A 55754-nucleotide genomic window follows, 5' to 3' on the forward strand; every position below is an offset into this window, starting at 1 on the left:
TGGCGGTCAGGGCCACGATAGGCACGCGGCCGACGGGAGCGGGCAGGGCGCGAATAGCCTGTGTCGCCTGAACCCCGTCCATGCGCGGCATCTTGATGTCCATCAGGACCAGATCGTAGCGGCTTTCCTGAACGGCTTGCAGCGCCTCCAGCCCGTCCTCGGCCAACTCGGAACTGCAGCCGAACATTTCGCAAAGCGCCTGGGCGACCACGCGGTTGGTGGCGTTGTCGTCAACGATCAGAATGTGCGGCGCCGCCGTAAGGTCGAAACTGGCCAGGTCGGCGACATTCGATTGGACCTCAGCCTCCACCGCCGCGCGGGGGGCGGTCAGGTCGAAGGCGAAGGTGGCGCCACGTCCCTTGTTGTTTTCGGCCCAAATCCGACCGCCCATTCGGTCGATGACCTGGCGGCAGATAGAGAGGCCAAGACCGGCGCCGTCGGGCCCCGAGCCATGGACGAAGGGTTCGAAGATGGAATCGACCCGGTCGACATCCACGCCGGGTCCGTCGTCGCGAACGCGGGCTTCCATACGTATGCCGTCGCCTTCGACCCAGGCCTTCAGCCCGGCTTCGACCACGCCGTTGCGGGCGAACTTCAGCGCATTGCCGATCAGATTGTTGAACACCTGTTTCAGGCGAACGCCGTCGATCACGGCCGCCAGTTCGGTGTCGCCCTCATAGCCGACCAGAAGGGTCACGCCGTCCTGAGAGGCGCGGGGCTCCCACATCGACTGGATGTCGTCCATGAGGGCGCGCAGAGCCGTCGGCGTGCTGGCCAGCTCCAGCTCGCCCGCCTCGGCCTTGGACAGGTCAACCGCGTCCTGAAGGATGCGCAGCAGGGTCTCGGACGAATCCACTATGGTTTGGACATGCGCCTGGGCTGTGGCCGTCAGGGGCTGGCGGCGCAGCAGTTCGGCGACCGCCAGCACGCCGTTCATCGGCGTGCGCAGTTCATGGCTCATGATGGCCAGGAACTGACTCTTGGCGCGAGCGGCGGCGATCGCCTGGGCGCGGGTGTCGCTGAGGATGGCGGCCTGTTCGGCCAGCTGTTCGTTCTGTTCGCGTTGGCGCGTATTGACCGCTTGCAGCAGGGTCGCGGCGGTGCCGACACCGGAATAGGCGCCGTTGCGGGTCACGATGAAGCCCCGCAGCAAGGCTGCGGGGCCGCCCTTCAGCATGATGTCGCAAAAGGCGTCGATGCGAACGCCGGCTTCCACCACCGCCGGTTCGGCGTCCATGGCGAAGGTGATGGGGTGAAGGTCGTAAAGGGCGTGGCCGAACCGCGCGGCGATCTTTTCCAGAAAGGCGGTGCGCTCGACCAGGCCGACGGGGCGGTCGCCATCGACGACGGGTATGACCAGCGTGTCTGGTTCGCGTTCGAAACGCGCCAGCACCTCGCACCCAAGCGTCGTCGGAGCCACCGGCTTTGGACGCTCGGAAAGGGTTTCGATGGTCGGCATACTGCCCGGAACTCCTACTCGTTTTGAGTATAAGCCTGAAATCGCTTGCCGATTGGTTAAGCTGCGGCAAGCGCGACGCAAATCCGCCCTTTTTGCCCCCGGCGAGGGTCTGGTGTATGAGGCCCGCCCGACCCAATTAGGTCTCCATCCTTTTGTCCATGCGCGCGGCCGACCGGCCGACCGCAGGTTTGTCATGAGCGTCATCCTGGAAAAGACCCCAAAAACGGCCCTGGTCCTGTTCTCAGGCGGACAGGACAGCGCGACCTGTCTGGCCTGGGCGCTGGAGCGGTTCGACCGGGTCGAGACGGTGGGCTTCGACTATGGCCAGCGCCATGCGGTCGAGATGCAGGCGCGCCAGACGGTGCGCGACAGCATGACGAAGGCGCTGTCGCAGTGTGCGCATCGTCTGGGCGACGATCATGTGGTGGACCTGACCGGATACGGCCGGATCGCCGAGAGCGCCCTGACGGCAGACCGCCAGATCGAGATGGACGCTCGCGGCTTGCCGACCACCTTCGTGCCCGGTCGCAACCTGATCTTCCTAGTCGCGGCGGCGGCGCTGGCGGACCGGCGCGGGCTGGAGGTGCTGGTCGGCGGCATGTGCGAAACGGACTATTCCGGCTATCCCGACTGTCGTCATGAGACGATGGTGGCGATGGCGCGAGCGCTTTCGCTGGGGCTGGACAAGCCGGTGGTGATCGAGACGCCGCTGATGTGGCTGACGAAGGCCCAGACATGGGAGTTGGCGCAGCAGATCGGCGGGACCGATCTGGTCGAGCTGATCATCGAGGACAGCCACACCTGCTATCAGGGCGACCGAACGCACCGTCACGCCTGGGGCTACGGCTGCGGCGAATGCCCGGCTTGCGAACTGCGCGCAGCCGGTCACGCGGAATGGATAGCCTCAAGATGACCTATTCGGCCAAGGAGGTCTTTCTGACCGTGCAGGGCGAGGGCGGACAGGCGGGGCGGCCTGCGGTCTTTCTGCGTTTCGCCGGCTGCAATCTGTGGAGCGGGCGCGAGCAGGATCGGGCGAATGCGGTGTGCACCTTCTGCGATACCGATTTCGTCGGCGTGGACGGCGGCGGGGGCGGCAAGTTCACGACGGCGGACCTGTTGGCCGATCATGTGGCGTCGCTGTGGCGTGGACGCGAGGGCGATCCGAAACTGGTGGTCTGCACCGGCGGTGAACCTCTGCTGCAGCTGGATGCGCCGCTGATCGCGGCTCTGCATGCGCGCGGGTTTGAAATCGCCATAGAATCGAACGGCACGCTTGCGGCGCCCGACGGCATCGACTGGATCTGCGTCAGCCCCAAGGCGGATGCGCCGGTCGTCCAGACGCGCGGGCAGGAGTTGAAGCTGGTCTTTCCGCAGGACAAGGCCATGCCCGACCGGTTCGAGCATCTGGATTTCGAACGCTTCTGGCTGCAGCCGATGGATGGGCCGGATCAGGTCGCGAACACCGCCGCCGCCATCGAATACTGCCTGACCCATCCCCAATGGCGCCTCAGCGTCCAGACCCACAAATATATCGGCGTCCGCTAATGCCCGTCTTCGAGATCACCAAACAGGCCACGTTTGACGCCGCCCACCACTTCCCCAACGAACCCGAGGGCAGCATCTATCGCCGCGTCCACGGCCATTCCTTCACGGTCGAGGCGACGGTGCGGTCAGAGGTGCTGGATGTCGAACACGGATGGGTGGCGGACCTGGGCGCGCTGGACCGGGCGCTGAAGGCGGCGGCCGAGACGCTGGACCATGGGATGCTGAACGAGCATGCGGGGCTGGAGCTGCCCAGCCTGGAGAACCTGTGCCTGTGGTTCGTGGCGCAGTTGAAGCCCGAATGGCCCGGCCTGTGCCGCATTCAGGTGGCGCGTCCCACCATCAACGAGCGGTGTGCGCTGAGCCTTTAGGCGGCCAGCCATTCCGCCAGCGCCTTGTTGACGGCGGCCGGCTGTTCCAGCGTCGAGGCGTGGCCGCAGTCGGCGACGACGACCAGGCAGGCGTCGGGCAGGGCGTCGGCCATCTCTCGCGAGCGGATCGGCGGGGTCAGGGGATCGCGGTCGCCGACCAGAACCAGCGTGGGAATGCGGATGGCGGGCAGGTCGGGGCGTGAGTCGGCCCGTTTGATGCTGGCCTTCTGCTGGCGGATGAAGCCTGCAACGCCGATTTCCAGCCCCATGCGGACCTGGGTGTCGATCAGCGTCTGATCGTCCTTGTGTAGCGGATGCACCAGACGCGGCGAGACTTCTCGCAGCAGGACTTCGAGTTCACCGGCATCAACCCGTTCGATCAGGGCTTGTCGCTGCACCGTCTGTTCCGGCGCATCGGGACGGGCGGTGGTGCTCAGCAGGGCCAGCCGTTCCACGCGTTCCTGCGCCTGCCGCAGGATTTCAAACGCGATGTAGCCGCCCATTGAAATGCCACCGAGTGCAAACCGGGGCGGGGCGTCGCGCAGGATGGCGGCGGCCATCTGGGCCATGCTGTCGCCTTCCACAATCGAGGCGACGGTAACCGGCCTGTGCGGGCTGAGCGCCGCGATCTGAGGGACGAACATCTCGGCCGTGCAGGCCAGGCCGGGGATCAGGACCAGCGGCGTGATCGCAGCCTCAGCATCTGCGGCCCTGGCGTTGGCGCTGTTCGCAACGGCGTTGTTCACGTTCATAATCGCGTGCCTCACGTTCCCGCTTCAAGCGGGTTTCCTCGTCCGAGGTCGTGACGGCGTCGAAGCCCGCGCCGACCACCGCGCCCGTGGCCTTGGCCGTGCCCCCGACCACGGCGGCGGTTCCGCCAACGACCGCGCCGACCAGACAGCCCTGGAGCGACAGACAGCCCGCGGCGATCAGGACGGCCTGAGAGAGGTGGAACAGGGGAGTTCGACGGCGCATGAGGACGGCTCCAGAGATGCGGAATAGTCGCCGATAATGATGAACGAGGCCTGACCCGGCTCAGCCGCTGCGTTGCGGCAGCAGTTTGCGCCGCTGTCGAGACAGGGCCAGCGGAACGCCGTCCGCGCCCCAGGCCGTCGCCTCGTCCACCGTCCAGCCCAGACCCAGGTCCAGCATCCTGAACTCGAAAAAGGCCCAACCGTCCAGCGCGTTCTCGGGAGTGGGGTCGTTAAGGATATCGATCCGCAGGTCCACCGTCGTCATCGGCGCCGGCGTCTTCGATAGGGTCCAGGCGGGCGGATAGAGGGCGTCGAGCAGGTAGCACAGCCCCACCTCGTCCAGCGCGCGTTTATCCGCCATCCGCATCCAAGTCCGTTCGACCGCCGCCTTGCCCGCATTCCCGCCCAGGATATTGGGACCCCCGTCGAACCGATATTCCACGTGCCGAGAGAAATGCGGGGCCATCGGACCGTGAATGGTCGCTCGGGGATTCAAACTGTCCCGCGGCGGGGGCGGGCGGTGGAGCGGCGACACCGCTGGCGTCTGGGCGTCCAAGCCATAGGTGCCGGTGGCATGGTGGGTCATGCGCCCGTCCTGTTCGGCTTCGACGGCCGCATAGACGACGTTTCTTCCGCCCCGCAGCAACCGGGACCGAAAGGCGACCTGTTCGTCAAAGGTCGCCGCCGACAGATACTGCACCGACAGGGATCGCAGCGCGGGGTTCAGGCCCAGTCCCTCACGCATGGACCGGGCGCACATCGCCGCAAGCAGCCCACCGAACGGAAAGCCTTTCTGGGGCGGCAGCGACAACGGACCGTTGGAAAAACATCCCGGCACAGGCGCGGACAAGCCGCCGTCGGCGAGCGTTTGAAAAGCCAGGGCGGCGTCGAGCGACACGGGCGATTGAACATCGGACATGGCGCGATCCTGCGTCAGGCGAAAGAGCGGCGGAAGCCCGAAATCCAGAGCTTCCGCCAGTCGAAGGAACAGGCGAACGAACCGGGCGGCTCGAACGTCCGTTGCCAAACAAGACTGACCGAGAGGGTTTGGATTTGCAACCCTTGCCAAACGGCTGACGCGGGGTCACTTTCCATCCATGGGACGCACCGCCGACTACAGCCGCCAAAGCTGCTCCATCGCCGCCACTCTTGAGGTGATCGGCGATCCGTGGACCCTTCTGGTCATCCGCGACGCCTTCAACGGCGTCAGCCGTTTCGAACAGTGGCAGGAGAACCTGGGCGTGGCGCGCAACGTCCTGGCTTCGCGTCTGAAAAGCCTGGTCCAGCATGGCGTGCTGGAGCCGCGCCTCTATTCCGAGCGCCCGCCTCGCAACGAATATGTGCTGACGGCCAAGGGCAAGGATTTGTACGGTGTGCTGGTCACCCTGCACGGCTGGGGCGCCAAACATGTCTATGGCGACGCCGACAGCGGCATCGACATGATTCACAAGACCTGCGGCCACACCCTGACGCCCCGCATCGCCTGCGGCTGCTGCGGCGAAATCGTGAAGCCGCGCGACATCAAACTGACCCGGGCCGAAAACCGACCCACCGTCGGCGACGTCATGCCCAAGGAAGCGGCCTGATCGACGCTTCTGCTGCCAGTTCTCGGCAGGATGTCTGCTAAGATCGTCGGGTGTCCCGCTCCGAGCGTCTTCTCGATCTGCTGAACGTCTTGCGTCGTCATCGGCGGCCGGTGAGCGGACGCGCCTTGGCCGAAGAGATGGGCGTCAGCCTGCGGACGCTTTATCGCGACATCGCCAGTCTGCAGGCGCAAGGGGCGACGATCGAGGGGGAGGCGGGGGTCGGCTATGTTTTGAAGCCCGGCTTCATGCTGCCGCCGTTGATGTTCACGCCGGAAGAGATCGAGGCCCTGGTGCTGGGGTCGCGGTGGGTGGCGGACCGGGCCGACCCACGGATGCGCGACGCGGCCTTGGCGGCTTTGGGTCGGATTTCGGCGGTGCTTCCGTCCGATCTGCGCGAGGAGATGGACACCTCGGCCTTGTTGGTCGTGCCGGGTGCGCCTTTCCCTGTCGATGCGGTCGATCCGGCCCTGCTGCGAAAGGCCATCCGCACGGAGCGGCGGCTGAGACTGTGTTATCGCGACGAGGCGGGGGCGGCGTCGGAGCGACTGGTCTGGCCCTTCGCCCTGGCCTTCTTCGACCGGGTGCGCCTGCTGATCGCTTGGTGCGAGCTGCGCGACGACTTCCGCAGTTTCCGCACCGACCGGATCGTGGAGGCCGAGGTGATGGAGGGCCGCTATCCCGCCCGACGCCAAGGCCTGATGAAGCGCTGGAAAGAATTGCACGAGCGCGCCCACGCGCGGCATCATGCTGACGGAAACTGGCAGTAACCGCCGATAGTCTGTCCTCTGTCGAAACGAGGGAGAGGGCCTATGGGCGAGATCGAGGACATTCTGCTGACCGTGGCCGACCCGGAGGTCAGCGCGCGCTTCTATGCAGGTCTGTTGGGGCGCCAGCCGCTGGTGACGCGGCCGGATCGGGCGCTGTTCAAGCTGAGTTCGGGTCGTGCGCTGGGCCTGATGCGGCGCAGCGGGGAGGGCGGTTCGGTCCGCGAGATCGATTTTCCAATGGACGGCGTAGCGGCGGTCGATCAGGCCCATATCGATTGGTGGGATCGCGGCGCGCGCATACTGACGCCGCCTCATGATCTGGGATGTGGTCGCAGCTTCGTCGCCGGCGACCCGGACGGACATCGTTTGCGGGTGTTCGCGCCGGCGTAAGGCGTCAGGCCTCCGCCTCCAGGCGATAGCCGACGCCGCGCACATTGGTCAGCAGGCCGGCGGCGTCGGCGCCCTCCAGCTTGCGGCGCAGGTGGCTGACATGGCTGTCGATGGTGCGTTCCAGCACCGCCTGGTTGTCGAAACAAGCCTGCATGATCTCGCTTCGGCTGAAGACGCGCAGCGGCGTGCGGGCCATGTGCGCCAGTATGCGGAACTCGGTCAGGGTCAGGTCCAGCCGGCGCCGCCCCCCTGTGTTCAGCACCGCCGCCATATAGTTCTCCAACTGGACCTCCAGCGGGCCGACACGCAGCACCTTGGCGTTTCGTCCTCCGGTCGCGCGACGCAGGATGGATTGCACGCGGGCGGCCACCTCGACCGGATCGGAGCGGCGGGTCAGATGGTCGTCGGCGCCGATGCGCAGCGCCTGCAGCCGATGATGGGGCTGATCCTGTTCGCCGATCATGACGACCGGCGTGTCGCCGCGCCGCCGCAACTCGCCCAACACGTCCCAGCCGTCGCGCAAGGGCAGAGCCACCGACAGCAGCACCAGGTCGGGCTTCAGAGCGGCGTGCAACTCTATGGCCTGTTGCCCGTCGTCGGCGACGACGGTGCGAAGACCCTCGCGACGCAGGGCCGCATCCAGCGTCTCGACGCTTTCGCGGTCGTCATCGGCGATCAGGATCAGGCTGCTCATGGGGTCTCCGTCGCCGCCATGACCGGCGTCCGCGCCGAAATCCAGCAAAACCGGGCGCCTTCGGACAAGTTTCATCGCCCCGTCGCAAAGGCTTCACGCAGACGAAGAAAAACCCCCTCCCGCCGAGGCGGAAGGGGGCCAGTGGTCGTTCGGGAGGAACGTCTCAGTAGGAGGCGCGCAACTCGATGCCGAAGGTGCGCGGATTGTTGAAGTTGCCGTAGTCGCCCAGGGTGTTCCGGTTCGACGGGTCGCGGCGATAGACGTAGGTCTCGTCAAGCAGGTTGCGCGACCACAGGGCCACTTCCAGCAGCGGGCCGCCGTCACGGGTGGTGATGTCGGCGATGGCGACGCGAGCGTTCACCACGAAGGACGAGTCGTTTTTGATCTCGAACTGCTCGAAGCTGTGGTTGGCGTCGGCGTAGTTGGCGTCGACGTGGGCCTTCAGGGTCGCGCCCATGAAGGGCGAGTTCCAGTCGGCCGCGAAGCTGGCGGCGTTTTCCGGCGTGTAGGCGATAAAGACCTTCTGGGTCTGGCCGTTGAAGGGGTTCACCGTGTCCGGCACCTTGGCGTCCGTGTAGGCGTAGGAGGCCGACAGGGTCAGGTTGTCGGTCGCGCGGAACTGACCTTCCAGCTCCAGACCACGGATTTTAGTGGTGCCGGGGGCGTTGATCGTCTCCAGCGTGTTGCGGGTCGACGCGCCCTGGACGGTGACCAGGCTGAAGTCGATCTGGCTGTCGGTGCGGTTCATCGCATAGATGGCCGCGTTCAGGCGGACGCGACGGTCGAACAGGTCGCTCTTCAGACCCAGTTCATAGGCTTTCACCTCTTCGGGATCGAACGAACGATAGGTCAGCGAGCGCGAGGAGGCGCCGCCGGCGCGATAGCCGGTCGAATATTTGCCGTAGACGTTGATGCTGTCGGTGACGTCATAGGCCAGGGTGACCAGCGGGTCGAAGCGATCGACCTTGGAGTTGAACCGCAGCACGCCCTTCACGCCATTGACGATCGGCAGGTCATTGTTGACCAACTCCAGCACGCCGTCCTTGTCATCCCAGGTGTAGCGGCCGCCGACCGTCAGGTGCAGGGCGTCCATGCTGGCCGGGGTCCAGGTGGCCTGACCGTAGATGGCCTTGGACTCCGAATGGGCGGTCGACTTGCGGTCCATCGAGCGGAAGCCGCGGATGGTCGGGGTCGGATCCAGGATGGTGTAGCCCGTGCCGTCGGCGTTCCACTGGTTCGTCGAAGGCGTCGAGGCGTCGTCGGACACCGTTTCCTTGAAGTAGAAGACGCCGCCGACGTAGTCGATGCTGTCACCCAGCGAACCGACGGCCTGCAGTTCCTGGCTGAACTGGTGCTGCCAGAAGCCGGCCAGCGAATAGCGGCTGAACTTGCCGTTCGGACCGACGACGGGCGGGCGGTGGGCGCCGGCGATGTTGTCGTACTGTTCGACGTCCAGATCGCGGTAGGCGGTGATCGAACGGATTTCCAGGGCGTCGGTCGGACGATACGACATGTGCAGATCGACGCCGCGCGTGTCGTCCACGCTCCACTGCTGGGGCACGCCGATGTCGGCCTGGGTCATGCGCTTGGAGCCTTCGACCTGAACCAGGGGCGACAGGCCGCGGATGCTGCCAGACGGCACAGAGGCCGAAGTGAACGGCACGACGGTCAGCCCGTTCGGGTTGAAGTTCAGCAGTTGGCTGTAGAACGGGGTGTTCTTGTCCTTGCCGACATCGGCGGCCAGGTCGGCGGTGAAGTTCTCGCTGGGCGTCCAGCGCGTCTGGAAGCGCAGGCCGCGACGGTCGTATTGGCCAAAGCCCGTTTCGCCCGGCAGGATGTTCTCGGTCACCGGACCCTGGACCTGCAGCACGCCGTCCACCTTGAAGGCGAAGTCGCCAATGGCGGGGAAGTCGACGTGCAGTTCGGAGTTGTAGGATTCCAGATTGCCGACGCCCGCGATGGCCCGCATGCCGAAGACGCCCGTGGGCTTCTTGGTGACCAGCGACAGGGCGCCGCCTTCGGTGTTGCGGCCGAACAGGGTGCCTTGCGGACCCTTCAGCACTTCGACGCGCTCGATGTCGAGGAGGGCGGAGGCCAGGCCGTGCTGGCGGGCCAGATAGACGCCGTCGACATAGACGCCGACGCCCTGCTCACGGGCGGGCTGGTTGGCGTCGTTCGGCACGATGCCGCGAATGCCGATGGTCAGGGCGGACTGACGGGCCTCGAATGTGGCCACGCGCAGCGACGGCACCGCGCCGTCGGCCAGATCCATCAGGCTCTGGACGTGGCGGTTCTGAAGCGCCTCGGAGTTCACCACCGAGATGGAGATCGGCGTATCCTGCAGATTGGTCTCGCGCTTGGTGGCGGTCACGACGATGTCGTCCAGGCCGACGGGCGAATTGGCGGCGGGCGCCGGAGCGGTCTGGGCGAGGGCGGTGACGGGCGCGGCGAGAAGCGCGGTCCCCAGCAGCAGCTGAAGGCGCAGTTTGGTTTGACGGTGCATTTATATCCCCTGCTTAGTCGAGCCGGGGATTACGCCGCCTTTGCGATATGCAGTTCACAGGCGCGCGACACTGGGATGCAGGTTTGATGTCTATCGCTAAGCCCGACGTCCGATAAAAATCCAACCAATCTCCACACAGTCTCCACAAATCTCATGAGGGAAGCCAGGGTGAAGATTAGAATAGAGGCTAGGCCGCCGCCGCCGCCGTGTCGCGGATGAATCCGCCCCCTAGAACCCGGTCCGGGTCGGCGGGGTCGTAAAGCGCGCACGCCTGACCCGGAGCGACGCCTTCTTCGCCCTGATTGAACGCGACCGAAATCTCGCCGTCGATCAGCGTCAGACGGGCAGGAGAGGGCTGGCGCGTCGAGCGGACGCGGGCCAGGACGGGGACGCTGGCTTCGGCCGCCTGGCGGATCGTGGCCTCGTCGCCTAGCCAGTTGGTTTCTTCCAGGGTCAGGGACGCGGTCAGTAGCGCTTCGCGTGGTCCCACCACGACGCGGCGGGTTTCGGGCTCCAGTTTGGTCACAAACAGCGGCTCGCCCACGGCGACGTTCAGACCCCGCCGTTGACCGATCGTGTAGTCGGTGATGCCGGAATGCTTGCCCAGCACGCGGCCGTCCATATGCACGATTTCGCCGGCCTCGCGACCTTGCGGCCGCAGGCGGTCGATCAGGGTGCGGTAGTCGCCGGAAGGGACGAAACAGATGTCCTGGCTGTCCGGTTTGGCGGCGATCTTCAGCCCAAGTTCGGCGGCGACGCCGCGCACCTGCGGCTTCTCCAGATCGGCCAGGGGGAAGCGCAGATAGTCGAGCTGATCCTGGGTCGTGGCGAACAGGAAATAGGATTGGTCGCGCGAATGGTCTATCGCCTTGCGCATCTGGGAGCGATTGCCGGCGACGGCGCGGCGCACATAGTGGCCAGTCGCCATGGCCTCGGCGCCCAGGTCGCGGGCCACGTCCAGCAGGTCGCGGAACTTGACCGTCTGATTGCAGCGGATGCAGGGGACCGGCGTCTGGCCTTTCAGATAGCTGTCGGCGAACTGGTCGATCACCGCGTCCTTGAACCGGCTTTCGTAGTCCAGCACATAATGCGGAATGCCGATCATGTCGGCGGCCAGGCGTGCGTCGTGAATGTCCTGGCCCGCGCAGCAGGCGCCCTTCTTCTTCAGCGCCGCGCCGTGATCGTAAAGCTGGAGCGTGACGCCGACGACATCGTAGCCGGCCTTGTGAAGCAGCGCCGCAACGACGGTGGAATCCACGCCGCCCGACATCGCCGCCACGACGCGCGCGCCGACAGGCAGGCCCACCGCCGCCCGCGCGCTCTCGACCGCCGCATCCATGTCGGTACGGGCGATATCTGGAACGGGGCAGAAATCTTCGACCAATGTCATTGCGGCCATTTAGTGCGGAACCGGCGCGATTTCGAGGCCCGCAAACGAAAAGGGCCGCACCCGTCGCCGGATGCGGCCCTTCTTCGTCTTCGGGGAAACCCTCAGGAGCGGTAGGTCTGGATGCGCGTGGTGCGCAGACCCTGCATGCCCCATTTGTCGATCGCCTTTTGCCAGGCCAGGAACTCCTCCGCCGTCAGGCGATACTTCGCCAGGGCGTCGTCGAGGCTGATCAGGCCGCCGCGAACGGCGGCGACGACCTCGGCCTTGCGGCGGATGACCCAGCGGTCGGTATTGGACGGCGGCAGGTCGTTCAGAGTCAGGGGCGTGCCAGTCGGTCCGACCACGTATTGTTCGCCTTTGCTATTAAGGCGTCGCTCTTGCAACATGGTCCTATGCCTCTTTCACCAACACCGTAGTGTCATGAAAATAGGCGACCTCGCCTAAGGCCCGTTTAAGCGTCGTGGTGAAGGAACGGATAAAATCCTTCCCCGCACGAACGACTCCGTAAACCTTGCTTTCGCGACGATTCATCGAAACTAACGCTTACTTACTCGCCGATCAGCGTTTGATGTTGATCAGCTCGGCCAGCATTTCATCGGCCGTGGTGATGATTTTGGACGAGGCGGAATAGGCCCGTTGGGTCGTGATCAGGCCGGTGAATTCCGCCGACAGATCGACGGTGGAGGACTCCAGCTGCTGGGACGCGATCGAACCCGCGCCCCCCGTCCCCGCCGTTTTCAGGTTGAACGTGCCGGACTGTAGGCTGACGGCGTAGGCGTTGCCCGACACCTCCTTCAGGCTATCGGGGCTGGGGAAGGTGGCGACCGCGACCTGGGCGATGCGACGCATAACGCCGTTGTCGAAGATGGCGGTGACGAACCCGCTCTCATCGATGGCGATCTTGCTCAGATTGCCGAAGGCGGTGCCGTTGGTGATGGTGGATTGAACCACCGAGGCGGTGTTCAACTGGCTGAGACCGCCAGCGGAGGTGTTAAGGTCCAGATTAACGATCTGATCGGCGATGCCCAGGCCGTCGGCCCATTTGATCTTGCCATTGTCGGTCGGATCGTTGGGGTCGATGGTGTTGTTGGGGTCCGACTTCAGGAAGGACAGGCTGGCGCTCGACGGGTCGTCGAACAGGCCCTTGCCTGTCGGCCAGGACTTCATCGTATCGACGTCCAGACGCCCGGACGGGGTGAAGGCGATTAGCCCGGTCTTGATCTGGCCGTTGGAATAGGGCGCGCCGGTTACGACGTCGCTGGCGGGAACCGAGACGATTTCGGCGTACCACTGGTTCGGCTGTTCGCTCTTCAGGAAACGGATTTCCAGATTGCGTTGGCCGCCTTTGGAGTCGGAAACCGGGATGTTCATCTTGAAGTCCGGCTTAACGCCCGCCGGACTGTCGTCGTCTGCGTCATACATCGCCATCGAGTTGACCAACGGATCGTACTTCGTCTTGGCCATCCCATTTGTGGTCAGGCCCAGGTCCGACAGGTTCAGGGTGAAGGGCGCGCCGGCCGTCCCCGCGCTGGTCGGCGTGATGGTCATCTGTGTGGCGGTGCTGGTCGCGGAACCATTGGCGCTGTTGGCGTTGTCCGGCGCAAAGCCGGTCAAGGCGCCGCTGGCGTCATAGGTCGCCGTTCCCGTGATCTTGGTGATGCCGGTCTTGATCGTCACCGCATAGTTGTTCGCGTCGATCCGTGAATAGCTGACGGCGACGTCGTGCTTGGCGGGGCTGGGTGTGGTGGTGTCCTCCACACCCTTGTAGGATTGGGCCGCCGCCGCGCTGGACACGCTCTGGGTCGAGCGCAGATTGGCGTTGATCTGGACGCGGGTCGTGGGTTCGGCCGTACCGCCGACCGAGCCGATGTTGATCGAACGCAGACGCGACAGGTCGGAAGGATCGGTCGCGATGTCGCCGTTGGAATCCACGGGCCATCCCTGCAGGTACAGGCCCGCGCTGTTCTTCAGATAGCCCAGCTTGTCGACGCGGAATGCCCCGGCGCGAGTGAACAGGCGCGTGTCCGTAGCGGCGTTGCCTTCGGGCTGGGTGGTGGTGACGAAGAAGCCCTGACCGTTGACCGACAGGTCGGTGTTCTCGGTCGTGCGTTGCAGCTGACCTTCCTGGCTGATGAAGGACCGGGTATTGGCCGCGACGCCGCCGGCGGAGAAACCGCTGCCCGTCTTGGTCTGGCTGTTGACCAGGGTCTGAAACTCGCCCGCGGTGCGCTTGTAGCCCACGGTGTTCACATTGGCGATGTTCTGGGAAATGGCCGCCAGGGCGGCGGAGTTGGCGGCGAGACCGGACACGCCGGCCAGCATGGCGCTGTTGAGGCTCATGGAAGAACGCTCCTTACAAGGAAATCATCGGGAAGGCGGCGAAGCGCAACATGCGGCCGCCTCCTCGGTGGTGACTTTCGGATTCTCCGTATCGTCATTGTTGGCTTGAGCCGTGTTCTCGTTCAGCGAGATCACGGTCGAGAGGGGCAGGATCGACTTGCCGATCACCAGGTAGGGCGCGCCGTTGTACATCTCGACGCCGGTCACGCGGCCCTGGATCAGGGCCTGACTGTCGATGGAGGCCCCGGAGAAGTCGGTCGCGGCGACCTTCAGCGTATAGACGCCGCCGTCCTGGGCGGCGCTTCCGTCCTTCATCTTGCCGTCCCAGTCGAATGTGTGCAGGCCGGCCGTCTTGTCCGGCGCGGCGCCTTCCCAGACCACGGCGCCCTTGCTGTCGACGACCTGCAGCGTGGTCTTGTCGGCGTTTTTGCCCAGTTCATAGGCCCAGGTCGCCTTGCCGTCGTTGAACTCGGTCGCGGTCCAGGCTGCGGTGACCTGTTTGCCGATATAGTTGGAGGCGTTGTCCAGACCACCGGCCGACTGCGCCTTCAACAGGCTGGTCAGCAGGTCGTTGGTCAGCAGTTGCTGCTCCACCCCGGCCATCTGGGTCAGTTGCGCGGTGAACTGGTTGGAATCCAGCGGCGACAGCGGGTCCTGGTTCTTCATCTGCGTGGTCAGCAGGGTCAGGAAGGTCTCAAAGTTCGAGGCCAGGGCGGTTGTGCCGCTGGTGATGCGGCCGGCGGCGGTGCTGGTGGATACGGCGTCGACCATGGTGTCAGACCTTCAGATCGACGCGATCAGGCGTCAGGGAATGGTTGGTCCAGGCGCCGGGTCCTGGAAGAATGGGCATGTCGGCCTGAACCGCCAGGCGGCCGCCGCCGGCGAACAGGGCGTTGCGCTGCTGCTGACGCTCGAAGGCGCCGCCGCCGGCCGATGGATCGCGCTGTGAGAAGTCCAGCGCATCCTCGGCCATCTGAAATCCGGCGGCCTCGAGCTGTCGGCGCAGTTCGTCGGCGCGGCCGCGCAGGTCGGCGGCGGCGGCGGGATTGTCGAAGGCCAGGCGGGCGGACAACTGCCCGTCCTTGCCGATCTCCAGACTGACATCGACGCGGCCCAGGTCTTCGGGCGTCAGCACCATGTCGAAACGGGTGGATCGACCGTCCAGCTTGCGCGCGATCTGCGCCGCGAGATGGGCGGTGGTCTCGACTGTCGCCCGCGACAGGGTGGACAGGGCCGGGCCGTGGTCGGCAGTTGCCGCCGATTGGCTGCGCGCCGTGTCGCTGCTCGCGGCGCTCGGGCTCGCACTGTCGGCGCCGTCAGGCGCGGCGCTTGCGGCAGTCGTCGGGTCTCCGGACTCGGCCTTGGCGTCGGCGGCGGAGGACGACAGGGTCGCGGCGGCATTCGTCTCGGTCATGGTCTTGGTCTCGACGCCGGTCGAGGTTGGCGTGGCCGAAGCGTCGGCCAGTCCAGATTCTGCACGTTGGCTTGCTTCGTGGCGGCTGGGGCTAGGCGTCGTCGGCCGATCTGTCTTCAGTCGACCGGCCGCATCGTCAGGCCTGGCGTCGGCTTCGGCGTCGCCCATCAGTGCGGCTGTGACCGCAGCGGTCACATCGGGCGTCGAGGCGGCAGGTTTGGGTGTCGTGGTCGCGACTGCGATCTGGACCTGAGCAGACGGAACCTGCGCGTCCTCCATCACCTTGCCGATGGCTGCCTTGATCGCGTCGTCGGCCTTTGATTGCTGGCCCATAGCGGACATCTTAACGCCCACTGCGGATAGATCAGGGGGCGCGGCGAACGTCGGCGTCGAGACAGCGCTCGCCGTAAGAACGGTTTCCTGCTGCCCGCCAAAGGTTTTGCCGACGGGGCGAACACCCGCGTCTGCGGCCTTCTCGTCCGATGTCGGCAGAGACGGTTCGTCGGATGTGAAGGGGGCCGCGTTGGCCGTCGACGCTTGCTGTTGCGAAGGGGCGGGGGCGACGGGCGCCTGTTGAACGACAATACTGACGGTCGGCGTGCAAGCCGCCGCGTTGTTTTCGGACTGGTCGGTCGCGTCGTCCGGCTGGGCGGGCTTAGGTTGGTCTTCAGGGCCCGTGGTGGACTTGAGGACGCCGAAGCCGTCGCGCTTGCCCGGCGTTTCTATCAAGGCGGGATTGTCGGCGCTTGGCGTCGTGTCGGCGACCAGACGCTTGGCCGTCGGCTGGGTCGGGCGGGCGGGCCTGTCCTCGGCTGTCTGCGCGGCGATCTTGTTCGAGAACAGGTCGGCGTCCGATGGCGCACCCGACGCAGCCGCCGACGTTCCGGTCGAAACCGGCGCGGCAGGGGCGAACAGGGTGGGGGCGATCGACATGGTCGAGGGGCGGCTTTCGGAGCGGAGACGACGGCGCCTGTCGCGCCAAGGGTTCGATCCGCTTGAACGCAAGGCGCGGGCCAGAGAAATAATCCATATAAAACAATGAGAAGAGTCGACTACAGTGCGTCACCTGGCTGGGCGACGGTCGATTATTGCCGCGCTATCGCCACTTTTTGCCCGGCTGTCGCGAACGAAACGCGGATGCCGGTCGCCGACTGTATGATCTCCTCCGCTACTGGCCCGACGTTTGCCCGTCTGATCGATCATGACGGATGGCCAATCCACGAACCCTTGGAAAAACAACGCTCTGGTCGAGCGGCGATGGGGCGTGGCTGGGCAAGAACTGCGCGTGGCCGTGCAGGGCTTGCCGGGTAGGGCGGGGGAGATGCGTCCATGTCGCTGAACTCGATCATGAACATCGCGACCTCGGGCATGAAGACCGCCCAGTCGCAGTTGCGAGTCACCGCCGACAATATCGCCAATGTCGACACGCCCGGCTATGTCCGCAAAGTCGCCGATCAGTCCGCCGCCGTCACCAACGGATACGGCTCCGGCGTCGATATCACGCGCGTCCGTCTGGCCACTGATCGGTTCCTCCAGGCTGCGGGGCTCAGCGCGGGCGCCGACGCGGCGCGTCAGGGCGTGCGCGCCGAACTATATGCTCAGATCCAGAACCCCTTCGGCGATCCCAGCAGCGACACAAACTTCTTCGCCCAGGTCGACAAGCTGTTCGCCACCTACGCCGCGCTGGCCGAAACGCCGACGTCGTCGGCCGCACGCCAGGACACGATCTACAAGACCCAGTCGTTGTTCAATCAGGCGGCCGGCGTCGCCTTCCAGATCCAGTCCGCACGTCAGGAGGCGGATAGCCGGCTGCAAAGCGCGGTCGAGACGATCAATCCGCTGCTGGAGCAGATCGACAAGCTGAACAAGACCATCGCCGGCGGGTCGGTCACCAATCAGGACGTGACGGGTGCGCAGAACGCTCAGTTGGGCCTGATCAACGAACTCTCCAAATATCTGGACGTGAAGGTCGAGCCCCGGTCGAACGGCGGCGTGACCCTGCGCACCAATGCGGGCACGACCCTGGTGGGCGAAGGCCATGCGACCGTGTCCTATCAGACAGCCGGGACGGTCGATGCGACCACGGCCTTTTCCGACATCATGATCACCGAACCCAGCGGCACCCGCTGGCCGTTGCTGGACGGCGTGTCGTCGGGCCAGATTCGTGGGCTGATCGAGATGCGCGACGTGGATGCGCCGGCCGCCGCCGCGCGTCTGGGGGAACTGACGGCCAAGCTGGCGGATGAACTGAACCGCGCCCACAACGCCAGCAGCAGCCTGCCTGCGCCGACCACACTGACCGGCCGCAACACGGGGCAGTCGCTGCAGAACGCGCTGACCGGCTTTGCGGGCGCGACCACCATCACGGCCGTCAACGCCGCCGGCGTAGTCCAGGCCTCGGCCCAGATCGTCTTTTCGGGCGCGACGATGACGATCAACGGCGCTGCCGCCGATCCTTCCACCTTCCTGAGCGTGTTGAACGCCCAGATGGGCGGGACCGTCACGGCCAGCTTCGCCGACGGTCGGTTGCAGCTGGACGGCGCGGGCGCAAACGGCGTGGCCATCGCCGACGATGCGACGTCGCCCAGCAGCAAGGGCGGGCGCGGCTTCTCCCACTGGTTCGGTCTGAACGACCTGGTGTCGACCACAACCCCAACCTTCTACGAGACGGGCCTGGCCCTGTCATCACAGCATGGTTTCGACGCGGGCGAGAGCCTGACCTTCCGCTTCGCCGGCGAATCCGGCGCACGCCAGCGTGACGTCACCGTGGCCGTCCCGGCAGGCGCCGGCACGATGGGCGAACTGCTGGGCGCATTGAACGATCCCATCACCGGCGTCGGCCGATACGGCGCCTTCAGCCTGGATGCGGCGGGCAAGCTGGCGTTCAAGGCGTATGATCCCGCCACCACGACGATGAGCATCGTCACGGACGGCACGACGCAGACGCCCTCCGGCGTGTCCATGTCCCAGCTGTTCGGCCTGGGCGCCACGGGCGCAACGCGGGCCGGCGCCTACAGCGTTCGCAGCGACATCCAGCAGGATCCCGGCAAGCTGGCGCTGGCGCAGCTGAACCTGTCGGCCGCCACGGGCACGCCGGCGCTGAGCAAGAGCGACGGTCGCGGCGGTCTGGCCCTGGGCGACGTCGGAAAGCGCAGCGTCGCCTTCGGGGCGGCGGGCGGCAGCCTGGGCGGAACCAAGACCCTGTCGGCCTATGCGGCGGATTTCGCCGGCGACATCGGCGGCAAGGCCTCGGCCGCCAAGACCCGCAGCGAGACGGCCGCCGCCCTGTCCAAGGAGGCGGACAGCCGCCGCGCCTCGGCTCAGGGCGTCAATATGGACGAAGAACTGGTCAATATGACTACGTTCCAGCAAGCCTATAACGCCTCGGCCCGCCTGATCCAGGCGAGCAAGGACATGTATGACGTCCTGATCGGAATTCTGCGATGACCCGCGTCTCCACCAACGGCAACTTCCAGTCGGCCCTGCTCAGCCTGATGACCGCGCAAAGCCGCGCGCAGCAGGGGCAGGAGCGGATAGACAGCGAAAAGATCGCCACCGACATGGCCGGCTATGGCCGGGGCGCCGAACAGTTGACAAGCCTGACCTCGACCCAGGCGCGACTAGACGGCTTCATAAGCACCGGCGAGACGGTCGCTGCACGGCTGAGCGCGCAGGATCTGGCCATGGGCAGCATCTACGAGGGCGGAACCGGCGCGCGCGAAGCCATCGCCAACAGCCTGGCGGCGGGCGACATCACCAATCTGATGACCGAACTGGGCCTGCAATATCAGACCGTTCAGGGCGGATTGAACGCCCGATATCAGGGATCGTATCTGTTTGCGGGCGGCCAGGGCGATGTCGCGCCGGCGACCGCCGTCACCATGGCCGATCTGGCGACGGCGACCTCGACCGCCTCGACCTTCGCAAACGACACCCTGAAGCAAAGGTCGCGCATCGACGAAAAGACGACGTTGGAGACCAGCTTTCTGGCCAGCGAGATCGGCGGTCCCCTGACCGAGGTGTTCCGCAACATCCAGACCTTCCAGAACGGCGCGGCGGTCACGGTGAACGGCGTGACCTATACGCCGACCGGTGCAGGCACGCTGACCGGCCAGCCCAGCGCCGACGTCACCGCCTTCCTGAAGGCGCAGCTTGGTGAATTGGACAAGGCCAACGTCGATCTGACCAACCAGACTGCCAAGAACGGGCTGATGCAAAACCATGTGGAAGCCACGCTCGACGGCCAGCAGGGGCAGAAGACCGCGCTGCAGAAGATGATGAAGGACAAGACGGCCTACGATCCCGCCCGCGCAATCACCGACCTGCAGCAGGCGCAGGTCGCGATCCAGGCGTCGGCTCAGGTCATCAATACGCTGCGGAACACCTCGCTGCTCGACCTCCTGCGCTGAACCTTATGAAACTAAAAAGAAACGGCTACGCTGGACTTGATGGGACATAAGAACATAGCATGAACTATGGCGCGTCTCGATCTTCGTCGAAAACTGTCGGTTTTGGCCGATGCGGCGAAGTATGACGCCTCGTGTTCGTCGTCCGGTACGTCGAAGCGAAACTCGGTCGGGGGCAAGGGGATCGGTTCGACCGAAGGCATGGGCATCTGCCACGCCTATACGCCGGACGGGCGGTGCATCAGTCTGTTAAAGATACTGCTGACCAACTTCTGCATCTACGACTGCGCCTATTGCATCAATCGCGCGTCGTCGAATGTGGAGCGGGCGCGGTTCGATGTGGACGAAGTGGTCGACCTGACGCTGAACTTCTACAAGCGCAACTATATCGAAGGTCTGTTCCTGTCGTCGGGCGTGATCCGCAACAGCGACTATACGATGGAACAACTGGTTCTGGTGGCCAAGACGCTGCGAGAAGTCCACGATTTCCGGGGCTACATCCATCTGAAACTGATCCCCGAGGCAGACCCGCGATTGGTCGAGATGGCGGGCCTCTACGCAGACAGGCTGTCGGCCAATATCGAATTGCCGCGCGATGAGGCGCTGGCCCGACTGGCGCCGCAGAAGGATGTCGGGGTCATCAAGAAGGCGATGGGGCAGGTGCGGCTGGGCGTCGAGGCGGCTAAACCGGGCAGGCGCGACAAGGTCAAGCCGCCCAAATTTGCGCCCGGCGGCCAGAGCACTCAGCTGATCATTGGTGCGGACGGCGCGCCGGATACGGAAATCCTCGATCGCAGCGCCTCGCTCTATGGCGGATATGGCCTGCGCCGGGTCTATTATTCCGCCTTCAGCCCCATCCCGGATTCCAGCGCAATCCTGCCTTTGTCAAAGCCGCCGCTGATGCGCGAGCATCGGCTGTATCAGGCCGACTGGCTGATGCGGTTTTACGGCTTTTCGGCTCCGGAGATCGGTGAGGGGGCGGCGGGCGGCATGCTTGATCTCGCCATCGATCCCAAGCTGGCCTGGGCGCTGAACAAGCGTGAGCAGTTCCCCGTCGATGTGAACCGCGCGCCGCGTGAAATGCTGCTGCGCGTGCCGGGACTGGGTGTGAAGGCGGTGGATCGGATCGTGTCGGTCAGACGCTATCGAACGCTGCGGTTGGAGGATGTGGGGCGGCTGACGCGCTCGGTCGCCAAGGTGCGGCCCTTCATCACGGCGCTGGACTGGACGCCCGGCGCCCTGACAGACGCCGCCGACTTAAAGACGCAGGTGGGCGGCCGCGCGCCGGAACAGTTGAGCCTGTTCTGATGCCGGTCGCGGTCCTGAACGATGAGACGGACTTCGACGGCTGGCGGAAGGCCGCGAGGGCGTTTCGGCTGGCAGGCGTGGAGCCGGCTGCGGCGCGTTTCGCGGTCGCGGGCGGCGCCGGCCAGGGCGGTTTGTTCGACATCGCGTCAGGCTCGGATGTCATAGGCGCGCCGGTTGAGGCCGAGTTCACTGTCCCAAAGGCCTTTGTCGAACTGGCGGAAAGCGTCATCCTGCACCGCTCCGAGGATCGGTTCGATCTGATGTATCGGCTGCTGTGGCGGCTGAAGGACGACCCCGATCTCATCCGGGTGATCTCCGACCGCGACTTGGCCGATGCGCTGGAGCGGGCAAAGAACGTCAGCCGCGCCTCGCACAAGATGAAGGCCTTCGTGCGCTTTCGGCAGGTGCATGACGATCGGGGCGAGGCCTGGGTGGCCTGGTTCGAGCCGCCGCATCGCGTGCTGGAGAGAACCGCCCCCTTCTTCCAGCGGCGGTTCACGACCATGCGCTGGTCGATCCTGACGCCGGACGGTTCGGCCTTTTGGGATGGCGAGCGCCTGCGGTTCGGCCCGCCCGCGACGCGCGACATGGCCCCGGCCGAGGATGAGATCGAGGACTTCTGGAAGACCTACTATGCCTCGACCTTCAATCCGGCCCGACTGAAGGTGAAGACCATGCAGGGCGAGATGGCCAAGGGCTATTGGAAGAACCTGCCGGAGGCCGCGCTGATCCCGGAACTGGTCGCCGCCTCGTCGGTTCGAACCGAAGTCATGGTCGCCACGCCCGCCCCGTCTCCGAACCCCCGCTTCGCCCGCGCTCTCGCGCCCGATCTACACGCCGCGCGACCCGACGCCGAGGCGGTTCCCAGCACCTTGGCCGAGGTGGCCGAGGGGGTTCAGGCCTGCCGCCGTTGTGCCTTGTATCGCGATGCGACCCAGGGGGTGTGCGGCGAGGGCCCCAAGACGGCGCGGCTGATGATCGTCGGAGAACAGCCGGGCGATCAGGAGGATCTGGCCGGCCGCCCCTTCGTCGGACCGGCGGGCGAGGTGCTGGACATCGCCCTGGAGGAAGCAGGGATCGACCGATCCGATGTCTATGTCACCAACGCGGTGAAACACTTCAAACACGAGCCGCGCGGCAAGCGCCGTCTGCACAAGACGCCCAACGCCGGGGAGGTTCAGGCCTGCCGCTGGTGGCTGGACGCCGAGCGCAGGCTGATCAAGCCAGAGGTTATTCTGGCGTTGGGGGCCACGGCGGGGCTGGCGGTGCTCGGTCGAAAGCCGGCGGTCATGAGCGAACGGGGCGCCCCCTTGGCGCTGCCGGACGGCGAAACCGCCCTGCTGACCGTCCATCCCTCGTATCTGCTCCGCCTGCCCGATGTGGCGGCGAAGGCCGAGGCGCGTCGGCTGTTCATCGATGATCTGATCGCCGTTCGCGCGCGTATGGACTGAAGCAGAGAACGAATCCCGTTCGGCCGCGTTTGGCATCCACGCCAGCGTGACTGTTTGGCGAAACGATCCTGGGGGAGGCGGCCGCGACACGGTTCAGCGACAATCATCCGCGTGAATGTCATCGCGCGTTGACATCGGATGCCGCCTTGACTATTAGCGCGGCAGGGATTTCGGCTGCCCAGAAGGGCTGCCAGGGGATGATCGCGATGTCCGACCTGTCGTTCGAGGTCCGATGAACCAGGCGCAATACGAGATTGTGGAGACGGATGGCGCGGCAAGGCTGCGTCTGACCGGCGACTGGACCACAACGGCGCTCGGCCGCTTGCCGACGGAGCTGAGCCGCGACCTGGAAGGGCGCGAGATCGCCAGCATCGACACGTCCGATTTGGGCCGGTTCGACACCGCCGGCGCGCTGGCCCTGGTCCAGGCCTCCAGCGGGCGGCTGTCCAAGAGCCAGTGGAAGGATCGGCCCGAGGCCGGTCGCATCTATCACATGATCGAGTTGCTGGAGCGCAAGAGCGCCCCGGCGCCGAAACGGCCCAGCGCCTTCGTGCGAACCTTCGCCAAGATCGGTCGCGGGGTCTATGACTTCGGCGGCGAGGCCATGCTGTCCCTGACTTTCCTGGGTCGCCTGATGGCGGCGGTGGTCGAGGCTGTGCGACGTCCCGGCGGCATCCGCTGGCCCGCCTGGGTCAGCCAGGCCGAGCGGGCCGGCCTGGACGCCATTCCCATCGTCATGATCACCAACTTCTTCATCGGGGCGGTGGTGGCCTTCATCGGCGTCGATCTGCTGACCGATTTCGGGGCCCAGGTCTTTGCGGTGCAGCTGATCGGCGTGGCCATGTTCCGCGAGTTCGCCGTGGTGATCGCCTCGGTGTTGTTGGCCGGCCGCTCCTCCTCCGCCTTCGCCGCCGAGATCGGCTCCATGCGGATGAACCAGGAGGTCGACGCCATGCAGGTCATGGGCGTCAATCCGTTCCAGGCCCTGGTAGTGCCGCGCGTGGCCGCCCTGGTGCTGATGCTGCCCCTGCTGACGTTCATGGGCATGATCGGCGGGCTTGTCGGCGGCCTGGTCGTGTGTTGGAGCTCCCTGAGCCTGGGCCCGTCCTTCTTCTTCCAGCGTCTGGTCGAGGACGGCAGCATGGCCCAACACATGATGGTGGGTCTGGTGAAGGCGCCGGTCTTCGCCCTGGTCATCGCAGCCATCGGTTGCCGCCAAGGCATGTCTGTCGCTGGCGATGTCGAAAGCCTGGGACGCCGCGTGACGGCGGCCGTGGTTCAGGCCATCTTCGCCATCATCCTGCTGGACGCCGTGTTTGCTCTGATCTTCCTTGAGCTGAACATATGACCGACAGCACGACTGCAAAATCCGAACCGGAAAACCTGATCGAGGTTCGCGGCCTGCTGAGCCAATTCGGCGAGCGCACCATCCATGAGAACCTGGACCTCGACCTGCAACGCGGCGAGGTCATGGGCGTGGTCGGCGGGTCGGGTGCGGGCAAGACGGTCTTGTTGAACACCATCATCGGCCTGAAGGAACCCGAAGGCGGCTCGGTCAAGGTGTTGGGCTACGACCGTGCCAGCCTGACAGACGCGCAGTCGGCCGATATCGAACGCCGCACCGGCATTCTGTTCCAGCAGGGCGCACTATTCTCTTCGTTGACGGTGTTGGAGAACGTCGCCTCGCCCTTGGTCGAACACACCAAACTGCCCAAGTCGGTGATCTACGAACTGGCCGAGCTGAAGATCGCCATGGTCGGTCTGAAGCCCGAGCACCACTATCTGAAGCCCGCCGAACTGTCGGGCGGCATGAAGAAGCGCGCCGGTCTGGCCCGCGCCTTGGCGCTGGACCCTGAACTTGTCTTCCTGGACGAGCCGACCGCCGGCCTGGACCCGATCGGGGCGGCGGCCTTCGACGATCTGATCCGTCAGCTGGCCGACGACCTGGGCCTGTCGGTCTTCATGATCACCCACGATCTCGATACCCTCTACGCCATCTGCGACAAGGTCGCGGTCCTGGCGGACAAGCGGGTGGTCGAAAAGGCCACGGTGCAGGAGCTGGAACACTCCGACCATCCGTGGATCAAGGAATACTTCCTGGGGCCGCGCGGTCGCGCAGCCACCAAGACGGCGGCCTGAGGAGAGCCGAGCATGGAACGAGACGCACATTACGCCGCCGTTGGGATCGCCACCGTCTGCCTTCTGGCGGCGCTGGCGGTGTTCACCATCTGGCTGGCCCGGCTGCAGTTCAACCGCGACTACGACCTGTACGACATCGTCTTCTATGGACCGGTGAAAGGGCTGTCGGAGGGTGGAGAGGTCCATTTCAACGGCATTCGCGTCGGTGAGGTGACCGATCTGAATATCGACACCAAACGCGGCGATCAGGTCATCGCCCGCGTCCGCGTGGACGGCACGACGCCGGTCCGCGTCACGTCGCGCGCCCAGCTGGAACCGCAGGGCATCACCGGCCTGAACTACATCCAGATCACCGCCGGCTCGCCCAATAGCGCGTTGCTGAGAGACCAATATCCCGACAATGTGGTGCCTGTGCTGCAGAGCCGGCCGTCGCCCATCGCCGAACTGCTCAGCGGATCGGGCACCGTGCTGGCCCAGACGGTGGACGCTTTGAACCGGATCAACCGCGTCATGTCCGACGACAACATCCGCAGCTTCTCGACCAGCGTAAAGAACGTCGAGGCCCTGACGACCGAGCTTGAAGCGCGCAAGGCCATCTTCCAACAGTTGGAAGAGGCCGTGACCAACGCCAACGCTGCCGTGAAGGAATATCAGGCCCTGGCCGTCGACACCCGCCAGATCATCAACACCGACGGTCGTCAGGCCATCGCCAACATCAACGCCGCCACGGCGGAGGCCCGTACGGCCATCGCCTCGGCCAACCGTTCGATCAGCGGTCTGGAACGGCCCTTGGGCGACTTCGCGACGTCCAGCCTGCCGCAACTGACCGGTACGATCGAAGAGTTGCAGGACGCCACCCGGTCGCTGCAGTCCCTGATCGATCAGGTTCGCGCCAGCCCGCGCGACTTCATCGGGCGTCCCCAATCCAAAGAGCTGGAGGTTCAGCCGTGATCAACCTTCCCGTCGTTCGTTCCGGCCTACGTCTCGCGGCGGGCGTCGCCGTCCTGTCGGCGCTGGGCGGGTGTTCTCTGCTGCGCACGCCTGACCCGGTGCAGAACTACCGCTTCGGCCTGCCGATGGAGGCGCCGTCCGCCATCGGCGACGCCCCTGCGCCCCTGACCGTCTCCATTCGTCGAATCGAGTTCCCGGAGGCGGCTGGCGACGACCGCATCCTGGGCGTCACGGGATTGGAGACCGCCTATATCGGCGGCGCGCGGTGGGTCTCGCCCGCTTCCACCCTGTTCGACGACAGCCTGAAGGCCGCCTTCGCCAACCGCGCGGACCGCATCCGCGTGCTGGGTCGGCGCGAGCCGGGCACGCCGCCGTTGGTGCTTCAGGTTACGGTCACGACGTTCGAGGCGCGCTACGCCGCGCCGGGCGCCGCGCCGGATGTGGTGATCACCGCCCGTGCTCAGTTGCGCTCGACGCCTGAGCGTCAGGCGAGCGGCACAGCCATCCGGCCCGAGCAGGGGCGTGCGGTCGAGCGGGTCTTCACCGTGACCCAGCCGGCTGGAGAGAACCGCGTCTCCGCCATCGTCGCGGCTTTCGACACCGCCACGCGCGACATAAACACCCAGATCGCGGACTGGACCATTCAGTCGGGACGGTGAGGCGGGCCAGTGCCCGCACACCAGGGGACGCCGGTTCGCGGATGCGTTAGGGTGACGGCGAATCTGCACCCGGAGTTGTCATGAGTTTTTCCGCCACCGACGCGGCCTTCGAAGGGTTCCGGGTCGTTCGCCGTCATCCGATCGTCGCCCTGGTCTGGGGCCTGACCTATCTGCTGCTGTACGTCGTCATGTTCGGATTCGGTGCGGACAAATGGGCGAACCTGATGGCGGCGGGCGAGGCGCTGGAACAGTCGGCCAATCCGTCCATCGCCGACTTCCAGGCCCTGGTGCCCCTCTACTCCAGCGCCTTCTTCCTGGCCGCGCCCCTTGGCATCGCCATCGGAACGGTTCTGAGCGCGGCTGTGGCGCGCTCGGTCCTGCGACCGCAGGAGTCGCGCTGGGGCTATCTGCGGCTCGGCATGGATGAAGTGCGGGTCCTCGTCGTCACTCTCGCCACCACCCTGATCGTCGGCTTGTCGTCCGCCGTGGCCATGACGGTGGTCGGCGCCGCGATCGGTGTCGGCGCCGCCTCGGGTCAGCCGCTGCTGATCCTGCCCGGTGTGCTGCTGATCTTCGCCGCCTTCGCCCTGGTTGTCTGGCTGGCGGTCAAGTTCAGCTTGGCCGTGCCGATGACGGTGGATCGCCGCAAGGTCGTGATCCTGGAATCCTTCTCGGCCACCAAGGGGCATTTTTGGCCGCTGCTGGGCATGGCGGTGATCGCCGTCATCATGTCCCTGATCGTCAGCATCCTGGGTATGATCATCGGAGCGGCGGCTGATCTGGTGACCGGGGGCGTGCAGAGCCTGTCGCGTTATGCGGACATGGGATTGGCCCAGGTCCTGGCCAACGCCTGGCCCGCGCTGCTGCTGTCCTCGATCGTCAACGCCTTCCTGTCGGCATTACAGTTGGCTGTCCTATACGCGCCGTTTTCGGCGGCTTGGCAGGACATTCGGGCGTTGAAGGGCCGTTGAGCCTCGACCTGTCCTACTCGCCGCAAAAGCGAGGAGGACCGTCTGATCCCGTCAGGCTGACGCCTTGGCCTTCCTACGCGCCGGCTTGGCGTCGCCGCCCAGAGCCGCGACGCGGGCCTTGCGGCGCTCTTCGTGCCGATCCAGCACTTCCTTGAGGTATTTGCCGGTCCAGCTGGCGGTGTTGTCGGCGACCTGTTCGGGCGTGCCGACCGCGACGATCTCGCCGCCGCCGTCGCCGCCTTCCGGGCCGAAGTCCAGCAGATAGTCGGCGACCTTGATGACATCGAGATTGTGCTCGATCACCACGATGGTGTTGCCCGCCTCGACCAGTTCCTGAAGCACCTCGAGCAGTTTGCGGGTGTCTTCGAAATGCAGGCCGGTGGTCGGCTCGTCGAGGATATACAGGGTGCGGCCCGTGGCGCGTTTCGACAGCTCCTTGGACAGTTTGACCCGCTGGGCCTCGCCGCCCGACAGGGTGGTGGCGGGCTGGCCGACCTTGACGTAGCCCAGACCCACCCGCTCCAGCGTCAGCATCTTGTCGCGGATCGGCGGCACGGCCTTGAAGAAGCTGGCCGCCTCTTCGACCGTCATGTCCAGCACGTCGCTGATGGACTTGCCCTTGAACACGATCTCCAGCGTTTCGCGATTGTAGCGTTTGCCCTTGCAGACGTCGCAGGTGACGTAGACGTCGGGCAGGAAGTGCATCTCGATCTTGATGACGCCATCGCCCTGACACGCCTCGCAGCGCCCGCCCTTGACGTTAAAGCTGAACCGGCCCGGCCCATAGCCGCGCGCCTTGGATTCCGGCAGGCCCGCATACCAGTCGCGGATCGGCCCGAAGGCGCCGGTGTAGGTGGCGGGGTTAGAGCGCGGGGTGCGGCCGATGGGCGACTGGTCGATGTCGATGACCTTGTCGAAATGCTCCAGCCCCTCGATCCGGTCGAAGGGGGCGGGGGCTTCGGACGCATTGTTCAGGCGACGCGCGGCGGCCTTGTACAGGGTCTCGATGGTGAAGGTCGACTTGCCGCCGCCCGAGACGCCGGTGATGCAGGTGAAGACGCCGACCGGGATTTCGCCGGTGACATTCTTCAGATTGTTGCCGGTCGCGCCGCTGATCTTCAGCATCCGCTTGCGGTTGATCGGGCGTCGGCCATCGGCGGGGATTTCGATTTCCCGTTCGCCGGTCAGATATTTGCCGGTCAGGGAGTTAGGGTTGGCCATGACCTCGGCCGGGGTGCCCTCGGCGCAGACCGTGCCGCCGTGAACGCCCGCGGCCGGCCCCATGTCGATGACGTAGTCGGCGGTCAGGATGGCCTCTTCGTCGTGTTCGACCACCAGCACCGAATTGCCCAGATCGCGCAGACCCTTCAGGCTTTCCAACAGGCGTGTGTTGTCGCGCTGGTGCAGACCGATGGACGGTTCGTCCAGCACGTACAGAACGCCGGTCAGGCCCGAGCCGATCTGGGACGCCAGGCGGATGCGCTGGCTCTCGCCGCCCGACAGGGTGCCGGATGAGCGCGACATATTCAGATAGTCCAGGCCGACATTGTTCAGGAACCGCAGCCGGTCGCAAATCTCCTTCAGAATCCGCCGGGCGATCTCGGCCTGTTTGTCCGTCAGGCTTTCTTCGATGGTCGAGAACCACAGATAGGCCTTGGAGATCGAAAGCATGGAGATGTCGGCGATGTCCTCGCCCCCAACCTTGACCGCCAGGGCTTCAGGCTTCAGCCGCTTGCCGTGGCAGGCGTCGCATGGGGTTTCGGACTGGTAGCGACCCAGTTCCTCGCGCACCCAGGCGCTGTCCGTCTCACGCCAGCGGCGTTCAAGGTTGGGCAGGACGCCCTCGAACGGTTTGGACACCTCATATTTGCGGGCGTTGTCGTCGTAGGTGAATTTGATCTTCTCAGAGCCGGTTCCGTACAGGATCGCCTTGTGCGCCTGGGCCGGAAGTTCGCGCCACGCCACATCCATCGAGAAGCCATAGTGCAGCGACAGCGACTGCAGCGTCTGGGTGTAGAGGGGCGAAGGCCCGCGCGCCCAAGGTGCGACGGCCCCGGCGTGCAGGGTCTTGTCGCGGTCCGGGATGACCAGATCGGCGTCGAAGGCCAGTTTCACGCCCAGCCCGTCGCACACCGGACAGGCGCCGAAGGGGTTGTTGAACGAGAACAGGCGGGGCTCGATCTCGGAGATCGTGAAGCCGGACACCGGACAGGCGAACCGTTCCGAGAACAGGATGGTTTGGGGCGCGGTTTCGCCCTCGTTCGTGGACGCCCACTCGGCGTTGGCGACGCCGTCCGCCAGGCTCAGAGCGGTTTGCAGGCTGTCGGCGTAGCGGCCTTCCTGATCCGGCTTGGTGACGATCCGGTCCACGACGATGTCGATGTCGTGCTTGAACTTCTTGTCCAGCGTCGGCGCTTCGTCGATGGGGTAGAATTGTCCGTCGATCTTCAGGCGCTGGAAGCCCTGACGCTGCCACTCAGCGATCTCTTTCTTGTATTCGCCCTTGCGGCCGCGCACGACGGGGGCCAGCAGCAGGATGCGCTCTCCGTCCGGCAGGGCGGTCAGCTTGTCGACCATCTGGCTGATGGTCTGGCTCTCGATCGGCAGGCCGGTGGCGGGCGAATAGGGGATGCCCACGCGCGCCCAAAGCAGACGCATATAGTCGTGAATCTCGGTCACCGTGCCGACGGTCGAGCGCGGGTTCTTCGACGTGGTCTTCTGTTCGATGGAGATGGCCGGGGACAGACCCTCGATCAGGTCCACGTCCGGCTTGCCCATCAGCTCCAGAAACTGGCGCGCATAGGCCGACAGGCTCTCGACATAGCGACGCTGGCCCTCGGCATAGATGGTGTCGAACGCCAGAGAGGATTTGCCCGAGCCCGACAGGCCGGTCATCACCACCAGCTGTTCTCGCGGAATATCCAGGTCCACGCCCTTGAGATTGTGCTCGCGGGCGCCGCGAACGCGGATGAAGTTGTGCTTTTCAGTCATGGAGTCCGGGAACGCGGGGAGGGCCGGACGGCTCCGGCGCGACGACGCTATATGGGGATCAATTCGCGCTATTCAGCAAGAACAATGTGAGAACATTGCGGCTGCTATTCCGGCGTCCAGGCTTCAGCCTTGCGGATGAACCGCTCGCCCTTGGCCAGAATCGCGCCGCTGGCGGTGGCGACGCCCAACTCAAGGCTTTCGGCGATACGGCGGGCGCGTTCGATGAAATGGGCGGCGGCGACGGGCGGGCACAGCGTATGCGCCGTTTCCACGAACAACTCCAGCCAGCGGTCGAAGTGGCGGGCGTCGATCGGCAGGGGCAGGTGTTTGGGCATGGGGCGCCCCTGATAGGCGCCGGTCGAAAGGGCCACGGACGACCAGAATAGCTTCATCTGCGCCAGATGCGGCGCCCATTCCGTGATGTGGTCGGCGAAGATGGGGCCGATCAGATGGTCGTCCCGGACGCGGGCGTAGAAGCGCTCGACCAGGGCGTCGATCATGGCCTCGTCTATGCCGGTTTCGTCGCGCAGACGCTGAACGGATGCCTCGCGGCGGGCGGCGGCGCCGGCTGCGTCTTCGATGTGGAACGGACTGGGCATGGCGGTCAGATAGGGCGGGCGCCCGGGTTTGGCCATCGGACGTTCCGCCCCGGCTCACGCGGCCGTGTTCGTCGTCGGGCTTGCGCATCGTCCGATCTGGACCCATCCTCCGTGTTCTGAAGCGTTTTTGCAGAAGGTAAGAAGATCATGATCATCGCATTGGCCACCGGTTCCGCCCTGTCCGCCATGCTGCTCGTGCTCCTCAATGCCAACCAGCCCAAGCCGAAACGCGTCCCCGTCCGCACGCGCGACACTCGACAAGGTCGCCGCCAGGACGCCTGAGGGCGTAACCCTATTCGACAATCTGAGCCTGACGTTCGGGGCTGAGCGAACCGGCGTCGTCGGCCGTAACGGCGCAGGCAAGAGCACCCTGCTGCGCCTGATCTCGGGCGCCTCGGCGCCGGCCCAGGGGGCGGTGTCTCTTGCCGGGTCGGTCGGGGTTCTGGATCAGCGCCATGACCCAGCGCCGGACGAGACGGCGGCGCATACGCTGGGCGCCGCCGAGGGGCTGGCGATCATCGAGCGGGTCGTGGCCGGCGAGGGTTCAGCCGACGATCTGGCGAACGCCGACTGGACGCTGGAGGTGCGATTGCACGAGGCGCTGAGCGCCGTCGGACTGGCCGATCTGTCGCTGGATCGGCCGACCGCCAGCCTGAGCGGTGGGGAGCAGACCCGGTTGCGGCTGGCCGGTCTGATGCTGGCGCGACCGGACCTGATCCTGCTTGACGAGCCCACCAATCATCTGGATGCGGAGGCGCGGGCGTTGGTCGCCGAGGTGATCGGGCGCTGGGACGGCGGGGTCGTGGCGGTCAGCCATGACCGCGACCTGCTGCGCCGGATGGATCGGATCGTCGAGATGTCGAGCTTGGGCGTGGCGATCTATGGCGGCGGCTATGACCTTTATGCCGAGCGCAAGGCGGTCGAGCGGGAGGCGGCGGCGAGGGGGCTGGACGACGCCGAGCGCGACATGGCCCGCCTGGGCGCCGAGGCGCAGAAGCGGACGGTAACCAAGGCAAGGCGCGACGCGGCGGGCCGACGCAAGGCGGCCAAGGGCGATATGCCCAAGGTCCTGCTGGGCGCGCGCGCCGAGCGGGCCGAGAACAGCGGCGGGCGCGACCGGCTGCTGGCCGTTCGCCAGTCGGAAGAGGCCCAGGCCGCGCTGTCGGCGGCGCGAGAGCGGGTCGATCGGACACGCACCCTGTCGATCCCGATGCCTGCGACGGGTCTGGCGGCCGGCCGCACCGTGTTGGCGCTGGACCGGGCGGCATGGGCGACGCCGCAGGGCCGAGCCGTCGTCGGACCGATCGACCTGAGGATCGTCGGGCCGGAGCGGCTGGCGATCACCGGACCGAACGGATCGGGAAAGACGACGTTTCTGCGGCTGATCGTCGGGGATCTGGAGCCGAACGGGGGTTCGGTCGAGCGGCCGGTACGGGCGACACTGCTGGATCAAGAGGCGGCGATCCTTGATCGGAACGAGACGCTGGTCGAAGCGTGGCGACGGCTGAACCCCGACGGGTCCGCGAACGACGCCCAGGCGGCGCTGGCGCGGTTCCTGTTTCGCAATACGGCGGCGCATCGCCGGGTCGGAGACCTGTCAGGCGGCGAGCGGCTGAGAGCGGCGCTGGCCTGCGTCATGACGGGTCCGACCCCGCCGAAGTTGCTGGTGCTGGATGAACCCACGAACCATCTGGACCTGGAGTCGGTCGAAGCGGTCGAGGCGGCGTTGAAAGCTTACGACGGAGCGCTTGTCGTCGTCAGCCATGATGCGGACTTCCTGGCCGCGCTGGAGGTCACGCGCACCCTGGCCCTGTGATCGGACTTGGACTCCAAGTCAGAAAAAACAGTCCAACAAGTCCAACTTCTGGGTGGGTTTGAGTTTTCAAAGACCGAACGGATCATCGTCGCGTGGTTTAACCCTATGATAGGTCGATTGACGACGGTCGAGTTCAAGTCCTTGATCCGTCATGGCTTTACCGACGGAAACAAGATGGCTAAGTCGCAAACGCGACGTTCAGCCGTCAGCCCCAGGCTTCCACGGCGCCCTTGCGGCGGACCATCGAAGGGGTGTTGAGCTGGGTGCGGGGCTCGGCCTCGGCGCGGCCGAACAGCCAGCCCTGGCCGTATTCGACGCCCGCCGTCTTGAGCTCGTTGGCGACGCGGTCTGTCTCGATCATCTCGGCGATGGTCTCCAGCTTCATCGAGCGGCACAGTTCGACGATGCTATGCAGCATGGCCTTTGAGCGGTCGTCCGTTTCGATGTCGCGCACGATGGCGCCGTCGATCTTGACCGCGTCGACCGACAGTTTGCGCAGATAGTCGAAGGCGGCGGAGCCGGCGCCGAAGTCGTCGATACAGACCTTGATCCCGGCTTCGCGCAGGCTGGCCAGACGGCGGTCCGCCGCCTCGATGTCGGCGACGGCCGAGGTTTCGGTGACTTCGACGATCAGGCGGCGGCGTTCCTCGGGCGCGCCGGCGGTCATGCGCAGCAGCTGTTCGACATAGGTGTCGTCGCCCAGAGAGGCGCCCGAGACGTTGATCGCCATCTTCAGCAGACCGGCGCCGGGCTGTCGCATCCGTCTCAGCACCTTTTCGGCCACGGCCAGATCGAAGGATTCGATCAGGTCCAACTCTTCGGCCATGCGGATGGCGTCGGCAGGGCCGTTATTGCCCTTGAACCGCGCCAGGGCCTCGAAGTGATGGACGGCCCGCGAGTCCAGATGAACGATCGGCTGATAGTGGACCTGGAATTCGCGCGACTTCACCACGCTGCGGAAGGTTTCAGCGTCGCGGAAGGTGCGTTTCAGCGAGTCCGCGAAGGCGATCTGGGGATTGGCCAGGCCGTCGCCCTTCAAGCAGCCCTCAATAGCGAAACGCATGGCGCGCAGCACGCACAGAGAATCCGAACCGGGCGGCACGGGCGAGTTGAACGCCTCGGCCCCCAGCGACAGCCCTTCGGCGCGGCCCGCCTCGACGATCTCTGCGGCGATGTCGCGGCGGTCATTGGCGGGGCGCAACAGGGCGAAGCGCACAGCCGTCAACTGGGCGGCGCCCGATCCCTGGATAGCGGCCGATTGCAGGGTGGCCTCGATGCGTCGGTTCAGCCGATCAACCACATCGTCGCCCACGTTCTCCATCCCCTGTATGTCCAGGAAGGACAGGGCCAGGTCGGGGTTGGCTTCCAGCACGCGTCCTGCATCGGCCAGGAACGCATCCGGGTCCATCAGGGGGCGAGTTTCAAGATCGGCGACGGCGAAAGCCGGGCCGTCGTAGGAAATGGCGCAGGACACGGCGGGGGCCATCTGCGGCAGGACGAAGGCGCGGAAGGTCGCGCGCCTCACGCGGTCGGGGCCAGCCGAAACAAGAATGCAGGTTGGCGCGATCCGCACGCCAGCCTTCATCCCCTGCAGGGTCGCCAGGATCGCGGAGCCGTCGTGCAGCAGGTCGGCAAGCGGCCGCCCGGTCCATGTCGCGCCGGCGTCCTCGCCCGCCGCCGCGCCCGCGCCGATGGCGAAGGCGACGACGCCGTTCGGGGCCACCTCGACCAGGGTGTCGGCGGATGCGAAGGCCAGGCCAAGAAGACGGGTCGTCAGCGTCATGAGGCCATGCTGATCCACATGCGCTTAAAAAATCGGCAATGCCCGATCAGGCCATCCTGTTGAAGGCGACGGCGCGTCCGTCGCCCAGGGCCGCGCGGCCGTCGGCGGCATAGGCGCTGGGCGGCGTGCGGGCGGCTGTGACTTCGGCGGCGATGGTGCGGACCAGCCCCTCAGAAATCTGGCGCGCCGCCTCGACCGCGCGGGCATGGGCGTTCAGCACGGTGTCGAAGACCCGCGTGGCCTCGACCAAGGCCTTGCGGTCATCCAAAGGCGCGTCGCGCAGCAGGGCGGGATTGGCCTTCACATGGGCCGTGTCGCGCCGATACAGATTGGCCATCTCTTGGGTCTCGGCCAGACCGGCCGCGACATCCTGAGGCCGGCGGTCCGCAAAGGCCTGGGTTTCGGCCGACAGCCGATCGGTGAGCCGTTTGGTCAGGACGATCAGCTGGCGCACGCGCGCCTGGGCCAGTTCGCTGTCGCTCATCGCCGGCCCTCCTGCATCTTCAACATTTCGGACATGACCGGGCCGCTCAGGCCGATCCCGCCGGCTGCGACGGTGGTCTTGGCCATCTCGTCCAGCATGAAGCTGCGCCAGGTCCCCTCGGCCTGACCCCCGCCGAACAGGCCGTCGGTCGACAGGCCGTCGAACATCGGTTTCAGCATCTGAGAGATGAAGGTGGCCTCGAAGGCCTTGGCGGTTTCCTGTATCTTGTCGCGATTGGCGACCGTGGGCGCGGCGGCGGTCGGACGAAGCAGGTCGGCGGAGACGGTCAGGTCGGTCATGTCACATCACCTCGATATCGGCTTGCAGGGCGCCGGCGGCCTTGATGGCCTGCAGGATGCTGATCATGTCGCGCGGGCTGACGCCCAGGGCGTTCAGGCCGTTGACCAGGGTGGACAGGTTGGCCCCTCCGCCGACCAGACGCATCTGGGTGCCCAGTTCCTCCTCGACATTGACCTGGCTTGAGGGGACGACGGCGGTCTGGCCCTGGCTGAAGGGTGCGGGCTGGCTGACGATAGGTTGTTCGTCCACCGATATGGTCAGATTGCCTTGGGCGATGGCCACGCGAGAGATACGCACGGCGTCGCCCATGACGATGACCCCATTGACCTCGTCGATGATGACCTTGGCCGGTGTGTCGACGCTGACCGGCAGGTTCTCGATGCGGCTGATGAAGCCCGCCATGCCCAGCTGGGCCGGCGCGCGCAGGGCGACCACAGTGCCGTTTTCGGCCAGGGCCGCGCCCGGATAGGCGGCGTTGACGACGGCGGCGACGCGCTGGGCGGTGGTGAAGTCAGGGTTGCGCAGGTTCAGTCGCACCTCGTTCATGTTCGCCATCTGGAAGCCGGTCTCGCGTTCGACCAGGGCGCCCGAGGCGATGCGGCCGGCGGTCGGCACCCCGCGCGTGACCGACGAGCCCGATCCGCCCGAGGCCGAGACGGCGCCGGTCTGAACCGACCCTTGCGCCACCGCATAGACCTGACCATCGGCGCCCTGAAGGCTGGTCACGACCAGCGAGCCGCCCAGCAGGCTTTTCGCGTCGCACATGGAGGCGACCGACACGTCGATGCGCGAACCGGGTGTGGCGAAGGCCGGCAGGTCGGCCGTCACCATCACGGCGGCCATGTTCTTGGTGTTGGCGTTGGAGCCGCGAATATTGACGCCCAGCCGTTCGGTCATGCCTTCCAGAGACTGACGGGTGAAGGGGCAGTTGCGAAGGCTGTCGCCCGTGCCGTTCAGGCCCATGACCATGCCGTAGCCGACCAACTGGTTGCCGCGCACGCCCTCGACGGCGGCGATGTCCTTGATGCGCGACTGCATCTGGGCCAGGGCCGGACCGGCCGAAACCGTCAGGGCGGCGACGGCGCAGGCGGCAAGGCGGGCAAGCAGATTTTGCATCGGTCGAACGTCCACGCGGCTTTACGTCCCCCGTTCATGCCAGGATCGTGCCGTACGATTAACCCAGGGAAATCAACGTGCGGCTTCGCTAGAACGATGAACAGACGGCAGGATTTGCCGGGGCGTTAACTAAACAGTCATCGCGGGGCGCCATCCATGATCCCATGATGCGGAGCGCGTGGGCATGAAGGTTGTCGGGCCAAACGGCGTCAGCACGCCGACCAGCACGCGCGCGACGCGATCCGCCAGCGGCTTTTCGCTGGGCCAAGCGGCCTCTGCCCCAGCGCCGACGGCCGCGACGGCCAGCGCCGCCGCGAGCGGCGTGTCGGACGTCTCGGCCCTGATGGCATTGCAGGGGATAGAGGGGCCGCTGGAGCGTCGGCGTCGCGCCATCCGTCGCGGCGGCGGCCTATTGGATCGTCTGGACGAACTGAAACTGGCGCTTCTCAATGGTGATGCGGACGAGGCCTCGCTGGATCGACTGGCGCGCAGTCTGCGCGAGGAACGGGCGGATGACGGTGATCCGGGCCTGAACGCCGTGCTGGACCAGATCGACCTGCGCGCCTCGGTCGAATTGGCAAAGGCGGAAATGCGCCGTCCGCGCGGCTGACGCCGAAAAATCCACAGATGTCAGACGGCTAAGCTTGAAGGGTGAGTGACATTTGTCACTCTGGCGAGGTCGTTCGCCTTATTTGCATCACGGAATCGAGAACCGCGTTGCCGCGACTCGTCAGGCTGACTATACGGCCATCTGCGCCACAGGGGGGCGTGTTAGAGAGCGTGAGATCGATGAACGCTTTGGCGTCCGTTGTGACCGACGAATCCGGCCCATACCGCCCGTCCGACGACGAGCCGTTCATGAACGAACGGCAGCAGGCCTATTTCAAGAAGAAGCTGCTGGACTGGAAGGAGGACATCCTTCGCGAGTCCAAGGGCACGGTGGTCAATCTGAAGGCCGAGACCGAGAACCACCCCGATCTGGTGGACCGGGCCTCGTCCGAATCCGACCGCGCGCTGGAGTTGCGCACCCGTGACCGCCAGCGAAAGTTGATCTCCAAGATCGACGACGCTCTGCGCCGGATCGAGGACGGTTCCTACGGCTATTGCGAGGACACGGGCGAGCCCATCGGCCTGGGTCGTCTGGAAGCCCGTCCCACCGCAACCCTGTCGGTCGAGGCCCAGGAACGGCACGAGCGCCGCGAGCGCGTTCACCGCGACGACTGATCGTCGGCCTGACTGCTCGGCCCGATCAGTCGGACAGGGCGGGCGTCAGATCCGTTCGGCCGAAATCGTCGCCCTTGAACAGCAATGGGGCGTCGCTTTCCTTGGCCAGGGCGTAGGCGAAACAGTCGCCGAGATTGAGTTTGGCGGCCGTTCGCTTGCCGAAGTCTCGTTCAGCGCTTGCAGCCAAGGATGCCGTTCGCGAGGTGGCTGGGGCGATCCGTATGCCCAGCTTAGCGACCACGAGATCCAAATCTACTACACCGGGCTCGCCGCGTAGCGACCTAAGACGGGTCGCAGCTTCCCAATAGCCGACAGGAGACAAGACTAAGTCTTTTTCGCGCGCCATCATCCGACGGAACACCATGCTTTCCGGCTCTTGGAGAAGCACCGCAACCAAGGCGGAGGCATCCACAACGATCATTTGGGCAGGCCGTCTTCATCGTAGAGGTCATCGTCGGTAAGCAAGGGGCCGATGATCGGCAGGCTGTTGAAATGCGCCACGATTTCTTCGACGGCTGCGAGCTTGGCCTCGATCTCGGCCTCGCGTCGGGCAATCAGGCGCTCGTCGCGCTCCCTGACCATGTCTTCGACCAAGTCGGTAATGGACCTGCCTTCCAGGCGCGCTATTTCGCGCAACCGCTCCACGACCTCTGGCTTTCTGATCTGTACAGGTGCGTTCATGATTGGTCGGAATCTATCATGACGACGGCCGCAATCCAACCCGCGCCTTGACTTCTCCCGGTTGCGGCGCGACCTAGCCGCCTCGCTTTCAAGGTCGTCTTCCCATGTCCGTCAAGGTTCGTTTCGCCCCGTCGCCCACGGGAAAGCTGCACGTCGGCAATGTCCGCACCGCCTTGGTGAACTGGCTGTTCGCCAAGGGGCAGGGCGGGTCGTTCGTGCTGCGTATCGACGACACCGACCTGGCTCGCTCTACGCCGGAGTTCGAACAGGGGATCGAGGACGATCTGACCTGGCTGGGCATGCTGTGGGACGAGCGGTACAACCAGTCCAAGCGGTTCGACCGATACGAGGAGGCGGCGGAACGGCTGAAGGCTTCCGGCCGGCTGTATCCCGCCTATGAGACGGCCGACGAACTGGACCGTCGTCGCAAGGTGCAGTTGTCGCGCGGTCTGCCGCCGATCTACGACCGCGCCGCGCTGGACCTGACCGACGACCAGAAGGCCGCCTACGAGGCCGAAGGCCGGCGTCCGCACTGGCGTTTCAAGCTGGAAGGCAAGCGCGTATCCTGGGAAGACCTGGCGCGCGGCCATGCCGAGGTGGACACCGCCTCCATGTCCGACCCCGTGCTGATCCGCGAGGACGGCCTGTTCCTCTACACCCTGCCGTCGGTTGTGGACGACATCGACATGGCCATCACCCACATCATTCGGGGCGAGGATCACGTCACCAACACCGGCGCCCAGATCGAGATATTCGAGGCGCTTGGGGCGGGTGTCCCCGGCTTCGCCCATATGCCGCTGCTGGTCGGTGCGGATGGCGCCGCCCTGTCCAAGCGTCTGGGATCGCTGTCGATCAGCGACATGCGCGACCAGGGCTATGAGCCTATCGCCATCACCAGCCACCTGGGTCGGATCGGCACGTCAGATCCGCTGGAGGTCGGCGCATCGATCGAGGCGCTGGGCGCGGGCTTCGCCTTCTCCAAGATGGGCCGTTCGCCGGCGCGCTACGACACGGCGGATCTGGACCGCCTGAACGCCCAGGCGCTGCACGTCATGGATTACGACACGGCCAAGCCTCGGCTTCAGGCGCTGGGCGTGGACCTTGGCGAGACATTCTGGTCCGTGGTGCGAGGCAATCTGAATAAGTTCGGCGACGTCGTTGAAATGGCGAGAATCGTTCAGGGGCCGATCCAGCCGGTCATCGAGGATGCGGGCTTCATCGACGCGGCCGCTGGTCTGCTGCCGGACGTGATCGACGAAACGGCCTGGTCGACCTGGACCAATGCGGTGAAGACCGAAACCGGCGCCAAAGGCAAGGCGCTGTTCATGCCGCTGCGTCTGGCGCTGACGGGACAGGCGCACGGGCCGGACATGGCGGGCTTGGCCCCCCTGATCGGTCGCGAGACCATCCAACGGCGCCTGAGAGGCGAGGCGGCCTAAGCCGCCTCAGGCCGCCCCGACATCAGGCGTTGCAGACGGCCAACTCATCGGCGCTGAGGGCGACGCCCTTGTAGGAGAAGGCGGTCACGGGACCGAACTTCTGCACCACGCGGCGGCAGGCGCGCGTCGCGGGCTGTTCCGTGCCGCCCGAGGCGATGCAGGCCGCGCCTTCGCAGGACCAGCGCGCGCCGTCGATGATGGTGGCGCGTGCGGGGGCCTTGGCCGCGTCGGCCAGGGTCAGGCTGGTGGCGGCCGGGGGCTGGGCCATGGCCGGAGCGGCGGCGAAAAGGGCGGCGGCGATAAGCAGGGCGCGCATGAGAAACTGTCCGATAAGAAGAACGGCGTCGTGCCGCCGCGCCCCAATGTCAGTTTCGGATAAAAACTGTCAATACGTATAGGCGCGAATGTAAGCGGCGATCACTTACCGGCGATCATGTTTCTGAGGCTGGGCAGCTTCGGGCGACTGGATCAGCCGCATTGCCTCCTCCACCGTATCGGCGACGGTCCAGGCGTCCAGGAAGGACGGCGGGGTCATGCCCTCGTCCACACTGTGGCGCATCAGGGCGAAGAAGCCGTCCCAGAAGCCGTTCAGGTTCAGAAAGACGACCGGCTTGTGATGCAGGTCCAGCCGCTTCCATGACAGCAGTTCGACCACCTCTTCCAGCGTGCCGATGCCGCCGGGCGCCACGACGAAGGCGTCGGATTGATCGTACATCAATTGCTTGCGCTCGTGCATCGAGGTGACGACGACGGTTTCGACTTCGTCGAACAGGCGTTCGCGGCTGCGCAGGAAGGCCGGCATGATGCCGACGACCCTGCCGCCCGCCTCGTGCGCACCGCGCGCAGACGCGCCCATCAGACCGACGCCGCCGCCGCCATAGACCAACCGCCAGCCCGCCTGAGCGGTCGCCCGGCCAAAGGCGTAGGCCGCCTCGGTATAGGCGGGATCAGCGGTCTCGGAGGCGCCGCAGAACAGGCAGACGGAAGAGCCGTGGAAGGGCAGAAACGAAACGGGGGGCAGGGACATGGGGCCTCTAACAAAACGAATGCCGGCCTGGCCCATGGCCAAACCGGCGGCGCTCGCGCTAACACCAGCGCGAGCCGCTGGGTCGCCAGTCCTATATCGTCGAGGCCAAGGATGAAACGTCGGATCAACGTAACGATCGTCGCGGGCCTTGCCGCGTCGGGTCTGGTGCTGTCGGCGTGTTCGCGCAGCGATGGCGGGGTGGCCGGACCGGCCGGTGCGGAGAAGGCTTCCCCTTGGGTGCGGCCCCCCATGATCGACGGGGTGATGCGCGACGGCGCCGTGCTGATCGTGCGCGGCGCGGCCGACCCCAACGCCCGCGTGGTGTTGCGGGCGCCGGATGTGGCGGCGGTGGCGGTCAACGCCGATGCGGCGGGGCGTTTCGAACTCAGACTGCCGCCGCTGCAGGGCGACGTGCGCCTGACGCCGGAGGTCCAGGTAGGCGAGGACGCCGCCATCTCGCCCGAGACGCTGGTGGTTATCCAGGGCGGGGCAGGGCCGGTCGCCCTGATCGCCGCAGGCCAACCGACCCTCAGATTGGATGGATCAGGCGTGTTGAATGCGGTCGATTCGGACGGCTCGACCCTGGTTGTCTCGGGGCCGGCCGGGCCCAAGGCGCCGGTTGTCGCCATCGGCGGCGCGGAAACCAACGCCGCCCCGGCCCCGCGAGGGCAATGGCGGGCCATGGTCGGCCGAGCGGCGGCCGCCGCCATCACCGTAGACGGTCAGACCTTCGACTATCCGGGCGACGCGGGGGGCGGGGGCTTCGCCATCTCGCGGGCGGGGCAGGGATGGCGTATCGTATGGCCCGTAGCGCCGGACGGACATCAAAGCGCCTGGCTGCCGGATCGAGCAGGGCGTTAAGGCTTGGGAAACCAATTCGGTTAACGAATGGGGCTCGTCCTCAGGGACGCCATCACCGAACCTTGTTTCAGCCCGGCAGCCCCCTGTCGGGCTTCTTTTTACCTTCGCCGTTTTCGGTGCGGTCGCGGAACAGGGCGGCGCGGGCCAGCAGGATCAGCGTCACCGGCGTGGTCACCGTCAGGAACAGGCCGATCAGGAGTTCCCGCGGCATGAACCGCCGCTCGGCCGTCGTGAACCAGACGATGGACGCCAGAAGGATCAACGCCATTCCCAGTGTCGCGCCCAGGGTGGGGGCGTGGACCCGCTCGTAAAAAGTCTTCAACCGCGTCAGACCAACCGCGCCCAGCAGCGACAGGGTCGATCCAGAGAGCGCCAGACCGACGACGACGAATGCGGCCCATGCAGGGACGTCAGCCTGGATCATTCGATCACCTCGCCGCGCATCAGGAACTTGGCCAGGGCCACGGTGGCGGCGAACCCCAGCATGCCGATGACCAGGGCGGCCTCGAAATAGAGCTGGCTGCTTGTGCGGATGCCGAACACCACGACCAGAAGCATGCCGTTCAGATAAAGAGTGTCCATGCCCAAGACGCGATCCTGGGCGCGCGGGCCGTGGATGATCCGCCACGCCGCCAGGCCCATGGCGCAGACCAGCATCAACTGGGCCAGACCCAGGCCCCAGGTCAGCACCGCCGCCGTCATTCGAAGATCTCCATCAGTCGGCGCTCGTAGCGGTCCTTGATCAGCCGCACCCATGTTTCCTCGTCCACCAGGTCCAGCACATGCAGCAGCAGGCGGCCCGTGGCGGCTTCATACTCGACCCACAGGGTGCCGGGCGTCGAGGTGATGATGATGGCCAGCACCGCCAGGCCGTATCGGTCGCGCAAATCCAGCGGAATATGGATGAAGCCGGACGTGCGCTCATGCCGCCTGCGCCCTAGGATGATCTGCGACACCGCCCAGTTGGAACGCACCACATCGCCGATGACATCGACGGCCAGGCGGATCATGGCGCGTGGCGACTTCAGCCGCACGCGATCCACGCCCAGCGCCAGCATAACGATCGGCGCCAGCAGGGCCAGCAGCAGCGCCAGCACGAGGGACGGCGGCGCGACCGAGGCGCTGAGCAGGATCGAGGCGACGAAAAGGCCCAGCGACAGGATAGGGTAGGGCAGGATGCGTCTCATCGGCCGCCTCCGCCCATGACAGCGTGGATATAGCCCTTCGGTTCGGCCAGCCAGGCGGCGGTATGGTCGGTGTAGATCAGGGCGGACCCCGCGAAGACCGCCAACAGAACACAGGCGCCCAGCAGGCCGGCGACGGCCGTCAGTTCCGCCGCGCCCACCACCGGCGCCGGCGCATCCTCTTCGCGGGTCCAGATGGCTCCGACGCCCAGGCGTGTCAGACCGATCAGGGCGCCCAGGCTGGAAATGGACAACACCGCCGTTAGCGTCCATTGCGCCGGTCCGCCGACACGCACGAGAGCGTCGATCATCGACAGCTTGCCGACGAAGCCCGCCAGGGGCGGCATGCCCGCCACCATCAGGGTGCAGATCAGGAAGGCCCCGCCCAGGGCTGCCACCGCCGCCGGAATGACCAAGCCGGGCTCGTTGCGTTCCTCGTCGTCGAACGGATCGCGATATTCGTCGTCGAAGACGGCGCGGGCCTCGCCCACATCGGCCTCGCGCCCGCGCTGAAGAATCTCGGCCAGCAGGAAGAGGGCCGCGCAGGCCAGGGTCGATCCAATCAGATAGAAGAGCGCGCCGCTGAGGGCCGCCGTATCGCCGACGCCCAGGATCGCCAGCACGGTGCCGGAAGAGATCATCACGCCGAAGCCCGCGGCGCGCGACAGGTCACGCGAGGCGATCAGGCCGAAGGTGCCGAACGCGATGGTCGCCAGGCCGCCGGCCATCAGCCAGGTCAGGCCGAACCCGGCCGAGGCGCCGGCCCCCGCGCCGAACAGCAGCAGGCTGAGGCGGATGACCACATAGACCCCGACCTTGGACAAGATGGCGAAGACCGCCGCCGACGGCGCGCTGGCGGCCGAATAGGTCGAGGTCAGCCAGAAGCCCAAAGGCCACATGGCGCATTTGATCAGGAAGGCCGTGCCCAGCACCGCCGCCCCGATGTGGAACAGGCCCAGGTCGGCCGCCGCGATGGCCGGCACGCGCAGCGCCAGATCGGCCATGTTCAGCGTGCCTGTCACCCCGTAGATCAGGCTGACCCCGATCAAAAACAGCAGGGAGGCGGTTAGATTGACGGCGATATAGATCACGCCCGCCCGCACCCTGGCCTCGCCCGAACCATGCAGGGCCAGGCCGTACGACGCGGCCAGCATCACCTCGAAGAAGACGAACAGATTGAACAGGTCGCCGGTCAGAAGGGCGCCGTTCACACCCATGATCAGCAGCAGGAACAGGGCGTGGAAACGCGGCCCGGCCCGATCCCAACGCGCCAGAGCGAAGATCAGGGCGCAACCGCCCAGAACGCTGGTCAAGGCCACCATCATTGTTGATAGCCGATCGGCGACCAGAACGATGCCATAGGGCGCGGCCCAAGATCCCAGGCGATAGACCCGCGCCGTGTCGCCGCCGTCCAGGGCGCCGTTGGCGCTTTCGTGCAGCAGGATCAGGGCCATGACCAGTATGGCCGCCATGGCGGCGAGGCTAAGCACCGCCTTAAGAACGCGGCGGCGCTCGTCGATCAGCAGCATGGCCGAAGCGATGATCATCGGCAGGACGATGGGGCCGATGATCAGATGAGCGGTCCAGTCGGTCATGCGTCAGGCTCCTTGCCGTCGACATGGTCGCTGCCGGTGATGCCGCGCGCCGCCAGGATGACCACCAGGAACAGGGCCGTCAGGGCGAAACTGATGACGATGGCCGTCAGGACCAGCGCCTGGGGCGTCGGATCGGTATAGCGCGCAGGATCGGACACCTCGCCTGCCAGCACGGGCGGGGCGCCCGATTTCAGCCGCCCCATGGCGAAGATGAAGACGTTGACCGCATAGGACAGCAGCGACAGCCCCATGATGACCTGGAAGGTGCGTGGTCGCAGCAGCAGCCATACGCCCGATCCGGCCAGAACGCCGATGGCCAGGGCGAGAACCAGTTCCATCATGACGGCTCTCCCTCCTCGGCGTCTATCTGTTTCGGTTTGCGCAGCGATTGGTGCGCCAGGGCGACCAGGGTCAGGACGGTGGCGCCGACCACCAGCACCACGACGCCCAGGTCGAACACCACGGCGCTGGCCAGGGGGACGCGGCCCAGGATCGGCAACTCGGCATACTGGAACCAGGAGGTCAGGAACGGATAGCCGAACAGCCACGACCCGACGCCGCTGAGCGCCGCGATCACCAGGCCCGCGCCGATCCAGACGATCGGCCGGATCGCCAACCGCTCCTCCACCCAGCGCGCGCCGGAGGCCATATATTGCAGCACGAAGGCGATCGACAGCGCCACCCCGGCCGCGAACCCGCCGCCCGGCAGGTCATGGCCGCGCAGGAACAGGTGTACGGCCAGCAGAATGATGAAGGGGAACAGCCAGCGCATCACGACGCGCGGGATCAGCATGGTCTCCTTCAGCGTGTCGCCTTCGGAACGGTCTTGCCGATCCCTGTCGGCCGCATTCTGAACCCGTTGCTGGCTGGGGCCCGACAGAGTGTCGTCGGCGGGACGGAACCGCCGCAGCAGCGCAAAGACCGTCAGGCCGACGACGCCCAGCACAGTGATCTCGCCGAAGGTGTCGAAGGCGCGGAAATCGACCAGGATCACGTTGACGATGTTGCGGCCGCCCGCGTCCTTGTAGGCGTGCTCAACGAAGAAGCGCGAAATTCCTTCCACCGACGGGCGCGTCATGACCGCATAGGCGATGGCGGCCAGCGCCGTTCCGACGGCTGCGGCGACGATCAGGTCGATACGGCGACGGCGACGCGAACGCTTCTCCATCGCCGGGGGCAGGCGGATGGTCTCCAGCCGCTTTGGCAACCAGCGCAGGCCCAGCAGCAGCAGGACGGTGGTGACGACCTCGACCAGCAATTGGGTCACGGCCAGGTCTGGCGCGGACAACCAGACGAAGGACAGACAACTGGCCAGACCGGCGCCGCCCATCAGCACGACGGCCGCCAGCCGGTGGTATTTGGCCTGCCAGGCCGCCGCGACGGCGCAACTGGCCCCGACCAACCACAGGCCCGCAAAGGCCCAGTTCGCCAGGGTCGGCGTCGGCATGATCGGCGTAATGATCAGCCCCGCGCCGATCGCGGACAGGCCCCCCGCCAGCAGGGCGACCAGAACGATGGCGCGCAACTGCGGCTGCTGGCGCGTGGCTCCGAACAGGCGGACAACCGCCGCCGAACCGTTGAACAGGCCGGTCATGCTACGTTCGAACAGCCAGCCGCCATTCAGCCGCTTCCAGCCCCACGGTCCGCCGCGCGGATTGGCGTTGATGCGGCCGCCGAACGCCACATACAGAGCCACCCCGCCGCCCAGGGCGATCAAACTCAGCACCAGCGGCAGGTTGAAGCCGTGCCACAGAGCCAGACTGTAATAGGGCAGGTCAAAGCCGAGGACCGAGACCGCCGCGCTTTTCAGGAACGGCCCGACGGTCACGGCTGGGAAGATGCCGACGACCAGGCACAAGGCCACAAGCACCTCGACCGGACGACGCATCCAGGCCGGCGGTTCGTGCGGGACGCGGTCCAGTTCGGTCGGCGGCGGGCCAAAGAAGGTCGTATGAATAAAACGCAGCGAATACAGAACGCTGAACGCACTAGCCAATGTGGCCAGGGCGGGCAGGACCAGGTTCAGGCCGTGGGTGTTCACGCTAGCCACCGCCTCCGCCAGGAACATCTCCTTCGACAGGAAGCCGTTCAGCAGAGGCACGCCCGCCATGGCCGCCGCCGCCACCATGGCCAGGGTCGCGGTGAAGGGCATGAAGCGGAAAAGGCCGCTCAGCTTCCTCATGTCGCGCGTGCCGGCTTCGTGGTCGATGATGCCGGCGGCCATGAAAAGGGACGCCTTGAAGGTGGCGTGGTTCACGGTGTGGAAGACGGCGGCGATACAGCCCAGCGGACTTCCCAGCCCCAGCAGCAGGACGATCAGGCCCAGATGGCTGATGGTCGAATAGGCCAACAGGCCCTTCAGATCGTGCTGGAAGATGGCGCACCAGGCGCCGAGCAACAGGGTCGCCAGACCCATGCCGCCGACGATCAGATACCAGCTCTCGGTTCCCGCAAAGACCGGCCAGAAACGGATCAGCAGGAAGACGCCCGCCTTCACCATGGTCGCCGAATGCAGATAGGCGCTGACCGGCGTGGGCGCCGCCATCGCGCGCGGCAGCCAGAAGTGGAAGGGGAACTGGGCGCTCTTGGTCATGGCGCCCGCCAGCAGCAGCAGCAGCGCGGGCATATACAGCGGACTGGCCTGGATCGCCTCTCGCGACGCCAGGACGACATCCAGATCATAGCTGCCGACGATCCGCCCGATCAGGATCATGCCGACCAGCATGGCGATTCCCCCCGTCGCCGTGACCGTCAGCGCCATGCGCGAGCCTTCGCGCGCCGCCGGATTCTGGTGCCAGTAGCCGATCAGCAGGAAGGAGAAGAGGCTGGTCATCTCCCAGAAAACGACCAACTGGATCAGGTTGCCGGACAGCACCACACCCTGCATCGCGCCCATGAAGGCCAGCAGGAAGGAGAAGAAGCGCGGCACCGGATCCTTCGGCGACATGTAATAGCGGGCGTAAAGCACCACCAAGGCGCCGATGCCCAGGATCAGGCTGCTGAACAGCCACGACAGGCCGTCCAGACGCAGCACCAGATTGACCCCCAGCGAGGGCAGCCAGGGAATCTCGAACTTCAGCGTCTCCCCATCCTGGAACATCGGCCACAGCGCCGCCAGACACCCCAGGCTGACCAGGGCCACGATCCAAGACAGGATGGCGGCGGCCGTGCGGGCGTGGCGCGGCAAGCCGGCCGCAGCGATCGCGCCCATGAAGGGCAGGATCAGGATGATCAGAAGGAGAAAGCTGATGGACATAGAGGCGGCGCGTCTCTCCGGGTGATCGCATGGGGCTTTGGCGAACGCTCAAGGTTCGCCAAGGTTCTCACCTACGGACCGAAAAGCAGCGCGTCAAAGCGACACCACAGCGCGGCGTGGCGGGGCATCAAGAGGCGTCGAGCCCACATCCGCCAGACAATGCGCGGCTTTGGTCCGACGGTCTCCGCAAATGAAGAACCGAATACTCAAGCGACTTGAAGGTTTTAAGGTCGAGGTTTCGAAACCTGTCGACCTTTACACCAGAGTGGCTCCGCAGGTAGGATTCGAACCTACGACCAGCCGATTAACAGTCGGCTGCTCTACCACTGAGCTACTGCGGAACATCTGCTCGGGAGGCGGGCGTATAGCAGCGGGCGTTCCGATCTTGCAATGGGAAATCGAACCATCGAGCCGATATTTATCGAAGACCCCGAGGACCCGCGCGTCGCCGCCTATCGCGACATTCGCGAGCGCGATCTGACAGGGCGCCAAGGGCTCTTCATCGCGGAAGGGGAGGTGGTGGTTCGTGGTCTAGCGTCCAGCGCCTCGCGGTGTCGGCCCCGGTCGCTGCTGCTGGCGGAGAAGCGCGTTTCGGCTCTGGACGACGTAATCCGAGCGCTGCCGGCGCATGCGCCGGTCTATGTTGCCCGCCAGGCCGTGCTGGACCGGATCGCCGGGTTCGAACTTCACCGAGGCATTCTGGCCTTGGGCGAGAAGCCTGCGAGCCCGTCCGTGCAGAGCCTGTTGTCGGACGTGGTGGGGGACGATGTTTTCGTCGTCGCCAGCGGCATCGGCAATCACGACAATATGGGCGGCCTGTTCCGTAACGCCGCCGCGTTCGGGGCCAAGGCGGTTCTGCTGGATTCGACCTGCTGCGATCCCTTCTATCGCAAGGCCATCCGGGTGTCGGTCGGGGCGGTCCTGCGCACGCCCTTCGCCGTCGCCGAATCGTCCGAAACTCTGGACGCCCTGGCCCAGGCGGGCGTCGAAGTGTTGGCCTTGACCCCCTCGGCGGGCGCGCGTCTGGCGGATTATCGTCGCAAGGGGCCGGTCGCGGTGGTGCTGGGATCGGAGGGGCCGGGGCTGCCCCAGGCGGTGATCGCCCGCTGTCGTCCCATAGGCATCGCCATGGCGGGCGGGTTCGATTCGCTGAATGTCGCCGCGACCAGCGCCGTGGCCCTGCATCATCTGACGACGACGGCCTTGGAACCGTGAAACGAAAAGGCCGCCCCGAGGGACGGCCTTCGTTGGTCTGTCGCGATGGAGGCCTGACCGGGAATCGAACCCGGGTGCAAGGATTTGCAGTCCTCTGCGTCACCACTCCGCCATCAGGCCGCTTTTTGTCCCCGATTTCTCGGGGGCGGTCATCGCGAGGGGCGTTCGCTATCAGATCGGATTGTCCGCTGCAACGCACGGAACTATAAGCGCGCGAGTTTTCCTCCCGGATTATCGTTGAAGGCTGCCCACAGATGGATTTCACCGCCGAGCGCAAGGCTATGGTCGACTCGCAGGTGCGGGTGAACGACGTGACGGATCGCGCGATTCACCTGGCCATGATGGCCGTGCCGCGCGAGCAGTACTGCGCCCCGGATCGCGCCTTCGCCGCCTATTCCGAAGAGGCCCTAGCCATCGCCGGGGATCGCCGTCTGATGCCGGCCCGCGACGTGGCCAAGCTGTTGCAGGCCGCTGATGCGCGCGAGGGCGAGAAGGCCCTGGCCATCGCCGCCCCCTATGCCGCCGCCCTTTTGGCCCGCATGGGCTTGGCCGTCACGGCGCAGGAATCAGGCGAGGCGGTGTTCGGCGTGGTCGGCGAAGCCCTGGCCGCTGAAGGCGTCGCGACGGCGGTTCAGCCGCTTTCGCAGCCGACCGGCGAGAACTGGGATCTGATTGTTTCCGAGGGTGGAATCCAGGCCCTGCCCGATTCGTGGGGCGCCGCCCTGCGGCCCGGCGGGCGGATCGTGGTGGTGGAACGTCGCGGCGCCATCGGCAAGGCGGCCCTGTTCGTCAAGACGCCCGAGGGACTGTCGCGGCGTGAACTGTTCGATTCGTCGCCGGCGGTCCTTGCCGAGTTGACGCCGGCGCCTACCTTCGCGCTGTAGAAACATGATCGGTGGGGCGACGGATCGCGCGACCGCAACCGTGAAGAAAACTTAACTGGCGTGTGGTTCAGTCAGGCCGCAGTTACGCTTGAGAAAACATTCGGGCGTTCTTTCGGGGCGTCGGGCAAGGACGGACAATGTTGAAACGCTCGCGTGTGCTGGCTTCGGCCGCAGTGGTCGCCGTGATGACCGGCCTGGGCGCGCCGGCCTGGGCCGAGACGCTTCAGGACGCCATCGCCCTGGCCTATCGCACCAATCCCAACCTTCTGGCCCAGCGCGCCAATCAGCGGGCCCTGGACGAATCGGTGGTCCAGGCGCGTTCGGGCCTGCGGCCGACGCTCAGCGCCTCGGCCGGCGTGGACTATACGCGCAGCGATTTCCCCGCCGTGACCCAGTTCGTCGATACAAATGGGGACGGCATCCCGGACACCCAGATTTCGACCAAATCGTCCGAGACCCAAGGCGCCAATCTTGGCGTCAGCGTCAGCCAGAGCCTGTGGACCGGCGGCCGCACCGCCCGCGCCATCGACCAGGCGCAGGCCGGCGTGCTGGCTGGCCGCGAGAATCTGCGCCAGATCGAACAATCGGTCATGCTGTCGGTCATCCAGGCCTATGTGAACGTGACCCGCGACATGGAGATCCTGCGCATCCGCCAGGAGAACCTCAGCGTCCTGCAACGCCAGCTGGAAGAGACCAGCGCCCGCTTCGAAGTGGGAGAGATCACACGCACCGACGTCGCCCAGGCCGAGGCGTCCCAGGCCCAGTCCGAGGCCGATCTGGCCAACGCCCAGGCCCAGTTGGCCACGTCGCGCGCCGCCTACGCCGCCGTGGTCGGTCAGTCGCCGACCGATCTGGAGGCCGCGCCGACCCTGCCGGCCGTGCCGACCGACTTCGATGTCGCCATGGAGACGGCGCTGCAACGCAATCCGAGCGTCCTGGCCGCCACCTATCAGCTTCAGGGAGCCGAGGCCGCCGTCGCCGCCGCCCGCTCGGAATATATGCCGTCGCTGCGCGCCACCGCCTCCTACGGCGGATCGTCCAACGATCTGGGTGATTTGGGCCAGCTGGCCGACCGTCGCAGCTTCACCGCCGGCGCCACCCTGTCGGTGCCCCTGTTCACCGGCGGACTGAACCAGTCCCGCGTCGCCCAGGCGCTGGAGCGCGCCAACGCAGCCCAGATGGCCATCGAGGGCGAACGTCGAACCGTGCTGCAGAACGTCAGCTCGGCCTATGCTCAGGTTCTGTCGACCCGCGCCAATGTGACGGCCGGGACTGAGGCTGTGCGCGCCGCATCCGTCGCCGCCGAGGGCGTCCGTCAGGAGGCGCAGGTCGGCCTGCGCACCACGCTGGACGTCCTGAACCAGGAAGTGACGCTGCGCGCGTCACAGACCGCCGTCGCCAGCGCCCGCGCCGCCGAATATGTCGCGCGCGCCTCGCTGCTCGCCGCCATGGGCCAGCTGGAAGGGCCGGCGCTGAACCCGACCGTCGAGGTCTATGACCCTGTGACCAACTATGATCGCGTCAAGGGTCGCGGCGGCCTGCCGTGGGATGGCGTTATTGAAACGCTGGACCGCGTGGCCTCGCCGCCCATCGTCGGGGCCGTGGACGCGCCTGACGCGCCCATCGACGCCCAGTTGAAGGGCGAGGTCGTTCGCACCGCCCCCCGGAACTGATCCTTAGCGGACCACGAACCGGCCGCTGCGAACGCGCCCGTTGATTCAATCGGGCGAAGATGCGACGACAACACATAGATTCCAGACGATCCGTCGTCTGGCGTCGTCCCGTTCGCGGCGCGCGGATCGTTCCGTGAGCCAGTTTCTTCCCAGGCCACGCCCAAGGTTGCGCCATGACCGATCAGTCCGCCCAGGAACCGACCATGGAAGAGATCCTGGCGTCGATTCGCCGGATCATCTCCGAAGACGAGGCCCCGGCCGAAACCCCGGCCGCCGCCGCGACGCCTGAGATCGAGGCCCAGCCTGAACCCGCGCCCCAGCCCGCAGCGGCGCAGGCCGTCTTCGCCGCCCCGTTCGAGCCCGAACCGACCTCGTCGGTGGAGGACGACGTGCTGGAGCTGACCGACCGTTACGACGCGGCCCCGGTCGAGACGATCGGCGACCTGGATGTGACGCCGACCGAAACCTATCAGCCGCCGGAGCCCCCCGCGCAGCCGGCGCGGGAACAGGCCTACGACACCCTGGTCGGCGAAAGCGCCGCCGCCAGCGCCGCCTCGGCCTTCGCCGGCCTGGCCGCCAGCTTCAAGAAGCCGGAACCCGCGCCCGCCGCCTCGACCGGCGATCTGCCCTTCGTCAGCGGCAATACGGTGGAGGCCATGGTCGCCGAAATGTTGCGGCCCCTGCTGAAGGATTGGCTGGACGCCAATCTGCCGGCCATCGTTGAGGCCCAGGTACGTAAGGAAGTCGAACGCATCGCGCGCAGCGCCTAGCCCTTCGCCTCAACCCAGACTAATCCGAGGGGCGGCTCCGAAAAGGGGCCGCCTTTCTGCATTCCGAGATACCCAAATGCTTGAGAAGACCTTCGAACCCCAGGCCGCCGAGCCCCGCCTTTACGCCCAGTGGGAAGAGAGCGGCCTTTTCGCGCCCCGCACGGAAGGGGAGGCGGGCGCCTATTCGATCGTCATTCCGCCGCCGAATGTGACGGGCAGCCTGCATATCGGCCATGCGCTGAACAATACGCTGCAGGACATCCTGGCCCGCTATCACCGGATGAAGGGCAAGGCGGTGCTGTGGCTGCCCGGCACAGACCACGCCGGCATCGCCACCCAGATGGTGGTCGAGCGTCAACTGGGCGCGGCCGGCAACATCGGCCGCCGCGACATGGGCCGCGACGCCTTCATCGAGAAGATCTGGGAATGGAAGGCCGAGAGCGGCGGCACCATCGTGCGCCAGCTGCGCCGCCTGGGCGCATCGTGCGACTGGTCGCGCGAGCGGTTCACCCTGGACGAAGGGCTGAACGCCGCCGTCCGCAAGGTCTTCGTGCAGCTGCACAAGGAGGGCCTGATCTACCGCGACAAGCGGCTGGTGAACTGGGACCCGCATTTCCAGACGGCGATTTCCGATCTGGAAGTCGAACAGCGCGAGATGGACGGCGCCTATTGGCACTTCGCCTATCCGCTCGCCGACGGCGTGACCTATGAACACCCGGTCGCCTTCGACGAGGACGGCAAGGCGCCGGAATGGGAAACGCGCGACTTCATCGTCGTGGCGACGACCCGGCCGGAAACGATGCTGGGCGACACAGGCGTGGCGGTGCATCCTGAGGACGAACGCTATGCCGGTCTGGTCGGCAAGTTCGTAACCCTGCCCATCGTCGGCCGTCGCATCCCCATCGTCGCCGACGATTACGCCGATCCGACCAAGGGCTCGGGCGCGGTCAAGATCACGCCTGCGCATGATTTCAACGACTTCGGCGTGGGCAAGCGCGCGGGTCTGCCGTCGCTGAACATTCTGGATGCGTTTGGCCGCGTCACCGACGCCGACACGCCGGACGTGCCCTCGGACTATGTGGGTCAGGACCGCTTCGCCGCGCGCAAGGCCATCGTCGCCCGCGCCGAGGAAGAGGGCTGGCTGCGCGAGATCGAGAAGACCAAACACGTCGTCCCGCACGGCGACCGCTCGGGCGTGGTAATCGAGCCGTGGCTGACGGACCAGTGGTACGTCGACGCCAAGGTCCTGGCCCAGCCTGCGCTGAAGGCGGTGGAGCAGGGCGATACGGTGTTTGAGCCGAAGTCGTACGAAAAGATCTATTTCGAATGGCTGCGCAATATCGAGCCCTGGTGCATTTCGCGCCAGCTCTGGTGGGGCCACCGCATCCCGGCCTGGTACGGCCCGAACGGCGAAATCTATGTCGCCGAAACGGAAGAGGACGCCCGCGAACAGGCGATGGCGGACTATGATTCCGAGGTCGCTCTGACCCAGGACGAGGACGTTCTGGATACCTGGTTCTCCTCGGCCCTGTGGCCGTTCTCGACCATGGGCTGGCCCGAGAAGACCGAGGATCTGGAGCGGTTCTATCCGACCAGCGATCTGGTAACGGCGGCGGACATCATCTTCTTCTGGGTCGCCCGGATGATGATGATGGGCCTGCACTTCATGGACGGCGAGGTTCCGTTCAAGCGGGTCATCATCAATGGTCTGGTCCGCGACGAGAAGGGCCAGAAGATGTCGAAGTCCAAGGGCAACGTCATCGACCCGCTGGGCATCATCGACGAGCTGGGCGCCGACCCCTTGCGCTTCACCATGGCCATCCTGTCGGGCACGCGCGACATCAAGCTGTCCAAGCAACGCATTGAGGGATACCGCAACTTCGGCACCAAGCTGTGGAACGCCGCGCGCTTCAGCCAGATGAACGAGGCGCGCCGCGTCGAAGGCTTTGATCCCGCGACCGTCGAGCAGACGATCAACCGCTGGATTCGCGGCGAACTGACCAAGGCCGAACGCGCCGTGTCCGACGCCATCGAAGGCGGGCGGTTCGACGATGCGGCGGGCGCGCTGTATCGCTTTGTCTGGAACGTCTTCTGCGACTGGTATCTGGAACTGGCCAAGCCAGTGTTCCAGGGATCGGACGAGGCCGCCAAGGCGGAGACGCGCGCCATGACGGCCTGGACGCTGGATCAGACGCTGAAGCTGTTGCATCCGGTCATGCCGTTCATCACCGAGGAGCTTTGGGCCGAACTGGGCAAGGAAGGTCCGGCGCGCGAGACCCTGCTGATCGGCGCCGAATGGCCCGTTCTGCCGGACGCCTTCATCGACGCTTCGGCACAGTCCGAGATCGGCTGGCTGGTCGATCTGATCGGTGAAATCCGGGGGCTGCGCGCCGAAATGAACGTACCGCCGTCGGCCAAGCCGCCGTTGGCCTTCGTTGCGCCCGATGCTGTTACGGCCGAGCGGATCGCCCGTCATCGCGACCTGATCCTGACCCTGGGCCGCGTGTCCGAGGTCGGTTCGGCCGATGCGGCGCCGACCGGCGCCGTGACCTTCGTGTCCGGCGCCTCGACCGTCGCCCTGTCGCTGGCGGGCGTCATCGACCTGACCGTTGAACGGGCGCGTCTGGAGAAGGAGATCGCCGCCTTCGACAGCGACATCGGCCATGTGAACAAGAAACTGGGCAATCCCAACTTCGTCTCGCGCGCCGCGCCGGACGTGGTGGAGGAACAGCGCGCCAAACTGGCCGAAGCCGAGGCTGGCAAGGCCAAGCTGCAGGCGGCCCTGGCCCGCCTCAGCGAGATCGGGTGAAATCCCGCATCGACCAGCTGCTCGTCTCGCGCGGGCTGTTCGACACCCGCGCCCGCGCCCGCGCCGCCATCGAGGCGGGGCGGGTCAGGGCGGATGGTCGCCTCGTCGCCAAGCCGTCCGAACAGATCGCCGAAGACGCCGATATCCAGGCCGAACCGGCCCATCGCTGGGTGGGGCGGGGCGCCTTGAAGCTGGATCACGCCCTGGCCCTGTGGCCGGTGGCGGTCGAGGGGCGCACGGTGCTGGACGTCGGGGCCTCCACCGGCGGCTTCACCGAGGTCTGTCTGAACCGCAGTGCAGTGCAAGTTTTCGCGGTCGATGTCGGAACGGGCCAGCTTCATCCAAAGGTCGCCGCCGACCCCCGCGTCGTGAACCTGGAGCGGACCGACGCCCGCGACCTGACCCCCGAACTGATCCCCGTGGCGCCGTCGCTGATCGTCTGCGACGCCAGCTTCATCAGCCTGTCCAAGGTTCTGCCCGCCGCCCTGGCTCTGGCCGGGCCGGGCGCGGACCTGATCACCTTGGTCAAACCCCAGTTCGAGGGCGATGGCCCCAGGTCGGTCGGCAAGAAGGGCGTGGTCAAGGATCCGGCCGCTCATGCCGCCGCTGTGCAGCGCGTACGTGATTGGCTGGAAGACCTGGGCTGGGCGGTTCAGGCCGTGACCGACAGCCCCATCACGGGCGGCGACGGCAATATCGAATTCCTGCTCTGGGCCGTGCGCCACTGATCCG

At 66.0% G+C, this 55754-nt stretch carries 53 protein-coding genes and 2 tRNA genes (1 of these 55 running past the window's edge); 26 read left to right on the forward strand and 29 right to left on the reverse strand.

Annotated features, from left to right (window positions below; translation table 11 throughout):
* A protein-coding gene (locus KZX42_RS09420) for a response regulator (protein ID WP_248118947.1) crosses the window boundary here: on the reverse strand, positions 1-1459 show its 5' portion. It extends 161 nt beyond the left edge of the window; 1459 of the gene's 1620 nt are visible here — the first part of the coding sequence; its start codon is at positions 1457-1459; its stop codon lies off the left edge, out of view.
* Between the two features lie 193 nt (positions 1460-1652).
* On the opposite strand from KZX42_RS09420, the gene queC reads away from it, so the two are divergent.
* The 3 genes from queC to KZX42_RS09435 are packed head-to-tail and all read left to right on the forward strand — an operon-like array spanning position 1653 to position 3372.
* Entirely contained in the window at positions 1653-2372 is a 720-nt protein-coding gene (queC, locus tag KZX42_RS09425) for a 7-cyano-7-deazaguanine synthase QueC (protein ID WP_248118948.1), read from the forward strand.
* On the forward strand, positions 2369-3004 hold the full coding sequence (queE, locus tag KZX42_RS09430) for a 7-carboxy-7-deazaguanine synthase (RefSeq protein WP_248118949.1): 636 nt from the start codon (positions 2369-2371) through the stop codon (positions 3002-3004). Before queC ends, queE begins: the two co-directional genes overlap by 4 nt.
* Entirely contained in the window at positions 3004-3372 is a 369-nt protein-coding gene (locus KZX42_RS09435; RefSeq protein WP_248118950.1) for a 6-carboxytetrahydropterin synthase, read from the forward strand. The genes queE and KZX42_RS09435 overlap by 1 nt, the downstream gene beginning before the upstream one ends.
* On the opposite strand, the gene KZX42_RS09440 is transcribed toward KZX42_RS09435, so the two are convergent.
* From KZX42_RS09440 to KZX42_RS09450, 3 genes are read right to left on the reverse strand one after another with little or no spacing between them, the layout of a single operon-like run.
* A complete protein-coding gene (locus KZX42_RS09440; protein ID WP_248118951.1) occupies positions 3369-4124 on the reverse strand; it encodes an alpha/beta fold hydrolase in 756 nt (251 codons plus the stop codon). The genes KZX42_RS09435 and KZX42_RS09440 overlap by 4 nt on opposite strands.
* Positions 4069-4347 (reverse strand): hypothetical protein, encoded by a 279-nt coding sequence (locus tag KZX42_RS09445; RefSeq protein WP_248118952.1) that lies wholly within the window; start codon positions 4345-4347, stop codon positions 4069-4071. The genes KZX42_RS09440 and KZX42_RS09445 overlap by 56 nt, the downstream gene beginning before the upstream one ends.
* 60 nt (positions 4348-4407) lie before the next feature.
* Complete coding sequence (locus tag KZX42_RS09450; protein ID WP_248118953.1) at positions 4408-5265, reverse strand: thioesterase family protein; 858 nt, start codon at positions 5263-5265, stop codon at positions 4408-4410.
* Between the two features lie 178 nt (positions 5266-5443).
* On the opposite strand from KZX42_RS09450, the gene KZX42_RS09455 reads away from it, so the two are divergent.
* Genes KZX42_RS09455 through KZX42_RS09465 form a run of 3 tightly spaced genes read left to right on the forward strand, consistent with a single transcriptional unit; the run spans position 5444 to position 7089 of the window.
* Positions 5444-5932, forward strand: coding sequence for a helix-turn-helix domain-containing protein (locus tag KZX42_RS09455; protein ID WP_248118954.1), 489 nt, complete (start codon positions 5444-5446; stop codon positions 5930-5932).
* Positions 5933-5982: 50 nt separating this feature from the next.
* A complete protein-coding gene (locus KZX42_RS09460) occupies positions 5983-6699 on the forward strand; it encodes a YafY family protein (RefSeq protein WP_248118955.1) in 717 nt (238 codons plus the stop codon).
* Positions 6700-6741: 42 nt separating this feature from the next.
* Entirely contained in the window at positions 6742-7089 is a 348-nt protein-coding gene (locus KZX42_RS09465; RefSeq protein ID WP_248118956.1) for a VOC family protein, read from the forward strand.
* Between the two features lie 4 nt (positions 7090-7093).
* Here the strand turns inward: KZX42_RS09465 and KZX42_RS09470 are convergent, their stop codons facing one another.
* From KZX42_RS09470 to KZX42_RS09500, 7 genes are all read right to left on the reverse strand, one after another.
* Entirely contained in the window at positions 7094-7783 is a 690-nt protein-coding gene (locus tag KZX42_RS09470; RefSeq protein WP_248118957.1) for a response regulator, read from the reverse strand.
* A 163-nt stretch (positions 7784-7946) separates the two neighbouring features.
* On the reverse strand, positions 7947-10286 hold the full coding sequence (locus tag KZX42_RS09475) for a TonB-dependent receptor (protein ID WP_248118958.1): 2340 nt from the start codon (positions 10284-10286) through the stop codon (positions 7947-7949).
* A gap of 187 nt (positions 10287-10473) precedes the next feature.
* Positions 10474-11685 (reverse strand): tRNA 2-thiouridine(34) synthase MnmA, encoded by a 1212-nt coding sequence (gene mnmA / locus KZX42_RS09480; protein WP_248118959.1) that lies wholly within the window; start codon positions 11683-11685, stop codon positions 10474-10476.
* A 92-nt stretch (positions 11686-11777) separates the two neighbouring features.
* The gene (locus KZX42_RS09485; RefSeq protein ID WP_248118960.1) at positions 11778-12062 is read right to left on the reverse strand and encodes a DUF1153 domain-containing protein; all 285 of its coding nucleotides are present in this window, start codon (positions 12060-12062) and stop codon (positions 11778-11780) included.
* A gap of 172 nt (positions 12063-12234) precedes the next feature.
* A complete protein-coding gene (gene flgE, locus KZX42_RS09490) occupies positions 12235-14016 on the reverse strand; it encodes a flagellar hook protein FlgE (RefSeq protein ID WP_248118961.1) in 1782 nt (593 codons plus the stop codon).
* A gap of 24 nt (positions 14017-14040) precedes the next feature.
* Positions 14041-14787, reverse strand: coding sequence for a flagellar hook capping FlgD N-terminal domain-containing protein (locus KZX42_RS09495; RefSeq protein WP_248118962.1), 747 nt, complete (start codon positions 14785-14787; stop codon positions 14041-14043).
* Between the two features lie 4 nt (positions 14788-14791).
* The gene (locus tag KZX42_RS09500) at positions 14792-16363 is read right to left on the reverse strand and encodes a flagellar hook-length control protein FliK (RefSeq protein WP_248118963.1); all 1572 of its coding nucleotides are present in this window, start codon (positions 16361-16363) and stop codon (positions 14792-14794) included.
* Positions 16364-16759: 396 nt separating this feature from the next.
* On the opposite strand from KZX42_RS09500, the gene flgK reads away from it, so the two are divergent.
* From flgK to KZX42_RS09545, 9 genes are all read left to right on the forward strand, one after another.
* Complete coding sequence (gene flgK / locus KZX42_RS09505) at positions 16760-18877, forward strand: flagellar hook-associated protein FlgK (RefSeq protein WP_248118964.1); 2118 nt, start codon at positions 16760-16762, stop codon at positions 18875-18877.
* Positions 18874-19839, forward strand: a complete 966-nt coding sequence (locus tag KZX42_RS09510; RefSeq protein ID WP_248118965.1) for a flagellin — start codon at positions 18874-18876, stop codon at positions 19837-19839. Before flgK ends, KZX42_RS09510 begins: the two co-directional genes overlap by 4 nt.
* A gap of 66 nt (positions 19840-19905) precedes the next feature.
* Positions 19906-21144 (forward strand): putative DNA modification/repair radical SAM protein, encoded by a 1239-nt coding sequence (locus KZX42_RS09515; RefSeq protein WP_248118966.1) that lies wholly within the window; start codon positions 19906-19908, stop codon positions 21142-21144.
* Positions 21144-22595: a UdgX family uracil-DNA binding protein gene (locus tag KZX42_RS09520; RefSeq protein ID WP_248118967.1), complete on the forward strand. Its 1452-nt coding sequence runs from the start codon at positions 21144-21146 to the stop codon at positions 22593-22595. Before KZX42_RS09515 ends, KZX42_RS09520 begins: the two co-directional genes overlap by 1 nt.
* A gap of 232 nt (positions 22596-22827) precedes the next feature.
* A complete protein-coding gene (locus KZX42_RS09525) occupies positions 22828-23943 on the forward strand; it encodes an ABC transporter permease (RefSeq protein WP_248118968.1) in 1116 nt (371 codons plus the stop codon).
* Positions 23940-24734 carry an ABC transporter ATP-binding protein gene (locus tag KZX42_RS09530; protein ID WP_248118969.1) on the forward strand — a complete coding sequence of 265 codons (795 nt, stop codon included), beginning with the start codon at positions 23940-23942 and terminating at the stop codon, positions 24732-24734. The genes KZX42_RS09525 and KZX42_RS09530 overlap by 4 nt, the downstream gene beginning before the upstream one ends.
* A gap of 12 nt (positions 24735-24746) precedes the next feature.
* Positions 24747-25685: an MlaD family protein gene (locus tag KZX42_RS09535; RefSeq protein ID WP_248118970.1), complete on the forward strand. Its 939-nt coding sequence runs from the start codon at positions 24747-24749 to the stop codon at positions 25683-25685.
* Complete coding sequence (locus tag KZX42_RS09540; protein WP_248118971.1) at positions 25682-26344, forward strand: ABC-type transport auxiliary lipoprotein family protein; 663 nt, start codon at positions 25682-25684, stop codon at positions 26342-26344. Before KZX42_RS09535 ends, KZX42_RS09540 begins: the two co-directional genes overlap by 4 nt.
* Before the next feature lie 80 nt (positions 26345-26424).
* Positions 26425-27315: a hypothetical protein gene (locus tag KZX42_RS09545; protein ID WP_248118972.1), complete on the forward strand. Its 891-nt coding sequence runs from the start codon at positions 26425-26427 to the stop codon at positions 27313-27315.
* Between the two features lie 51 nt (positions 27316-27366).
* Here the strand turns inward: KZX42_RS09545 and uvrA are convergent, their stop codons facing one another.
* Together uvrA and KZX42_RS09555 are read right to left on the reverse strand one after the other, a co-directional pair.
* Positions 27367-30306 (reverse strand): excinuclease ABC subunit UvrA, encoded by a 2940-nt coding sequence (gene uvrA / locus KZX42_RS09550; protein ID WP_248118973.1) that lies wholly within the window; start codon positions 30304-30306, stop codon positions 27367-27369.
* 104 nt (positions 30307-30410) lie between these two features.
* The gene (locus KZX42_RS09555) at positions 30411-30941 is read right to left on the reverse strand and encodes a group III truncated hemoglobin (protein WP_248118974.1); all 531 of its coding nucleotides are present in this window, start codon (positions 30939-30941) and stop codon (positions 30411-30413) included.
* A 169-nt stretch (positions 30942-31110) separates the two neighbouring features.
* On the opposite strand from KZX42_RS09555, the gene KZX42_RS09560 reads away from it, so the two are divergent.
* On the forward strand, positions 31111-32721 hold the full coding sequence (locus KZX42_RS09560) for an ABC-F family ATP-binding cassette domain-containing protein (RefSeq protein WP_248118975.1): 1611 nt from the start codon (positions 31111-31113) through the stop codon (positions 32719-32721).
* A 205-nt stretch (positions 32722-32926) separates the two neighbouring features.
* On the opposite strand, the gene KZX42_RS09565 is transcribed toward KZX42_RS09560, so the two are convergent.
* The 4 genes from KZX42_RS09565 to KZX42_RS09580 are packed head-to-tail and all read right to left on the reverse strand — an operon-like array spanning position 32927 to position 36404.
* On the reverse strand, positions 32927-34504 hold the full coding sequence (locus KZX42_RS09565; protein WP_248118976.1) for an EAL domain-containing protein: 1578 nt from the start codon (positions 34502-34504) through the stop codon (positions 32927-32929).
* Positions 34505-34550: 46 nt separating this feature from the next.
* Complete coding sequence (locus tag KZX42_RS09570; protein ID WP_248118977.1) at positions 34551-34988, reverse strand: flagellar basal-body protein FlbY; 438 nt, start codon at positions 34986-34988, stop codon at positions 34551-34553.
* The gene (locus KZX42_RS09575; protein ID WP_248118978.1) at positions 34985-35287 is read right to left on the reverse strand and encodes a rod-binding protein; all 303 of its coding nucleotides are present in this window, start codon (positions 35285-35287) and stop codon (positions 34985-34987) included. Before KZX42_RS09575 ends, KZX42_RS09570 begins: the two co-directional genes overlap by 4 nt.
* A 1-nt stretch (position 35288) precedes the next feature.
* A complete protein-coding gene (locus KZX42_RS09580; RefSeq protein ID WP_248118979.1) occupies positions 35289-36404 on the reverse strand; it encodes a flagellar basal body P-ring protein FlgI in 1116 nt (371 codons plus the stop codon).
* A gap of 184 nt (positions 36405-36588) precedes the next feature.
* Between KZX42_RS09580 and KZX42_RS09585 the strand changes: the two genes are divergently transcribed.
* Positions 36589-37014, forward strand: a complete 426-nt coding sequence (locus KZX42_RS09585) for a flagellar assembly protein FliX (RefSeq protein ID WP_248118980.1) — start codon at positions 36589-36591, stop codon at positions 37012-37014.
* A gap of 179 nt (positions 37015-37193) precedes the next feature.
* Positions 37194-37628: an RNA polymerase-binding protein DksA gene (gene dksA, locus KZX42_RS09590; RefSeq protein WP_248118981.1), complete on the forward strand. Its 435-nt coding sequence runs from the start codon at positions 37194-37196 to the stop codon at positions 37626-37628.
* 25 nt (positions 37629-37653) lie between these two features.
* On the opposite strand, the gene KZX42_RS09595 is transcribed toward dksA, so the two are convergent.
* Complete coding sequence (locus tag KZX42_RS09595; protein ID WP_248118982.1) at positions 37654-38049, reverse strand: type II toxin-antitoxin system VapC family toxin; 396 nt, start codon at positions 38047-38049, stop codon at positions 37654-37656.
* The gene (locus KZX42_RS09600) at positions 38046-38309 is read right to left on the reverse strand and encodes a type II toxin-antitoxin system VapB family antitoxin (protein ID WP_248118983.1); all 264 of its coding nucleotides are present in this window, start codon (positions 38307-38309) and stop codon (positions 38046-38048) included. Before KZX42_RS09600 ends, KZX42_RS09595 begins: the two co-directional genes overlap by 4 nt.
* A 104-nt stretch (positions 38310-38413) precedes the next feature.
* Between KZX42_RS09600 and gltX the strand changes: the two genes are divergently transcribed.
* Positions 38414-39748: a glutamate--tRNA ligase gene (gene gltX / locus KZX42_RS09605; protein WP_248118984.1), complete on the forward strand. Its 1335-nt coding sequence runs from the start codon at positions 38414-38416 to the stop codon at positions 39746-39748.
* A gap of 22 nt (positions 39749-39770) precedes the next feature.
* Here the strand turns inward: gltX and KZX42_RS09610 are convergent, their stop codons facing one another.
* Positions 39771-40064, reverse strand: a complete 294-nt coding sequence (locus tag KZX42_RS09610; protein ID WP_248118985.1) for a hypothetical protein — start codon at positions 40062-40064, stop codon at positions 39771-39773.
* 105 nt (positions 40065-40169) lie between these two features.
* Positions 40170-40775 carry a TIGR00730 family Rossman fold protein gene (locus KZX42_RS09615; protein ID WP_248118986.1) on the reverse strand — a complete coding sequence of 202 codons (606 nt, stop codon included), beginning with the start codon at positions 40773-40775 and terminating at the stop codon, positions 40170-40172.
* 111 nt (positions 40776-40886) lie between these two features.
* Here KZX42_RS09615 and KZX42_RS09620 point away from each other — a divergent pair, with 111 nt between their 5' ends.
* The gene (locus tag KZX42_RS09620) at positions 40887-41636 is read left to right on the forward strand and encodes a hypothetical protein (protein WP_248118987.1); all 750 of its coding nucleotides are present in this window, start codon (positions 40887-40889) and stop codon (positions 41634-41636) included.
* A gap of 67 nt (positions 41637-41703) precedes the next feature.
* On the opposite strand, the gene mnhG is transcribed toward KZX42_RS09620, so the two are convergent.
* The 7 genes from mnhG to KZX42_RS09655 all read right to left on the reverse strand — a co-directional run bounded on the left by mnhG (position 41704) and on the right by KZX42_RS09655 (position 48012).
* A complete protein-coding gene (gene mnhG, locus KZX42_RS09625) occupies positions 41704-42060 on the reverse strand; it encodes a monovalent cation/H(+) antiporter subunit G (protein WP_248118988.1) in 357 nt (118 codons plus the stop codon).
* Positions 42057-42338 carry a K+/H+ antiporter subunit F gene (locus tag KZX42_RS09630; RefSeq protein ID WP_248118989.1) on the reverse strand — a complete coding sequence of 94 codons (282 nt, stop codon included), beginning with the start codon at positions 42336-42338 and terminating at the stop codon, positions 42057-42059. Before KZX42_RS09630 ends, mnhG begins: the two co-directional genes overlap by 4 nt.
* Positions 42335-42823, reverse strand: coding sequence for a Na+/H+ antiporter subunit E (locus KZX42_RS09635; RefSeq protein WP_248118990.1), 489 nt, complete (start codon positions 42821-42823; stop codon positions 42335-42337). The genes KZX42_RS09630 and KZX42_RS09635 overlap by 4 nt, the downstream gene beginning before the upstream one ends.
* The gene (locus tag KZX42_RS09640) at positions 42820-44415 is read right to left on the reverse strand and encodes a monovalent cation/H+ antiporter subunit D (RefSeq protein WP_248118991.1); all 1596 of its coding nucleotides are present in this window, start codon (positions 44413-44415) and stop codon (positions 42820-42822) included. The genes KZX42_RS09635 and KZX42_RS09640 overlap by 4 nt, the downstream gene beginning before the upstream one ends.
* The gene (locus KZX42_RS09645; protein WP_248119143.1) at positions 44412-44753 is read right to left on the reverse strand and encodes a Na+/H+ antiporter subunit C; all 342 of its coding nucleotides are present in this window, start codon (positions 44751-44753) and stop codon (positions 44412-44414) included. The genes KZX42_RS09640 and KZX42_RS09645 overlap by 4 nt, the downstream gene beginning before the upstream one ends.
* Positions 44753-47671: a monovalent cation/H+ antiporter subunit A gene (locus tag KZX42_RS09650; protein ID WP_248118992.1), complete on the reverse strand. Its 2919-nt coding sequence runs from the start codon at positions 47669-47671 to the stop codon at positions 44753-44755. The genes KZX42_RS09645 and KZX42_RS09650 overlap by 1 nt, the downstream gene beginning before the upstream one ends.
* 266 nt (positions 47672-47937) lie before the next feature.
* A tRNA-Asn gene (locus tag KZX42_RS09655) sits at positions 47938-48012 on the reverse strand.
* 49 nt (positions 48013-48061) lie between these two features.
* Here KZX42_RS09655 and KZX42_RS09660 point away from each other — a divergent pair.
* A complete protein-coding gene (locus KZX42_RS09660; RefSeq protein WP_248118993.1) occupies positions 48062-48886 on the forward strand; it encodes an RNA methyltransferase in 825 nt (274 codons plus the stop codon).
* 46 nt (positions 48887-48932) lie between these two features.
* On the opposite strand, the gene KZX42_RS09665 is transcribed toward KZX42_RS09660, so the two are convergent.
* Positions 48933-49006 (reverse strand) — tRNA-Cys (locus tag KZX42_RS09665).
* 134 nt (positions 49007-49140) lie between these two features.
* Here KZX42_RS09665 and KZX42_RS09670 point away from each other — a divergent pair.
* From KZX42_RS09670 to KZX42_RS09690, 5 genes are all read left to right on the forward strand, one after another.
* Complete coding sequence (locus KZX42_RS09670; protein ID WP_248118994.1) at positions 49141-49770, forward strand: protein-L-isoaspartate O-methyltransferase; 630 nt, start codon at positions 49141-49143, stop codon at positions 49768-49770.
* 137 nt (positions 49771-49907) lie between these two features.
* Positions 49908-51443, forward strand: a complete 1536-nt coding sequence (locus KZX42_RS09675) for a TolC family outer membrane protein (protein ID WP_248118995.1) — start codon at positions 49908-49910, stop codon at positions 51441-51443.
* A 173-nt stretch (positions 51444-51616) separates the two neighbouring features.
* Complete coding sequence (locus KZX42_RS09680; RefSeq protein WP_248118996.1) at positions 51617-52213, forward strand: DUF2497 domain-containing protein; 597 nt, start codon at positions 51617-51619, stop codon at positions 52211-52213.
* Positions 52214-52289: 76 nt separating this feature from the next.
* A complete protein-coding gene (locus KZX42_RS09685) occupies positions 52290-55022 on the forward strand; it encodes a valine--tRNA ligase (protein WP_248118997.1) in 2733 nt (910 codons plus the stop codon).
* Positions 55019-55750, forward strand: coding sequence for a TlyA family RNA methyltransferase (locus tag KZX42_RS09690; protein ID WP_248118998.1), 732 nt, complete (start codon positions 55019-55021; stop codon positions 55748-55750). The genes KZX42_RS09685 and KZX42_RS09690 overlap by 4 nt, the downstream gene beginning before the upstream one ends.
* Positions 55751-55754: the final 4 nt, after the last annotated feature.

It is taken from the genome of Brevundimonas sp. EYE_349 (genome assembly GCF_023147505.1).
GTDB lineage: Bacteria > Pseudomonadota > Alphaproteobacteria > Caulobacterales > Caulobacteraceae > Brevundimonas.

Bases quoted from the DNA above. Each gene is read 5' to 3' on its own strand.
- queC (WP_248118948.1), top strand. From the start codon at position 1,653: ATGAGCGTCATCCTGGAAAAGACCCCAAAAACGGCCCTGGTCCTGTTC.
- queE (WP_248118949.1), top strand. From the start codon at position 2,369: ATGACCTATTCGGCCAAGGAGGTCTTTCTGACCGTGCAGGGCGAGGGC.
- KZX42_RS09435 (WP_248118950.1), top strand. From the start codon at position 3,004: ATGCCCGTCTTCGAGATCACCAAACAGGCCACGTTTGACGCCGCCCAC.
- KZX42_RS09440 (WP_248118951.1), bottom strand. From the start codon at position 4,124: ATGAACGTGAACAACGCCGTTGCGAACAGCGCCAACGCCAGGGCCGCA.
- KZX42_RS09445 (WP_248118952.1), bottom strand. From the start codon at position 4,347: ATGCGCCGTCGAACTCCCCTGTTCCACCTCTCTCAGGCCGTCCTGATC.
- KZX42_RS09450 (WP_248118953.1), bottom strand. From the start codon at position 5,265: ATGTCCGATGTTCAATCGCCCGTGTCGCTCGACGCCGCCCTGGCTTTT.
- KZX42_RS09455 (WP_248118954.1), top strand. From the start codon at position 5,444: ATGGGACGCACCGCCGACTACAGCCGCCAAAGCTGCTCCATCGCCGCC.
- KZX42_RS09465 (WP_248118956.1), top strand. From the start codon at position 6,742: ATGGGCGAGATCGAGGACATTCTGCTGACCGTGGCCGACCCGGAGGTC.
- KZX42_RS09470 (WP_248118957.1), bottom strand. From the start codon at position 7,783: ATGAGCAGCCTGATCCTGATCGCCGATGACGACCGCGAAAGCGTCGAG.
- KZX42_RS09475 (WP_248118958.1), bottom strand. From the start codon at position 10,286: ATGCACCGTCAAACCAAACTGCGCCTTCAGCTGCTGCTGGGGACCGCG.
- mnmA (WP_248118959.1), bottom strand. From the start codon at position 11,685: ATGGCCGCAATGACATTGGTCGAAGATTTCTGCCCCGTTCCAGATATC.
- KZX42_RS09485 (WP_248118960.1), bottom strand. From the start codon at position 12,062: ATGTTGCAAGAGCGACGCCTTAATAGCAAAGGCGAACAATACGTGGTC.
- flgE (WP_248118961.1), bottom strand. From the start codon at position 14,016: ATGAGCCTCAACAGCGCCATGCTGGCCGGCGTGTCCGGTCTCGCCGCC.
- KZX42_RS09495 (WP_248118962.1), bottom strand. From the start codon at position 14,787: ATGGTCGACGCCGTATCCACCAGCACCGCCGCCGGCCGCATCACCAGC.
- KZX42_RS09500 (WP_248118963.1), bottom strand. From the start codon at position 16,363: ATGTCGATCGCCCCCACCCTGTTCGCCCCTGCCGCGCCGGTTTCGACC.
- flgK (WP_248118964.1), top strand. From the start codon at position 16,760: ATGTCGCTGAACTCGATCATGAACATCGCGACCTCGGGCATGAAGACC.
- KZX42_RS09510 (WP_248118965.1), top strand. From the start codon at position 18,874: ATGACCCGCGTCTCCACCAACGGCAACTTCCAGTCGGCCCTGCTCAGC.
- KZX42_RS09515 (WP_248118966.1), top strand. From the start codon at position 19,906: ATGGCGCGTCTCGATCTTCGTCGAAAACTGTCGGTTTTGGCCGATGCG.
- KZX42_RS09520 (WP_248118967.1), top strand. From the start codon at position 21,144: ATGCCGGTCGCGGTCCTGAACGATGAGACGGACTTCGACGGCTGGCGG.
- KZX42_RS09525 (WP_248118968.1), top strand. From the start codon at position 22,828: ATGAACCAGGCGCAATACGAGATTGTGGAGACGGATGGCGCGGCAAGG.
- KZX42_RS09530 (WP_248118969.1), top strand. From the start codon at position 23,940: ATGACCGACAGCACGACTGCAAAATCCGAACCGGAAAACCTGATCGAG.
- KZX42_RS09535 (WP_248118970.1), top strand. From the start codon at position 24,747: ATGGAACGAGACGCACATTACGCCGCCGTTGGGATCGCCACCGTCTGC.
- KZX42_RS09545 (WP_248118972.1), top strand. From the start codon at position 26,425: ATGAGTTTTTCCGCCACCGACGCGGCCTTCGAAGGGTTCCGGGTCGTT.
- uvrA (WP_248118973.1), bottom strand. From the start codon at position 30,306: ATGACTGAAAAGCACAACTTCATCCGCGTTCGCGGCGCCCGCGAGCAC.
- KZX42_RS09555 (WP_248118974.1), bottom strand. From the start codon at position 30,941: ATGGCCAAACCCGGGCGCCCGCCCTATCTGACCGCCATGCCCAGTCCG.
- KZX42_RS09560 (WP_248118975.1), top strand. From the start codon at position 31,111: ATGCCAACCAGCCCAAGCCGAAACGCGTCCCCGTCCGCACGCGCGACA.
- KZX42_RS09565 (WP_248118976.1), bottom strand. From the start codon at position 34,504: ATGACGCTGACGACCCGTCTTCTTGGCCTGGCCTTCGCATCCGCCGAC.
- KZX42_RS09570 (WP_248118977.1), bottom strand. From the start codon at position 34,988: ATGAGCGACAGCGAACTGGCCCAGGCGCGCGTGCGCCAGCTGATCGTC.
- KZX42_RS09575 (WP_248118978.1), bottom strand. From the start codon at position 35,287: ATGACCGACCTGACCGTCTCCGCCGACCTGCTTCGTCCGACCGCCGCC.
- KZX42_RS09580 (WP_248118979.1), bottom strand. From the start codon at position 36,404: ATGCAAAATCTGCTTGCCCGCCTTGCCGCCTGCGCCGTCGCCGCCCTG.
- KZX42_RS09585 (WP_248118980.1), top strand. From the start codon at position 36,589: ATGAAGGTTGTCGGGCCAAACGGCGTCAGCACGCCGACCAGCACGCGC.
- dksA (WP_248118981.1), top strand. From the start codon at position 37,194: ATGAACGCTTTGGCGTCCGTTGTGACCGACGAATCCGGCCCATACCGC.
- KZX42_RS09595 (WP_248118982.1), bottom strand. From the start codon at position 38,049: ATGATCGTTGTGGATGCCTCCGCCTTGGTTGCGGTGCTTCTCCAAGAG.
- KZX42_RS09600 (WP_248118983.1), bottom strand. From the start codon at position 38,309: ATGAACGCACCTGTACAGATCAGAAAGCCAGAGGTCGTGGAGCGGTTG.
- gltX (WP_248118984.1), top strand. From the start codon at position 38,414: ATGTCCGTCAAGGTTCGTTTCGCCCCGTCGCCCACGGGAAAGCTGCAC.
- KZX42_RS09610 (WP_248118985.1), bottom strand. From the start codon at position 40,064: ATGCGCGCCCTGCTTATCGCCGCCGCCCTTTTCGCCGCCGCTCCGGCC.
- KZX42_RS09615 (WP_248118986.1), bottom strand. From the start codon at position 40,775: ATGTCCCTGCCCCCCGTTTCGTTTCTGCCCTTCCACGGCTCTTCCGTC.
- KZX42_RS09620 (WP_248118987.1), top strand. From the start codon at position 40,887: ATGAAACGTCGGATCAACGTAACGATCGTCGCGGGCCTTGCCGCGTCG.
- mnhG (WP_248118988.1), bottom strand. From the start codon at position 42,060: ATGATCCAGGCTGACGTCCCTGCATGGGCCGCATTCGTCGTCGTCGGT.
- KZX42_RS09630 (WP_248118989.1), bottom strand. From the start codon at position 42,338: ATGACGGCGGCGGTGCTGACCTGGGGCCTGGGTCTGGCCCAGTTGATG.
- KZX42_RS09635 (WP_248118990.1), bottom strand. From the start codon at position 42,823: ATGAGACGCATCCTGCCCTACCCTATCCTGTCGCTGGGCCTTTTCGTC.
- KZX42_RS09640 (WP_248118991.1), bottom strand. From the start codon at position 44,415: ATGACCGACTGGACCGCTCATCTGATCATCGGCCCCATCGTCCTGCCG.
- KZX42_RS09645 (WP_248119143.1), bottom strand. From the start codon at position 44,753: ATGGAACTGGTTCTCGCCCTGGCCATCGGCGTTCTGGCCGGATCGGGC.
- KZX42_RS09650 (WP_248118992.1), bottom strand. From the start codon at position 47,671: ATGTCCATCAGCTTTCTCCTTCTGATCATCCTGATCCTGCCCTTCATG.
- KZX42_RS09660 (WP_248118993.1), top strand. From the start codon at position 48,062: ATGGGAAATCGAACCATCGAGCCGATATTTATCGAAGACCCCGAGGAC.
- KZX42_RS09670 (WP_248118994.1), top strand. From the start codon at position 49,141: ATGGATTTCACCGCCGAGCGCAAGGCTATGGTCGACTCGCAGGTGCGG.
- KZX42_RS09675 (WP_248118995.1), top strand. From the start codon at position 49,908: ATGTTGAAACGCTCGCGTGTGCTGGCTTCGGCCGCAGTGGTCGCCGTG.
- KZX42_RS09680 (WP_248118996.1), top strand. From the start codon at position 51,617: ATGACCGATCAGTCCGCCCAGGAACCGACCATGGAAGAGATCCTGGCG.
- KZX42_RS09685 (WP_248118997.1), top strand. From the start codon at position 52,290: ATGCTTGAGAAGACCTTCGAACCCCAGGCCGCCGAGCCCCGCCTTTAC.